Annotated in this window: 35 protein-coding genes and 5 tRNA genes; 16 read left to right on the forward strand and 24 right to left on the reverse strand. The window is 48.2% G+C overall.

The genetic code is table 11. The features are described 5' to 3' along the window. Positions 1 to 336 precede the first annotated feature (336 nt). Positions 337 to 2,259: a tetratricopeptide repeat-containing diguanylate cyclase gene (locus tag BIZ37_RS11115; RefSeq protein WP_187461567.1), complete on the forward strand. Its 1,923-nt coding sequence runs from the start codon at positions 337 to 339 to the stop codon at positions 2,257 to 2,259. Here BIZ37_RS11115 and BIZ37_RS11120 read toward each other — a convergent pair. The 3 genes from BIZ37_RS11120 to BIZ37_RS11130 form a co-directional block, all read right to left on the reverse strand. After that, a complete protein-coding gene (locus BIZ37_RS11120) occupies positions 2,229 to 2,975 on the reverse strand; it encodes a DNA-binding transcriptional regulator YciT (protein ID WP_187461568.1) in 747 nt (248 codons plus the stop codon). The genes BIZ37_RS11115 and BIZ37_RS11120 overlap by 31 nt on opposite strands. A gap of 199 nt (positions 2,976 to 3,174) precedes the next feature. Then, positions 3,175 to 5,601: a formate C-acetyltransferase/glycerol dehydratase family glycyl radical enzyme gene (locus tag BIZ37_RS11125; RefSeq protein ID WP_187461569.1), complete on the reverse strand. Its 2,427-nt coding sequence runs from the start codon at positions 5,599 to 5,601 to the stop codon at positions 3,175 to 3,177. A gap of 2 nt (positions 5,602 to 5,603) precedes the next feature. Next, positions 5,604 to 6,536 carry a glycyl-radical enzyme activating protein gene (locus tag BIZ37_RS11130; protein ID WP_187461570.1) on the reverse strand — a complete coding sequence of 311 codons (933 nt, stop codon included), beginning with the start codon at positions 6,534 to 6,536 and terminating at the stop codon, positions 5,604 to 5,606. 209 nt (positions 6,537 to 6,745) lie between these two features. Between BIZ37_RS11130 and BIZ37_RS11135 the strand changes: the two genes are divergently transcribed. After that, positions 6,746 to 7,420, forward strand: a complete 675-nt coding sequence (locus BIZ37_RS11135; RefSeq protein WP_187461571.1) for a fructose-6-phosphate aldolase — start codon at positions 6,746 to 6,748, stop codon at positions 7,418 to 7,420. A 139-nt stretch (positions 7,421 to 7,559) separates the two neighbouring features. Further along, a complete protein-coding gene (locus BIZ37_RS11140) occupies positions 7,560 to 8,234 on the forward strand; it encodes a GNAT family N-acetyltransferase (RefSeq protein WP_187461572.1) in 675 nt (224 codons plus the stop codon). Between the two features lie 67 nt (positions 8,235 to 8,301). On the opposite strand, the gene BIZ37_RS11145 is transcribed toward BIZ37_RS11140, so the two are convergent. Further along, positions 8,302 to 9,549 carry an NADH:ubiquinone reductase (Na(+)-transporting) subunit B gene (locus BIZ37_RS11145; RefSeq protein WP_187461573.1) on the reverse strand — a complete coding sequence of 416 codons (1,248 nt, stop codon included), beginning with the start codon at positions 9,547 to 9,549 and terminating at the stop codon, positions 8,302 to 8,304. Between the two features lie 279 nt (positions 9,550 to 9,828). On the opposite strand from BIZ37_RS11145, the gene BIZ37_RS11150 reads away from it, so the two are divergent. Beyond that, complete coding sequence (locus BIZ37_RS11150) at positions 9,829 to 11,232, forward strand: cytochrome ubiquinol oxidase subunit I (protein WP_187461574.1); 1,404 nt, start codon at positions 9,829 to 9,831, stop codon at positions 11,230 to 11,232. Between the two features lie 9 nt (positions 11,233 to 11,241). Then, the gene (gene cydB, locus BIZ37_RS11155; protein WP_187461575.1) at positions 11,242 to 12,240 is read left to right on the forward strand and encodes a cytochrome d ubiquinol oxidase subunit II; all 999 of its coding nucleotides are present in this window, start codon (positions 11,242 to 11,244) and stop codon (positions 12,238 to 12,240) included. 166 nt (positions 12,241 to 12,406) lie between these two features. Here cydB and BIZ37_RS11160 read toward each other — a convergent pair whose 3' ends face one another. Together BIZ37_RS11160 and BIZ37_RS11165 are read right to left on the reverse strand one after the other, a co-directional pair. Further along, entirely contained in the window at positions 12,407 to 15,676 is a 3,270-nt protein-coding gene (locus BIZ37_RS11160; RefSeq protein ID WP_187461576.1) for an efflux RND transporter permease subunit, read from the reverse strand. Continuing rightward, positions 15,676 to 16,794 (reverse strand): efflux RND transporter periplasmic adaptor subunit, encoded by a 1,119-nt coding sequence (locus BIZ37_RS11165; protein WP_187461577.1) that lies wholly within the window; start codon positions 16,792 to 16,794, stop codon positions 15,676 to 15,678. Before BIZ37_RS11165 ends, BIZ37_RS11160 begins: the two co-directional genes overlap by 1 nt. Before the next feature lie 198 nt (positions 16,795 to 16,992). Here BIZ37_RS11165 and BIZ37_RS11170 point away from each other — a divergent pair, with 198 nt between their 5' ends. The 3 genes from BIZ37_RS11170 to BIZ37_RS11180 all read left to right on the forward strand — a co-directional run bounded on the left by BIZ37_RS11170 (position 16,993) and on the right by BIZ37_RS11180 (position 19,352). Further along, positions 16,993 to 17,946: a M23 family metallopeptidase gene (locus tag BIZ37_RS11170; protein WP_187461578.1), complete on the forward strand. Its 954-nt coding sequence runs from the start codon at positions 16,993 to 16,995 to the stop codon at positions 17,944 to 17,946. Between the two features lie 8 nt (positions 17,947 to 17,954). After that, positions 17,955 to 18,308 carry a polymer-forming cytoskeletal protein gene (locus BIZ37_RS11175; protein WP_255526737.1) on the forward strand — a complete coding sequence of 118 codons (354 nt, stop codon included), beginning with the start codon at positions 17,955 to 17,957 and terminating at the stop codon, positions 18,306 to 18,308. A 147-nt stretch (positions 18,309 to 18,455) separates the two neighbouring features. Next, complete coding sequence (locus BIZ37_RS11180) at positions 18,456 to 19,352, forward strand: hydrogen peroxide-inducible genes activator (RefSeq protein WP_187461580.1); 897 nt, start codon at positions 18,456 to 18,458, stop codon at positions 19,350 to 19,352. Between the two features lie 85 nt (positions 19,353 to 19,437). Here the strand turns inward: BIZ37_RS11180 and BIZ37_RS11185 are convergent, their stop codons facing one another. From BIZ37_RS11185 to BIZ37_RS11235, 11 genes are all read right to left on the reverse strand, one after another. Then, entirely contained in the window at positions 19,438 to 20,202 is a 765-nt protein-coding gene (locus BIZ37_RS11185) for a glutathione S-transferase N-terminal domain-containing protein (protein WP_187461581.1), read from the reverse strand. Between the two features lie 208 nt (positions 20,203 to 20,410). Beyond that, positions 20,411 to 20,486 (reverse strand) — tRNA-Val (locus BIZ37_RS11190). 47 nt (positions 20,487 to 20,533) lie between these two features. After that, positions 20,534 to 20,610, reverse strand: a tRNA-Val gene (locus BIZ37_RS11195). Between the two features lie 35 nt (positions 20,611 to 20,645). Then, positions 20,646 to 20,722, reverse strand: a tRNA-Val gene (locus BIZ37_RS11200). Positions 20,723 to 20,749: 27 nt separating this feature from the next. Further along, positions 20,750 to 20,826 (reverse strand) — tRNA-Val (locus tag BIZ37_RS11205). A 28-nt stretch (positions 20,827 to 20,854) separates the two neighbouring features. Then, positions 20,855 to 20,931: transfer RNA gene (locus tag BIZ37_RS11210), tRNA-Val, on the reverse strand. Positions 20,932 to 21,214: 283 nt separating this feature from the next. Then, positions 21,215 to 22,003, reverse strand: a complete 789-nt coding sequence (locus BIZ37_RS11215) for a ParA family protein (protein ID WP_187461582.1) — start codon at positions 22,001 to 22,003, stop codon at positions 21,215 to 21,217. 80 nt (positions 22,004 to 22,083) lie between these two features. After that, positions 22,084 to 22,344 carry a DUF5062 family protein gene (locus BIZ37_RS11220; RefSeq protein ID WP_107297765.1) on the reverse strand — a complete coding sequence of 87 codons (261 nt, stop codon included), beginning with the start codon at positions 22,342 to 22,344 and terminating at the stop codon, positions 22,084 to 22,086. A gap of 127 nt (positions 22,345 to 22,471) precedes the next feature. Then, positions 22,472 to 23,515, reverse strand: a complete 1,044-nt coding sequence (locus BIZ37_RS11225; RefSeq protein ID WP_187461583.1) for a DUF3080 domain-containing protein — start codon at positions 23,513 to 23,515, stop codon at positions 22,472 to 22,474. A gap of 100 nt (positions 23,516 to 23,615) precedes the next feature. Beyond that, positions 23,616 to 24,986, reverse strand: a complete 1,371-nt coding sequence (locus tag BIZ37_RS11230; protein ID WP_187461584.1) for an MATE family efflux transporter — start codon at positions 24,984 to 24,986, stop codon at positions 23,616 to 23,618. A gap of 96 nt (positions 24,987 to 25,082) precedes the next feature. Next, positions 25,083 to 26,846, reverse strand: coding sequence for a diguanylate cyclase domain-containing protein (locus tag BIZ37_RS11235; protein WP_187461585.1), 1,764 nt, complete (start codon positions 26,844 to 26,846; stop codon positions 25,083 to 25,085). 202 nt (positions 26,847 to 27,048) lie between these two features. On the opposite strand from BIZ37_RS11235, the gene BIZ37_RS11240 reads away from it, so the two are divergent. Further along, positions 27,049 to 27,663, forward strand: a complete 615-nt coding sequence (locus BIZ37_RS11240) for a riboflavin synthase subunit alpha (protein WP_187461586.1) — start codon at positions 27,049 to 27,051, stop codon at positions 27,661 to 27,663. A gap of 107 nt (positions 27,664 to 27,770) precedes the next feature. On the opposite strand, the gene BIZ37_RS11245 is transcribed toward BIZ37_RS11240, so the two are convergent. The 3 genes from BIZ37_RS11245 to BIZ37_RS11255 form a co-directional block, all read right to left on the reverse strand. Beyond that, positions 27,771 to 27,974, reverse strand: coding sequence for a CPXCG motif-containing cysteine-rich protein (locus BIZ37_RS11245; RefSeq protein ID WP_107297770.1), 204 nt, complete (start codon positions 27,972 to 27,974; stop codon positions 27,771 to 27,773). Between the two features lie 523 nt (positions 27,975 to 28,497). Further along, positions 28,498 to 29,361: a fructosamine kinase family protein gene (locus tag BIZ37_RS11250; RefSeq protein ID WP_187461587.1), complete on the reverse strand. Its 864-nt coding sequence runs from the start codon at positions 29,359 to 29,361 to the stop codon at positions 28,498 to 28,500. A gap of 230 nt (positions 29,362 to 29,591) precedes the next feature. Further along, positions 29,592 to 30,488 (reverse strand): LysR family transcriptional regulator, encoded by an 897-nt coding sequence (locus tag BIZ37_RS11255; protein ID WP_187461588.1) that lies wholly within the window; start codon positions 30,486 to 30,488, stop codon positions 29,592 to 29,594. Between the two features lie 154 nt (positions 30,489 to 30,642). Between BIZ37_RS11255 and BIZ37_RS11260 the strand changes: the two genes are divergently transcribed. From BIZ37_RS11260 to BIZ37_RS11285, 6 genes are all read left to right on the forward strand, one after another. After that, on the forward strand, positions 30,643 to 31,035 hold the full coding sequence (locus BIZ37_RS11260) for a RidA family protein (protein ID WP_187461589.1): 393 nt from the start codon (positions 30,643 to 30,645) through the stop codon (positions 31,033 to 31,035). Between the two features lie 4 nt (positions 31,036 to 31,039). Continuing rightward, on the forward strand, positions 31,040 to 32,494 hold the full coding sequence (locus tag BIZ37_RS11265; RefSeq protein ID WP_187461590.1) for an aldehyde dehydrogenase family protein: 1,455 nt from the start codon (positions 31,040 to 31,042) through the stop codon (positions 32,492 to 32,494). 10 nt (positions 32,495 to 32,504) lie between these two features. Then, positions 32,505 to 33,497, forward strand: a complete 993-nt coding sequence (locus BIZ37_RS11270) for a membrane dipeptidase (RefSeq protein WP_187461591.1) — start codon at positions 32,505 to 32,507, stop codon at positions 33,495 to 33,497. 95 nt (positions 33,498 to 33,592) lie between these two features. Then, positions 33,593 to 35,185 (forward strand): BCCT family transporter, encoded by a 1,593-nt coding sequence (locus tag BIZ37_RS11275; RefSeq protein WP_187461592.1) that lies wholly within the window; start codon positions 33,593 to 33,595, stop codon positions 35,183 to 35,185. Between the two features lie 106 nt (positions 35,186 to 35,291). After that, complete coding sequence (locus BIZ37_RS11280; protein ID WP_255526738.1) at positions 35,292 to 37,007, forward strand: hypothetical protein; 1,716 nt, start codon at positions 35,292 to 35,294, stop codon at positions 37,005 to 37,007. Next, positions 37,004 to 37,753 carry a DUF3726 domain-containing protein gene (locus BIZ37_RS11285; protein ID WP_187461594.1) on the forward strand — a complete coding sequence of 250 codons (750 nt, stop codon included), beginning with the start codon at positions 37,004 to 37,006 and terminating at the stop codon, positions 37,751 to 37,753. Before BIZ37_RS11280 ends, BIZ37_RS11285 begins: the two co-directional genes overlap by 4 nt. A gap of 101 nt (positions 37,754 to 37,854) precedes the next feature. Here BIZ37_RS11285 and hutH read toward each other — a convergent pair whose 3' ends face one another. The 4 genes from hutH to hutI are packed head-to-tail and all read right to left on the reverse strand — an operon-like array spanning position 37,855 to position 43,428. Continuing rightward, on the reverse strand, positions 37,855 to 39,387 hold the full coding sequence (gene hutH / locus BIZ37_RS11290; RefSeq protein WP_187461595.1) for a histidine ammonia-lyase: 1,533 nt from the start codon (positions 39,385 to 39,387) through the stop codon (positions 37,855 to 37,857). Positions 39,388 to 39,409: 22 nt separating this feature from the next. Beyond that, on the reverse strand, positions 39,410 to 41,101 hold the full coding sequence (gene hutU / locus BIZ37_RS11295; RefSeq protein ID WP_187461596.1) for a urocanate hydratase: 1,692 nt from the start codon (positions 41,099 to 41,101) through the stop codon (positions 39,410 to 39,412). Positions 41,102 to 41,156: 55 nt separating this feature from the next. Continuing rightward, positions 41,157 to 42,182 carry a formimidoylglutamase gene (gene hutG, locus BIZ37_RS11300; RefSeq protein ID WP_187461597.1) on the reverse strand — a complete coding sequence of 342 codons (1,026 nt, stop codon included), beginning with the start codon at positions 42,180 to 42,182 and terminating at the stop codon, positions 41,157 to 41,159. A 13-nt stretch (positions 42,183 to 42,195) separates the two neighbouring features. Continuing rightward, positions 42,196 to 43,428 (reverse strand): imidazolonepropionase, encoded by a 1,233-nt coding sequence (hutI, locus tag BIZ37_RS11305; protein WP_187461598.1) that lies wholly within the window; start codon positions 43,426 to 43,428, stop codon positions 42,196 to 42,198. A 495-nt stretch (positions 43,429 to 43,923) separates the two neighbouring features. On the opposite strand from hutI, the gene BIZ37_RS11310 reads away from it, so the two are divergent. Further along, positions 43,924 to 44,301 (forward strand): four helix bundle protein, encoded by a 378-nt coding sequence (locus BIZ37_RS11310; protein ID WP_187461599.1) that lies wholly within the window; start codon positions 43,924 to 43,926, stop codon positions 44,299 to 44,301. Positions 44,302 to 44,471 lie beyond the last annotated feature (170 nt).

Raw genomic sequence — 44,471 nt, forward strand, 5'->3', positions numbered from 1 at the left:
GTGATATAGCTTAGCAAAAAAAGCGAATAGTTATTTTCGACAACAGAAAGTGAAAAATGTTAATAAGATCACATGAAAGCGTGCGTTATGCCTTGTCATCACCCTGCAGGAAGGTGCAGATGCCACCGATGCATAACCCACTTTACAATCGGATTTTGATAGTTGCATAAGTTTGCTGTATTTCTAACTTAAATTTTGTTAAAAATACTGTTCGATGGAACATGATTATGGAAGACGTTGATTTTCACTGCTTGTCATTCTATGCATATACCTTTTCCTCTTAGAGCGATAACTTTAGGGTTATTCTTCATTTTTTTGTGCGGTTTTATTTCGCCTATGGCTCTGGCTGCGGGTAAAAAATCTGCACTCCAGTGCTATCTAACCAGCAAAGTAGACAGTGCCGACAACCCCTTTCTCAAGTACTACAACTTATCGTGGGATAACCCTTCGCTGGCTAACAAGCAAAACGTGTATTTGAAACAGCGAATAGAGGATGGGGCTAGCTACAATGAACAAGCGTTGTATTGGCTAGGGCGTTACAACATTGAGCAGGCTGAAGATCTAGCTGATATTGATATCGTTTTTTTCATCGACCAATTGGAAAAAGTCGCCCAGCAATCAGGTGAAGCCTGGATGGAAGCTGAGGTCACGTTCCTCGATGCTTTGACGTTGATGGATCAGCGTGAATATGCCTTGGCACAAGTAAAGTTAGAATCGGTAAAACTGAACGCTGAACACCTCGGCTACCAGCTGTTGTTGGCGAGGAGTTTGAAATGGCTAGCCAACATTGATGTCGAGCGTTCCAATTACAATGATGCCTTGGATAGATACCAAGAGGCTTACGAGATCTTCTCTTCCCGGTCCGATAACCAGCAGTTGGCAAGGCTGCTCTCCAATATCGCCTCGGTGTATATCAATATGGAAGAGTGGGAGACTGCCTCACACTACAGCCAGCGTGCTTTTGAATGGTATGGCCGCAGTGGGATCAATAATGCCTATATCGAATCCATCCTGCATATCAATGCGGGGGTCATAGACAAATACCTTGGTAACGAACGGCAAAGAAAGTTTCATGTTGATAAGGCGTTGAAGCTATCGGCCAAAACCCGTTCGGTGCGTATAAAAACGATTGCATTGATTAACTTGTCAGCATACTACTTGGATCATGGCGATGAGCCTGCTGCAATGACGGCGGCTGAACAATGCTTGGCTATGGCAAGAAGGCATGGCGGTAAAAACGGCATTTCGGTAGCAAATTGTCATGAGAGTTTGTCAGAAGCGTTTTACTCTTCAGAAAGAACTGAGCAGGCCCTCTACTATGCCAAACTGGCTTTGTCGGTCTACGAGTCGAACCGAATCCAACACCGAATGATCTATGTCTATGAGTTGTTGGCAAAGATTTATGAAAGTGGGGATGACTATCAGCAAGCCTTGCATTACTACAAGAAGTATTCTGAGTTAGGGCGAAGCTACCTGTTTGATATCCGCAGGAAAGAGTTGTTTGACATGCAAGAACGCTATGACACGCATGTTAAAGAGAAAGAAATCCAGTTGCTCAAGGCAGAAAATGCACTGACCTCATCAAGGTTAGCCGAGAGAAAAGCCAGCGAAAACATGCTAAAACTCGGTACAGCACTGATTATCATCTTGTTGTACTGGTTATATCGCCGTTATTCCATGCTCAATAAAGATAAGCAGGTGCTTGAGCAATCCAATGCACAGCTTGAGACGCAATCAAACAAGGATCCGCTGACGACGCTACATAACCGTCGTTTTCTTGAGCGTTGGCTGAAAAATATGCCTGCTATTGACTACCGCCATGGTGGTTTGGTTGTGGTGATTGATATTGACCACTTCAAGAAATTCAATGATGACTATGGCCATAACGTCGGTGATGAGGTGCTGGTGGAAATGGCCAAGCGCCTCAAAGCGGTAGTGCGCCAACGGGACGTCGTGGTTCGATGGGGTGGTGAAGAGTTCATCATGATCGTATCGTGCCGAGAAAGCGAGAGCGAGCGCGTCCTTCAGCGAATCAAACAGCAAATTTCTGCCGCAGACTTTTCGCTAAGTTGCGGAGATTACTCGGTAACCGTTTCGATGGGCGCGATCTTTACCAAAAGCGCTACGCAACTCTGCCAAGAGTGGGTATCTTTGTTGCTAAAAGCGGATAGGGCCCTTTACCAAGTGAAGGCATCAGGGCGCAATAACTATAAGTTAGAAACTAGTTATCAGTTATCAACCAGTTCAACAGCAACATGATGTTTGTGCAGCAGGGCTAAGTCACTTTCATCAATGCCTTTATTGGTAACAAGTACCGAGAATTGGTCGAGCCTACCTATGCTGGTAGAGAAAATCTGGCCAAACTTACTAGCATCGGTCAGCACGATATTACGTTGGTTTTTGTTGAGGATGGCATTGGCGACATCAGCCCGCATCATATCCCGGCTGGTAAAGCCGGTATCTGGGTGGAAACCGTCAATACCAAGGAAAGCTGTGCTGAAGTGGGTGTGCTCAATACACAATCGGGTAAGCGGCCCAACTAGGCTTTCACCCTGTGGTTGATAAATACCACCAAGCAAAATCACATCGCATTTGCTCTCGCGGATCATACCGGCAATATAGGCGCTGGGTGTGATAATCGTGACATCACCACGGTTGGCTAACTCACGGGCCAGCAGGGCGTTGGCGCTGCCACCTTCAATCATGACTGTTTCGCCCGGTTGAACTAGCTCAGCGGCGCGCTGGGCAAGCTGCTGCTTGATATCAAACCGCACATTCAGCCTGTCATTCATATCATCGCTTTGCAGTGCAGTGGCTCCGCCATGTACGCGTTTCAAATAGCCCTGTTTTTCTAACTGGGTCAGATCTTGACGTATCGTTACTTCCGATACGCCAGTATGGCTTGATAACTCGGCGACTAAGACTCTTCTGTTTTGGTTAACGAGTTGCAGGATTTCACTGTGGCGTGGGTTCATGAGGCTTTCAATGTCCTTGTTAGCAATCCCGAAAATGTTGAGGAATAATTTTTCGCTTATTGGAATATAAAGCTTTCGGATTGCTATTTCGATTCAGTTTCTAATGAAAGTTTACCGTTTTTTGCTGGTATTGTCATGGTCAGGGGGACAAGTTGGACCAAAGCCCGCACAGGGGCGGGCTATGGTTGTTGCGGATGATTTACAGGTTATGTTCTGTCCTTGCGATAATGTCATCCTGTGCTTCAGGAGACAGCGCAGTAAAGAACGCTGAATAGCCAGCGACCCTAACCACCAAATCTCGGTATTGGTCTGGGTTCTCTTTCGCGGCTAGCAAAGTATCACGGGAGACAATGTTATATTGCACATGCCAGCCCTTGTGATGGTTGAAGAAAGTACGCAGCAGCATACTCAGTTTGATCTTGTCACTCTCAGAATCCACTGAAGCAGGGCTTAATTTCTGGTTAAGCAACACACCGCCAAGGATTTTGTCAGTCTTCAGTTTACCGAGTGAGTTGTAGACTGCGGTAGGGCCTTTGACATCAGTACCTGACGATGGGCTCGAGCCTTCTGCGAGCGGGGTTTTGGCACGACGGCCATCCGGTGTTGCCATGGTCGCAGCACCAAAGGGGACGTTGGCAGAGATGCTTGACGTTCCGGCATAGTAACCACCACCGATAGGCCCTCGACCATGGCGGGTGTTTTTGAAACCTGACAAGGCATCAATATATGCTTGGTAGGCTTCGACCAGCATGTTGTCGACCATATCGTCATCGTTACCAAACTTCGGCGCGAAGTTTTGAAGGCGCAAGCGAAGTTGTTCGCCCTCGCTGCCGGTAAAGTCAGAGGCCAGAGCTTCAGCAAGTTCAGGCTGGCTGATTTGCGGGCTATCAAACACCATATGCTTGATAGCCGCCAAGCTGTTACCCAGGTTGGCAATGCCCACTTGTAGGCCAGATACCCAGTCATACTTGGCACCACCTTCTTTAACGGTTTTACCGCGCTCAAGGCAGCTATCAACCAGTGATGAGCAGAAAATATCTTGCGCTTGTTGTTCAAGCACGGAGTCGACAATACAGTCAATCTCGATAGATTTGCGGGTGTAATAGGTGACCTGATCCCGCCACGCCTGCATGATATCGTCGAAACTGCTGAAATTGCCTTTGGCTAAGCTTTTCTCGTGTGGCAGGAAGGTTTGACCGGTTGTCGCATCACGGCCGCCATCAAGTGCTGCCAGCATGATACGGGCGAAATTCATAAAGCTCATGCCGGTACAGCGGTAACCCCATTTGCCCGGTACGGCTGTTTCAATACAACCGATAGCGGAATAGTTATACGCGTCTTCGCGTTCAACACCGAGCTTGATGAACTCTGGAATAACGATTTCATCATTATTGAAAGCTGGCATACCGAAACCGCATTTGATGACTTCGATACAATCCATCAGGAAGGATTGATCGAGCCCTTCATGATAGCGCACGCTGAGGTTCGGCTGGGTAGAGCGCAGTTGGCCACAGGTTTCTAGGATTGCCAAAGATAGGGAGTTAACGGCATCTTCCGGTTCGCCTTGGTCATTAAGCTTCTGCCCGCCAATAGTTACGTTCTGGTACAACGGGCTGCCTGCAGACGCCTTTGAGTGGCTGCCTGAGCGGATCTTGTTAACTTCTAGCAGTTTCAACCAGCAACTTTGCAGAAGCTCCATAGCAAAATCACGGCTGATTTGACCTTCCTGCTCAACATCCTTGGCATAGAAAGGATGCAGGTATTGGTCCATGCGACCAAATGATACCGAGTGACCGTTTGATTCGATTTGAAGCATCAATTGGACGAAATAACAAAGTTGCAGTGCTTGCCAGAAGCTACGTGGCGGATTGCTGGCGATATGGCGGCAGTTGTTGGCAATCGTCAATAGCTCATCACGGCGTTGCTGGCGAGGATCTTCCTTCGACATGGTTTCGGCCAAGTCAGCGTATTTGTGAATATGCTCTTGGATAGCAGCCAGTACGATTTCGACGGACTTTAGGAATTGATCTTTTTTCAGATCTTCCCAACGAGAGAGATCGAGTTGGCTGCGGTGATGGCGGGTCTCCTCCAATAGGCCGCCTAAACCAATATTCAGCAGTTTCTCGTTATCTACGGCTAGGTGGGCATCACCCGAAGTCATGTTGCCTTCAGCCTTGATCATGGTTGAGGCGAGGATGGCTTCTTGTTCTTCCGTGAACAGGCCATAGCAGCGATCCTGAACGGTTTTGCCGCGCCAATATGGCGTTAAACCGTGGATAGCTTGTTTGTCTTTTTCGGTTACGGCGAAACCGGCACCTGGGCGATCGGCAAGATCATCGATTTCTGCTTCAAGCCAGCGAACAGTATATTCAGGAAAGATAGGCGCCGCACGCACCTTGCTGGCTTGGTTACCAATGATCAGTTCATCGTGTTTGATCCAGATACTACGTGTTCTCAAATGTTCAGCCAGTGCTAATGCGCGTTGGACAACAACCGGTTTGTCTTCGTTGTCTTGGTAAGCGCGGGTATAGGCCTCGGCACGCTCGGTACAGATAGGCGGCGTTACAATGTTGATTAGCGCATGTTTATGGGCTTGGATGCGTTCAGGTAAGGTATTGAGTCTCATGGTTAACCTCTAATCGTAATCGTCATTGGTTTGAGCGGGTGGGATTCGCCGTAGGCTTTGGCCCGTTCAAGCAGTTTAGGGTTGTTCAATGGCTGGTTTGCACACAGGTAAGGCATATCCAGCAGGTTATATTTGTTAATACCCAGTGTGTGGTAAGGCAGCAGGTGCACAGCCTCACAGCTATCTAACTGGGCAGCAAAATCGATAATGTTGCGAAGTTGGTCATCGCTATCATTGAATCCAGGTACTACTGGTACTCGAATGATCATGCGCTTGGCACGTTCTCCGAGTTGAATAAGGTTTTTGTGGATTCGGCTCAGTGATCCATGGGCCCATGTTTTGAAAATCTCGCTATCGGTATGTTTGAGATCGGCCAGCCAGCAATCAATAAATGGCAGGGCTTGTTCAACATGTTTCCAAGGGACATGAAGGCAGGTTTCGATCGCGGTGTTGACCCCTTCCTGCTGCAGCCTTTTGGCAATGTCACTAACCAGTCCAGCTTGCATCAATGGCTCCCCGCCAGAGAATGTGACGCCACCTTTGCTTTGTTCATAGAAGGGTTTATCCCTGAGCAGTTGCTGGCATAGTTGCTCTATATCGGATTCTTCACCAACCACGCTAAGGGCTTGGCTTGGGCAAACACCACGAAGAGCCTCGATCGTCTGTTGGCTCAGCTGATCACGCTGGATCTGAATCCTATTGTCTGAATCTCGGAAAATAATATTGCTGTCGCCTTTCGGGTTAGCTGATGCTTGCTGGATACATTGATCGCAATCAGCAAGGCACAGGCGTTCATCAAATAGCAGGGAGAGCTTTTCGCTGCGGCTTTCCGGGTTCTGGCACCATGGGCACGCCAGACTGCATCCCTTCAGGAAAAGGATCGTTCTGATCCCGTCGCCATCATGGGTTGAAAAATGCTGAATATTAAAGTGCATGGATACCTCATTCGTACTCACTCGATACGCAATTCAAACTGCAGAAATAGCCTGCTCATTGGTGTTGGCATTTTCGAATTTTAGGATTTGCGTCTTTCGTTATTCGAAACAATATAACTTTCGAATAAAATTTAATTTGATTGCGATCAAATTTTATTCGGCTTAGCAGCGTTATAGTGTGCCCAACGAAACACATTGAGGATGACACCATGATTGAGTATTACTTGGACACTGCGGATCTTGCTGAAATTAAACGCTTTAGCCATTGCCTACCGTTACGGGGCATCACGACAAACCCGTCGATTCTCGCTAAAGAAGGGAAAGGGCTGAATGAAGTGTTGGCTGGTGCGGCAGAAATCCTTGGTCCTAATGCAAGGTTTCATGCCCAAGTGGTAAGTACGACGGTTGAAGAAATGGTGGCCGAAGCGAAGGCATTAGATGCAATGCCATATGATGTTGTGGTGAAAGTACCTGCAACCGAAGTGGGTTTAGCGGCTATCCGTAAGATGAAAGCAGAGGGCATCCAAGTGCTAGCCACTGCAATTTATAGTGCTTATCAGGGCTTCCTTGCTGCTATGGCAGGCGCTGACTACCTTGCCCCTTACGTGAACCGTATTGATGGAATGGGTACGGATGGCATTGCTATCGTGGCTGACTTGCAGCAACTACTTGATGCTAACCAGTGCCAGAGCAAAATTTTAGCAGCGAGCTTTAAAAATACCCGTCAGGTAACTGAAGTCATGAAACTGGGTATTGGGGCAATTACGGTCCCGACAGATGTCATGGGGCAAATGTTGGCAAACCCAGCCGTACAGCCTGCGGTCAATCAATTCTCGCTTGATTGGCAAGGGCAGTTTGGGACCAAGCTTTCATACGAAAGTTAATTTGATAACAGGGCCTTTGGCCCTGTTTTTGATTTCTACGCCTACAAAGTGAAACCCCGCTCACAGAAGTTTGATTGCATCACCGTGATTTTAATAGGTTTTGATACACTCCGTTTTTGCAAAATCAAAGGGAGTGATCATGGAATCGTCTCATCACACATCTTCATCTATCCATTCCGACTCCTTGAATTTGGCACTATTGTCGAGTGCTGAACTGGCTATGCGTGGGCTTGTCCAGGCACTGCCAAAGCCTGATTGGCAAGTTATCATTAAGCCGTTGTCTGAACTGACAACTGAGGTTGATTGTCTTGATGATGACTATCATCAGGTACAGGCGGTGATTGCTGATAATCAGTTGGCGACGTCCCATAACCGGCAGTCTGATCAGGCGAGTGATATTGCGCTGGAAGTGTATGCCGACGGTAAGGTTGCCGCCGTGGCGACATTTAGCCGTTATCTTGAAGACCCTCGCAACCCACGTAAATCCTCAGAGCTGTTTTATGAAGTTACGCTACATACTATTTACGTTAAAGAGGCGTTTCGCCAGCAAGGGCTTGCTGCCAGTTTGTGTGGGTTGATTATCAATATTGCCCGAACTGACTGTGATGGTTTGTTCCGTACATTGGCGCAGCATTCTATCCAGTTAAAGCTTTGGTTCTCTGCATTGGCAATCACCCAAGGTGGGGAGGCGATTTGTGATCTGCTCAGTGAAGCCTTTGTTGAAATGGCCGATGATGTTATTGATGACTTGATTGAAGAAGGGGTACCAGTCCGCTATCAAGAACCGATGATATTTGTCGATTGCCTAGCTTGAATAAGTCCTGAAAAAACAGCAGGAAGAAGCTCCCCTAAGCAAAAAACAAGTTAGGGGAGAATTGGGTCTAGCTAGTGGTATGACGGCTTAGTCGACGCTTGGCGTTGGCACGCGAGACTAAGTTGTCAAACAATGGGGCAAACAGGTTGGCAAACAAGATTGCCAGCATGATGCCTTCCGGATAAGCAGGATTAACGACCCTGATAAATACCGCCATTACCCCAATAAGGATGCCGTAGGCCCATTTACCCTTGTTAGTAAATGCGGCGGACACGGGGTCTGTCGCCATAAACAACATACCGAAAGCAAACCCGCCCAAGACTAAATGCCACCAGAACGGCATTGAGAACATCGGATTAGTGTCAGAACCTATTAGGTTAAGCAGCGTTGAGGTGATTATCATCCCTGCCAGGACACCGGTGACGATCCGCCATGAGGCGATACCCATGAGCATAATCATTAAGCCGCCGATGAGCAGGAACAGGGTTGATACTTCACCAATTGAGCCCGGAATATTTCCGACGAAGGCGTCCATCCATGTGATAGCTTCACCGGTAGCATTGTGCACCATAGCAGTTGAGCCATTTTCAGCCCACTGGCTAAGTGCGGTTGCCCCGGTATATCCGTCGGCGGCGGTCCAGACCATACCACCGGAGATTTCTGCCGGATAGGCAAAGTACAGGAACGCACGGCCAGCAAGGGCCGGGTTGAGGAAGTTCCGTCCGGTGCCACCGAAAACCTCTTTGGCAACGACGATACCAAAAGTGATACCCAACGCAGCCTGCCACAGGGGGATGGTAGGCGGCAGTATCAATGCGAACAAAATGGATGATACGAAGAAGCCTTCATTTATCTCGTGCTTGCGGATAATCGCAAAAAGTACTTCCCAGAAACCACCGACAATGAAAACGGTAATGTAAATGGGGAGGAAATAAAAGGCGCCGAGTAGCATTTTGCTTGCCCAACTGGCTGATTCTGCCAAGCTCCCCCCAAGTGCCAGAGTCGCTGAGTATTGCCAGTTTTCACTGACCAACTGCTGGATTTCTTCGGGAGAATATAGGCTGTTTAGCGCGATAATTGTCTGGTGACCGACATTGTATAACCCCCAGAACATCGCAGGGAAAACTGCTAACCACACCATAATCATGATGCGTTTCAGATCAATACTATCCCTGACGTGGGTGATCTTGTTGGTTACCTGCCCGGGGGTATAGAGCAATGTCGCAAATGCTTCGTAGAGTGGAAACCACTTTTGGTATTTGCCTCCTGGCTCAAAGGCGTGTTCAAACTTTTCCAGTGTCGACTTTAGACTCATTGTTTAGCCCTCACGAAAAACTGGCAAGGGATTGCCAGCTGATTTGTTGCTATTGCTACGGGCTGAGTGGGAAATTCGATTAGCAATGCTTTAACTATAACTCACCTTAGGTACTCAGCAAGCTAGTCGAAAAATCTAGTTTCGTGTCTCTTCGCCATATCTTTACAAGATGAACCATACTGTTAAGCAACGCGTACAAAGCACTGTAGAGGAAGTGTTGTTTTTATCTCAATACTAATCCAAAAAAAAGCGCGTCAGATTAGGTATTAAGGAGAAACCATGAATGAACTCGCGGTCGATCTTGCTAGATTCCAGTTTGCCTTCACTGTTTCCTTTCACATTATTTTCCCGGCTTTCACTATAGGGCTTGCAAGTTATTTAGCTGTCCTTGAAGGCTTGTATCTCAAGACGGGTAAGCATAAATACATCGAGCTTTATCAATACTGGATAAAAATATTTGCCATCAGTTTCGGTATGGGGGTGGTGAGCGGTATCGTGATGAGTTACCAGTTCGGGACCAACTGGAGTGTCTTTTCTGACAAAACGGGCCCGGTATTGGGGCCGTTGATGGGCTATGAGGTTTTCACGGCATTTTTTCTTGAAGCGGGCTTTTTGGGCGTGATGCTCTTTGGGATGAACAGGGTCGGGAAGAAACTTCACTTCATGTCCACCGTCATCGTTGCCATCGGTACTCTGATGTCAGCCTTCTGGATTCTCTCGGTAAATAGCTGGATGCAGACTCCTGCGGGATATTCTATGAATGAGCTAGGACAGTTCATTCCTGAAGACTGGTGGGCAGTCGTTTTCAATCCTTCCTTCCCTTACAGGTTGGTGCATATGGTACTCGCCGCTTTCTTGACGACGGCCTTTGTCGTTGGGGCTGTAGGGGCGTTTCACTTGCTCAAGTCACAGAACAACCATCTTGCCAGAACTATGTTCTCAATGGCCCTTTGGATGGCGGCAATTGTTACCCCAATACAGATCGTGGTTGGGGACATGCATGGTCTCAACACGCTTGAACACCAGCCGGCAAAAGTGGCGGCAATGGAAGGGCACTATGAAACCCAGCAAGGTGCGCCGTTGATATTGTTTGGTTTGCCCAACGAGGAAACCAAAGAAGTCGATTACAAAATCGCGATCCCTCATCTTGGCAGTCTGATTTTGACTCATGAATGGAACGGGGAAGTAAAAGGGCTGGATGCATTTCCCGAAGAAGATCATCCGCCGGTTGCTATTGTGTTCTGGAGCTTTAGGATCATGGTTGGTATCGGTTTCTTGATGCTGGCTATCGGTCTCTACAGCCTGTGGTTGCGTAAAAAAGGCCAGCTCTACCACAACGAAATGTTTCACCGCTGTTGTGTGGCAATGGGGCCGGCAGGCTTCATCGCAATCTTGTGTGGCTGGATCACCACAGAAGTAGGCCGACAACCGTTCACTGTCTATGGCTTGCTCCGCACTTCAGAGTCAATATCTCCAATTGACGCTGCTGCCGTGAGCGTTTCCCTTGCTGCATTTGTGCTGGTGTATTTCACCGTGTTTGGTGCTGGTTTCTTCTACTTGCTTCGCCTCATGCGCAAGCCACCGACAAAATACGTGTTACCACCAAGCCCAGGTGTACCTAAAGTGGGTGATGAAGACGAAGAAAAACAATCGCTGGCAACATCGAACAAATTGAGTATGTGAGGAACAGATATGGACTATGCATTGATATGGTACATCTTGATAGCCATTGCCGTTTTCGCCTATGTCATTCTCGATGGGTTTGACCTCGGGATTGGTATTCTGTTTATCTCTGCCGACTCCACCAAAGAGCGTGACTTGATGATGAACAGTATTGCACCGGTATGGGATGGTAACGAAACCTGGCTGGTACTTGGTGGCGGTGGCCTGTTTGCCGTCTTCCCCTTGGCATATGCCGTTGTCATGCCTGCGCTGTATGCCCCCATCATTGTCATGCTGTTGGGGTTGATATTCCGTGGTGTGGCATTTGAATATCGCTTCAGAACCAAACGCGGCCAGTTTCTTTGGGATAGCTCGTTTTTCATTGGTTCATTAATGGCGACGTTTACCCAAGGGATGATTTTAGGCACCCTTTTGCAAGGCGTTACCGTGACCGACAGGGCATACAGCGGTGGATGGTTCGATTGGTTCACGCCATTTAGCATTTACTGTGGTTTTGTTACTGTTGCGGCGTATATGACGCTTGGCGCTTGTTGGCTGTTGATCAAAATGCCGCATGGGATGCATGAGCGATTCTATGTGATAGCCAAACGCTGTGCACTGATCATGGTTGTTATGGTAGGTATCCTCAGCCTCTGGCTACCGCTTGGCAATGAGGTTATTGCAGACCGTTGGTTCTCATTCCCGCAAGCATTGCTCTTCTTGTTGATACCCGGCTGTTCGGCATACCTGGTTTACTTGCTGTTTAAAGACTTGATGGAGCATAAGCCAGTGCAAGCCTATTTGGTCGTGCTGGGTTTGTTCTTCCTCGCATTCTTGGGGTTCGGGGTTAGTACTTATCCTTACATCGTGCCGCATGCTATTACTTATGCTGATGCCGCCGCGCCGGACACAAGCCTGAAGTTCTTGCTCAGTGGGGCGGTGTTCTTATTGCCGTTAATTATTGCCTATACGGCATACTCCTACTGGGTATTCAGAGGGAAACTCAAGGAAGATGAGGGCTATCACTAATGGTTAATCCTTGTTTTAAAAGATGGCTATGGTTTATTGCTCTCTACCTAGGTGGGATCTTGGCAGTCAGCCTGTTGGCTGTAGTGATAAAGTGGGCGTTAGGCTAATTTAATTAACAACAAGAAAGCCGCCAAGTTAGGCGGCTTTATGGTGATTAGTCCGGACGTTACTTATCTCGCTCTACTTCACTAGATGCTATGTCTGCTGGCGTGTTTGCCTGCGGTACAAACACCTTTCCTAACTGCTTTTCTACAACATCTTCCGGATCAACCAATTGAGTTTTTTCGCCTTTATTGGGCGGGGTGTTTAGGCTTTCATCGTATTGTTGAGGCTTAGGTTGGTGCTCATCAATCCGGTGTTTATGCTCCCGTCCCAGCATTAACAGGCATGGGGTCAATATCAGGGTCAGCAAGGTAGCAAACGCCAATCCGCCAGCAACAGCTGTTGCGAGTTGTGACCACCATTGGGTACTTGGCGCCCCGAACTCAACCAACCGGTTGATGAGGTCGATATTCATCTCAAGTACCATCGGCAGCAGGCCCAAGATTGTGGTGATTGTGGTTAGCAGTACAGGGCGCAAACGTTGTGCGCCGGTATGCATGATAGCCGTCACCTTGTCCATTCCGCTATGGCGAAGCTGGTTATACGTATCGATCAATACGATGTTGTTGTTCACCACGATACCGGCCAGTGAAATAACCCCGATCCCGGACATGATGATACCAAACGGCCGCTGGAATATGAGTAGCCCCAAGAACACACCGACAGTCGAGAAAAGTACTGCACTCAAGATCAGCAGCGCTTGGTAGAAGCTGTTGAATTGGGTGATTAAAATCAGTCCCATCACCGCAAGGGCTACCAAGAAGGCATTTTGCAAGAAGGCAGAAGACTTTTCCTGATCTTCATTCTGCCCGCGTACGTTAACTTGTGTCCCTCTGGCAAGAGGCATTTCAGCAATCGCGGCATTAATGACAGGAAGTTGCAGGCTCAGGTTAAAACCTGACGACATATCGGCCATGACCTCAATGACCCGCTTGCCATCGAGACGGTTAATCGTGCCTTGCTTCGGTGATGGGGTAATGCTGGCAAAATTAGTGATAGGAACCATGCCGTACAGGGTTTTTACCCTGAGCTCATCAAAGCGGCCAATATCCCTTTTGTCTTCGGGGTAGCGAACCAGAATGTCGACCTCTTCGTCGGTATCATCCGGCAGGAACTCACCAATCTTCAGGCCGTTAGTTACGAATTGGACAGTATTGCCGACCAAGGTGGCATCGCCTCCGAAGCGGGCAGCATCATCGCGATGGATATTGATTTCCCAATCGATCCCTTCTTTATCTGCAGTATCCGAGATATTGGTGAAGGCCTGTTGCGATTCAAGCCAGTACCTGACTTGGCGCACTGCATCGTTCATGTCTTCGGTATTGTTACCTGAAACTTCAATGATGAGATCATGCTCGCTCGGGGGACCGGCTTGAGGGAATTTGAATTCGAGCTCGATTCCAGCAATGTCAGCCGTTTTCTCCCGCATCTCGGCGATGATGTCTTTGATTGGTCGTCTTTCTTGCCAATCCATAGGGTTGAGCTGGATCTGGCCGATTTCATCGCTGCCCCCTGTGCGGGTATAGACACTTTTTATTCCATCGGTGCCCATGATGCGTTGCTCAATTTGCTGCATCAACTGGTCTTTCTCGAAGATGGATAAGTCACCATGTGAGCGTGCTTTGATCGTAAAGTGGGGTGGGTCGACTTCAGGGAAGAACACCACTCCGAGACCCGCTTTGCTGTAAGCAAAGCCAACCGCAATTGCGAAGACGAAAGCGGCGATCAAAATCTTAATTGGGTGCTTGATTGCCACTGCCAAGGTTGAAAGATAAAGCTTGGTGATCCCTTTGGCTTGGCTGAAATCCCCTTTTTCCATCGCAATTTTACGTTCTTGCTCCCGCTTGGTGGTGTACTGCGGTTTACCCAACACACTGCCGAGTACGGGAACAAACAACAGCGCCATTAATAAGGAGGCGGATAAGGTTGCGATAAGGGTTAAGGGCAGGTAACGCATGAACTCGCCGGTGGTATCTGGCCAAAACAACAAAGGAGCAAACGCTGCGAGGGTAGTCGCTGTTGAAGCGGTGATTGGCCATGCCATACGCTTGGCGGCTTCGCGGTATGCTTGTTTGCGGCCAGTCCCTTCCTGCATTTTCCGGTCGGCATATTCTGTGACAACTATAGCGCCATCTACCAGCATGCCGACGGCCATAATCAGCGCAAAAAGCACGATCATATTGACCGTTATACCGCTAACGGCCAGCATTAGTAGGCCTGTCAGGAAAGCCCCAGGAATGGAGACGCCGACCAAGAAAGCGGTTCGGGTACCCAGTATGGCTAAGATGACTATCACAACTAAGATAATGGCCGACAGAATGTTGTTCTGAAGGTCATTGAGCATGGTCTCGACATCATCGGATTGATCGAGCGTATATTCGACTAATAGATTGTCGGGCCACTCCTCCAGTTTTTGGGCTTCTTCAACAACGGCTTTGACGATATTGACGGTCTCTATAATGTTTTCGCCAGCCCGTTTTTTGACATCCAGCACCACGGCAGTATCGCCGTTTAGGCGGGCAAAGCTATCGGGATCGCGGTAAGCTCGGCGGATGGTGGCGACATCGCTAAAGGTCACGACTTTATTACCATCGACCTTGATGGGGAGCTCGAGGATATCTTTTAATGAGTCGAAAACAGAAGGAACCTTGACGGAGAAACGGCCATAGCCGGTATCGACGAAACCAGCTGCCACAACGCGGTTATTGCGCGCGACGAGATTGAATACATCCTCTTGGTCAAGGCCGTAGCTTTCCATCAATAGTGGCTCAACGAGTACCTCGACGACATCTTCCCGGTCACCGGCAATATCCACTTCCAAAACTTGCTTGAAGCTCTCTAGTTTGTCTTGCAACTCTCGGGCAATCTGGATGGTGGTACGCTCGGGTACGGTACCATAGAGAACGAGTGATAATACCGGTTCATAACTGGCGAGGGTCACCTCATGCACGGTTGGCTCATCGGCATCTTCGGGGAGCTTGGGTTTGGCAAGGTCAACGGCCTCACGTACATCGGTTAGGGCGGTATTGATATCAGAGCCGACAATGAACTCAAGCGTGACCGAGGCATGGCCTTCAGACGCAACAGCGCTCATTTCCTTGACGCCTTCGATGGAGCGCAGTTCTTTCTCTAACGGCCTGACTAATAACCGCTCGGCATCAATCGGGCTGATACCCTGATGGTTTACCGAAACATAAATCACTGGGATAGTGATATCCGGGTTAGATTCTTTGGGGATCACCCGATACGTAATGATGCCTGCCAGCAAAATTAGAACCAGCAAGGTGAGCATGGTGCGGGAGCGGTTTATTGCTGCATCTATAATGGCAAACATTACTCACTCCCATTTTCTTGAACGGAATTAGGACGCACAGGAATCACGGTGTCACCATCTCTAACAAACCCTTGGCCCGTGGTGATGATATCGACTGTTTTTTCGGTGCCGCCCAGCCAAACCCCATCAGGCTCGACCTTGACGATAGAGATAGGCACGAAATGGACTTTATCGTCTTTAGCCAAGGTCTTGATACCCAAGTTACCCGCTTCATCCAATGCCAGCATCGAAGGGGTAATTTTTATTGCAGGCTCAGTGGCTAAGATTAAGTCGAGGTTGGCGCTGGTGCCTGCTGTGAGCCTCATCTCTGGATTACTGATTTCTACTTCAATAGGGTAGGTGTTGGTCGATTCGTTGGCGACGGCACCACGGAAGCTAAGCTGACCTGTGGTAGAAAACCCTGTAACCAAGCTGACTTCGGCAGGTTGGCTTTTATAAATTTTGTCGATATGCCTCTCGCTGATGTCGGCGCTGATGACCAGCGGGTCTAAATCAACAATGGAAATGATCGGGTCGCCAACACCTAGGTAGTCACCTATTTCAATATAGAGCAGCTCGATAATACCGTCGAAAGGGGCATAGATTTCGGTATTACCTAGGGCAAGCTCCAAACCTCTTACCTGTGCTTTGGCTTCAATCAGGTTTGCTTCGGCTTGGCTGAATGCCACCTCACCTTGAAGCCCCCTATTTTTTAATGATTTAGAGGCGTTGAATTCTTGGTTTCTGACTTTAAGCAACGCTTTGGCTCGAGCAAGTTGCAGTTCGCGATCAGCCTTGTCGAGTTGGATCAGGGGCTGGCCAGCTTTTACATGTTGTCCTTTGCGCACCAATAACTTTTCAACCTTACCGGCGACTTCTGCGCCGAGGGTGGCTTTGCGGTTAGGTGCGGTACGCCCATACAAGGAAAGTGTGCGGGTAACAGGTTGGACAGTGAACTGTTCGATAACCACTTTAGCCAGAGGGGGGGCAGTGGCATTATCAGTACTTTGTGTCGTAGAAACAGGTGTGTCAGATGTCGTTGATTGGTGGCCACTAAATAACCAAAGACCGATCCCAAGCAAAATAAATGCGGAGAGTATCCAAGGTTTACGTTGAAATAGTTCCTTGATTGAAATCATCTGTTACTGTCCCTAGTAAGCAAAATATCAGTATGCATTGTTAATAACGGGTTATCAAAAATGCTTTAACAACAGTTAATTGCATACTAACAATAATCAGCTTGAATGTTAATTTTTAGAGCTTGACGTGTCTCGCTTAATACAAATGGAATATTGGTCGCTTATAAATTAAGTGATTTATCAATAGCTAGTGTCAGTATGAAGGAACAAATCACGATATCGGTTTCCTCGATACATGGATCAAAACACTTCCAGTTGAGCAATAAGGCTCAGCGAAATTTACGTTGGTTGGCAATATCCGCAGTAACGGTGACGCTAACCGCAGTAGGTTGGATGGTGTACCTGAAGTCTGAAGCCGATGACGCGAAATATAAACAAATGGAATTGGAAGCGCAGTCATCTACGTTGACTGACGAACTCAAAGAACTGAAGTCGCTGAAATTCGATTTAGAAGCCGATCTGGATGCGCGTGAAAATCGACTAAGTGGTGTATCGGACCGACTTCATGAACTTGAAGCACTATTGGGTGTTGATGTTACAGGGGAAGTTGACGCCATCGAGCAACGTTTGGATGTCGCGGCGATTAACTCTGCCGTCCGTACCGCGATTCTAGAGAGTTTGCCAAATGGGGCTCCGGTAGAGAATGCCAGGCAGTCCTCCCAATTTGGTTATCGGGTACACCCCGTTACAGGTAAACGGCGTTTGCACCGGGGGCTGGATTTTGCCGTTAATACCGGAACGCCGGTCTACGCACCAGCTGATGGTGTGGTGGAAACTATTCGCCCGAGTAAGGAAGGTTCGGGGAACTTTTTGCGCCTGCAGCATACCTTTGGTTTTTCTTCTTCCTATTCCCATCTACATAAATTTGCGGTGAAAGCCGGGGACTTTGTCAACAAAGGTGATCTCATTGCCTATTCCGGTAACTCGGGTTTGTCTTCTGGGCCTCATCTGCATTATGAAGTGCGCTTTGTTGGGCGGGCGTTGAATCCTCGACCTTTCGTTGATTGGAGCTTGGACAATTTTGAACATATTTTTGAAGAAGAGAGAAATATTCAATGGGCATCTTTAATAAACAAAGTGGAGCAGCAAGTCAGCAAACAACTACAACTGTCATCGCAGCGGGGTGTGACATCCATGGAGAACTCAAGCTAAGTTGTGACATGCAAGTTGATGGCAATATTGATGGAACGCTGAAGTTAGATAAAGGGCTGATTATCAGCCGGAGCGGTTCAATCAAAGGGGAAATCTGGGCGGATAAAATCATCGTTAATGGCGAGATTGAAGGGGTGTGCCGTGCCAATGCCATCGAGATCTTAGACAAAGGCGTGGTCTCAGGCAGTATCTATTGCGATAACCTGAGTATCGACCGTGGCGGCAAATTCTTTGGTACGACCTTCCCAGCCGAAACCCAGCATGTTGTTGAATTTACTCCCAAAGGCAAGGCGGAAGAGAAAATGGTGAAGGACACGAATGAGAGCAAAGCCGAGCAACAAAAGCTGAAAAAGGCGCAATAACAGCACCAGTAAAGCGGCTACCCTCTGTCTATACTTATAAAAGTTTCTATTAAGCCGCGTATTTTCATACTGTTATATCATTCTCTAGTAGAGTGATGATTGAATTGCGCCGCTTGGTTTGGTCAAACATTCAGACTTTGGGGCGCAATGATTTCTATTAAGCAACTGAGCTATGCACTTGCCGTAGAAAGGACCTTACACTTCAAGAAAGCCGCTGATCTCTGCTGCGTGAGTCAGTCGGCGCTAAGTGCTGCGTTGAGTGAGTTGGAAAAACAGCTCGGACTGCAGATTTTTGAGCGTAACAATAAACAGGTTTTGGTGACACCTATCGGTCACGAAGTCCTCAAGCGGGCAAAAGACATCTTATTGCGGATTGAGGATTTGGAGCATTTGGCTGGCAGCAGAAGTGAGCCGCTGAGTTTCCCGATGAGCGTTGGAGTGATCCCTACAATAGCGCCATATCTGCTGCCAAGGATTTTTCCTAGTCTTAATGAGCGCTTTCCAGCAGCAGAAATCAATGTAGTGGAAGAGCAGTCCCAGCACTTGGTCGATATGGTCAGGAGCGGTGAAATTGATACTGCTATATTGGCATTACCCTTTCCCAGTGAAGGCTTGCTTAGCTTAGAGTTCTGGCAAGAAGATTTTTACTGGGTCACCCTGAAAGGTAAGACGCACTCTCGGCAAACAGAAATCACCAGCGATGAAGTAACCCAAAACCGTTTGATGTTGTTAAAAGAAGGCCACTGCCTCAAGGATCATGCGCTCGATGTGTGTAAATTGACAGAACAGCGGGCTAACCATGGTTTTGGGGCGACTAGTTTGAATACGTTGATCCAGATGGTACAGGGGGATTTGGGAACGACCTTGATCCCCGCGATGGCTAAAGAACAGTTAACGGCAGCCAATGATCAATTGTCAGTGATTCACCTCAATGAGCCTAGCCCCCACCGGCGAATTGCGTTCGTTTTTCGTCCCAACTATACCTGCCTTTCGAGTATTGAAGCCTTGGCGGACATCTGCAAAGCATCATTACAAAACACTTAACAGATAACTGTAGTGACCTTTTTGACGTACAAGATATAGATATGTTTGGATAAATTGTGCCGTGAAGCAGCCTTCACGGCTCTTTTCATTGCTGATAAGTCTGTTCAAGGTAATTAACAATATCAGTCGATTCAAACATTGAACGATGGGTATTGGGATCCATCAGGAAGGGCACTTGCACATTGCCATGTTGTTTGAAGAAGGCTTCACGCTTGGTGTTAGGCAATGGTTGATAAGGCTTCAGGCTCCAACGCATCGTCGCCGGGCCCATATCCGATACCTGTTGTTTGCCTAGGTTGATCAAAATATACGGCAGTTCCAATTCACACAGTTTTTCGCGCACCGGCCTTGCATATGGGCTGGACTCAAAACTGTACAGGATCAAAGGAAGTTCAGGTTGATTTGACGGTAGGGCATGACTACCAACGTTCAACCTAACCGTTGTTGCTAGGGTTGAGCTTATCTCGTTAGTGGCTTTGCTCAGCAAAGAGGTTGCTGAGTTGACCTGTCCATAATGTTGGTTGAGGTGTTTCAGGATAGCTTTCGCGCCCTGCATGGCTTTGGACTGGTTATTATCCACAAAGACAGGCGGCTGGATATTATCGCCTTTGCCTGACTTGGTTTTCAGTGCCTCGAGGTTTTTTCCGCCTTTGGGGCAGGGCACAATCAGGATATCTAAGTTCAACTTGGTCAGCGCTTCGCGAACCTGTCTACATTCAGCATCATTCTCTTGGTCAAACAGCATAAGTGTTTGTTCTGGTTGCTCGGTTGTTTTGTCCGCCACGGTGCCTTGCCAGCAGCGATAAGTAGAAGCAAGCAGTGAGGTGGTAACGTTTAGAAACTGATTCATTGTTAACCTAATTCCTTTTGGTAAGAACAACGCATTAAATGAGTAATTTGCTGGTGGGCATATCTATTCTAGTCGATGAAAGACAGAACATTCAGTGATTTAGCTTGCATATCGAGTGTGGTGCATGGCAGATGATGCCAACACGAACCCTGCCAGGGCAGGCAACAGAAAGCAAAAAAGCCTGTTCCGAAGAACAGGCTTTTGTATGTGGTGGGCGATACCGGGCTCGAACCAGTGACCCCCTCCTTGTAAGGGAGGTGCTCTCCCAACTGAGCTAATCGCCCGAATAAACGCTTGGGAGCCTCAAAGAGGTAGTGCGTTTATTGGAATTTGGTGGGTCCGGGCGAACTCGAATCGCCGACCCCTACCATGTCAAGGTAGTACTCTAACCAACTGAGCTACGGACCCAAATTTATGTACTTCTTAGTGGTTAAGTAAGAAGTTGGTACGACCGAGTGGACTCGAACCACCGACCCCCACCATGTCAAGGTGGTGCTCTAACCAGCTGAGCTACGGTCGTACTGTCATTATCATGTTTAAGTGATAATGGTGCGTCTGAGTGGACTCGAACCACCGACCCCTACCATGTCAAGGTAGTACTCTAACCAGCTGAGCTACAGACGCATTTTGTGTTCTAGATTAAGCTAGAAATTGGTACGACCGAGTGGACTCGAACCACCGACCCCCACCATGTCAAGGTGGTGCTCTAACCAGCTGAGCTACGGTCGTACTGCGTTCCCGTGGGAACGAGGAGCATATTAGCGAGTGATGATCCCTCGTGCAAGTGTTTGAGTTGGCTTTTTTAAGTTATGGCGACTGTTTGCTTATGCTTTGAGCGCGGCGGATTATTTCTCACCGCCAAGGGGGATAAAATTGTGATTTCAATCACTTTTATCAAGTGTTGCGTTTATCCATTCAGGTCATTGAACTTGCGATAAAACAACACCAGCAGCCATTTTTCGGTGACTGCTGGTGTTCGCTAATGGTGAAAAAGCTATCTTGCTACTGTGTTTTAACTGACTTCAGCGCTTTCAGTTTGTTCAAGCGTTGCAAATAAATCGTTGAATGATTGGGTAAGCTTATGCGAAGGCAGTAAGTGGATCAGCGGTTGCTGGTGGTAGTGTGATTCTTTCATCTTGATAGATAGCGGCAAGTAAGGCTCGAGGATAGGTAAGCCAATATCTTTCAGATCTGCAATAATCTGCGCTGGGAATTTAGCTTGGGCGTTGAACATATTGACGATAACCCCTTCCACTTCAAGCTTAGGGTTATGATCATCACGCAGTTCGGCCACATTGTTGAGCAAGGTCATCAATGCCTGTTGCGAGAAGCTGTCGCAATCGAACGGAATTAACAGCTTATTTGCACCGATAAGCGCAGCCTTGCTGAAGAAATTCAAGTTGGGTGGGGTATCGATATAAATCCGGTCGTATTCCTTGTCTAGCTCATCAAGGGCATCACGCAGTTTGTAGATTTTGTAGCGGCGCTCTAGCTCCGATTCGATTTTTTCAAGTTTCGGGCTGGAGGGAATAATGTCCAGGTTTTCAAATGGGGTAGCCTGTGGGTATGACTTGATTGGCGTCGACACCGAGAACCACCCGACAGTTTGGTTTAGCAGCTCAGCAATATTCTTGTTGTTGTCATTATTGATATCAAAGCCAAGGTAATGGCTGCTGTTACCTTGGACATCCAAGTCGATAAGAAGGGTTTTATAGCCTTTAGCGGCACTGATTGCGGCCAGGTTGGCGGTTATACTGGATTTACCAACACCGCCTTTTTGATTGAAGACAACACGACGCATAATGCTTGAACCTACCTTGGTAACTATGTGTAAATGTTTAAAACGAATAGGCTATCTTAGCCTAATATGAGCTGCAATGCTTATTGTAATAACTCGTGGTCGGGTGGCAGAAGCCGTGAAATCCACAAAATGAGTTTGTGTTTCATGTTCGGGCCGTCTTCTTTGTCTTCAGGGAGTGGAGTGATTTGCTTGAACTGCACCAATAAGCGGTAAATGCATTCCACTTTGTCTTTCGATGAAACGGACTTGTCCAAATCATCAAACCCTTGTTTTTGGGCAAAAGCCATGCCCAGTTCAAGTGCTTTTTTCAGCAGCTTTGCATCGTTCTTGTTTTTCTTCATCTCTGGCTCCGCCTAATGTTATTAGTTTTATCTTAGAGCCTGTTGCCACGCATTTATAGCAACATGGCGCATTTCTTTGCGCTGAGTCTTTGAAATTGTTAGCAGAACAGGAGTAACCGCTAGCGAGTTAGTGGATACCCACTTTGATATTGCAGCGTTTGAACGTCCTTTTCCAGAAGCTAACGTGCTTGAGTGTCGCTTGCCTGAAGTTGCGGTGTAATTCTCCGCTAAGATATCGGTCGAAGTAGGGACCTATCGCTGGGTTTTGGTTTAGTTCCGGATCGAGCAGCTCGCTGAGGGCGGGGGAAATCTGTTGGTATTGCGAATCCAGCTCGGCAAGATAAGGCTGTAGTTCATTAACAAAGAATTTGTAGAAGACATTGCTCAGGTATTCGGCTTGTTGCTGGTTACGGTTTGGACCGCAAATCAGTGCCGATTCGTTATCTTCAAGCATGTTGGTAATGCTATCTAGCCACAAGGTTGAGAGGTGGATAGAAAAGATAAGCTGGCCGAAATAGTGGTGTGCGTGAAGTTGTTCTTGGTGTTTGATAAGCCTATCGGCCTGTTTTTCTCCAACACTGCTTCCTGTCTGGATATGTTGCTGGATAAAGGCGAGATAGTTAAACGCATTTAGGCTTTCATCGAAGCCATAAAATAGGCCCAGTTCGAAGGGTTGATGGTGTATGGTCAATTGCTGCCGCCACTCTTTTTCTGTCGTGAACATATTCCACAGGTGCTGGGCAAGTTGGGCCTGCTTTTGCTGTTTGAATCCTTCAAGCATAGGCAGCACTTCGGAATCTTCCGGCAATACATCCTGGCAGTGATTGAGCCCATTTAACAGGATAAGCTCGTACCTAAGCTGCCGTGTTTTGTCCTGTACTTTACCGAGTATGGAGTTGCGCTCGGCGATGAGGTTAAACAGGCCGCACTTTCTCAATTCATAAGCATCAAGCAAATCTATACGAATATCTTCAATCGGCAGTAAGAGTTCTCTCGGCTCAGGGAAAGCTTCTATCTCGTCGACATTGACGGTTGTAGGTGAGGTATCAAGGACATTCGCCAGCCTGTCGTTATAAGTGTTGAAGCTTCGTTTGGCGGTATTGGGCTCACACCCCGTAAGAGCCAAGAGGAGAATAAGGATACTGAGCAAATGATGGGGCTTTGTATACATTATTTAGAACTAGTGACTGGCAGTATGATAAGTATACGCAGCAAAACAAAAAGGCGACCATTGGCCGCCTTTAATTCTTGAACTTGCAAGGAAATTTGGCTTAGCGCAAAGACATCTGCAGTTGCGCGTCATCATCTTGCTTCTGTACCCAGAACAGTCTAGAGGCCAACATAAGTGCTGCAGCGGTTAGGCCGATAATGTTTCCGATCCAGAAGCCATGTGGACCCATTGGGTCTACTATCCAATCTGTCATGCCGAGTATATAGCCAATCGGCAGGCCGAGGATCCAGTAGGCAATGAAGGTACGGATAAAGATGGCTCGCATGTCCTTGTAGCCCCTTAGTGCACCTGCAGCAACCACCTGGATCGCATCAGTACACTGGTAGATGGCTGCCAAGAACAATAATTGTCCAGCAATCATGATTACTTCACGGTTATTGGTATACATCTCGGCAATAGGTTCGCGGAGTACAACCGTCATTACCGCTGTCATTGCTGCCGTGACAAAAGCCACAATCAAACCACAACGACTAGCAATTTTGGCTTCATTGAAGTCTTGTCGGCCAAGAAGGTGGCCAACTCGAATACTTAGCGCAGCACCTAAGCTCATCGGGATCATAAAGATCAGCGACGAGAAGTTACTGGCGACCTGGTGGGCAGCCACTATGGTCGAGCCTAAGGGTGAGATCAGCAATGCAATAGCGGCAAACAGTGAGACTTCAAAGAAGATTGAAGCGGCAACTGGAAAGCCAAGGCGGAACAGGCGGATGACGGCTTTAATCTGCGGCTTCTGCCAGTGGTCGAAAATACCAACGCTACGCAGTTTTTTATTGTAGCGGATGTATATCAACATCGAGAAGAACATCAGCCAGTAGACAATCGCGGTTGCGACACCACAGCCGACGCCGCCCAGAGCGGGTGCACCAAACTTGCCGTAAACAAAGATCCAGTTAAGTGGGATATTGCAAGCTAGGCCAATAAAACCGATAACCATAGCAGGCACTGTCATTGAAACCCCTTCGGTGAAGCTTTTCAGGGTTTGGAAGAACAGGAAACCCGGAACGGCAAACAAGACCGCATACAAGTAGCCCGTAGTCTTCTCTGCCAAAGCCTCTTCGACATCCATCATATCAATCAGGGTGCCAGCGTTATACAACACCAAGATGATAGGAACAGAGATTAATGCGGCAAGCAGAAAGCCGTGCTGGACTTCAAACGGGATTTGATCTCGTTTGCCAGACCCATTCAGGGTAGCAACAATAGGCACAAGGGCGATAAGCAGGCCAACGCCAAACAGGATCGCAGGCAGCCAGATACTGGCAGCAACTGATACGGCAGCCATATCTGTTGCACTGACGCCCCCTGCCATAACAGTATCGACAAACCCCATAGATGTTTGTGCAACAGAAGCAATCAGAACAGGGATAGCCAATTTTAGAAGGTGGCGTGTTTCACGCCGGTAGTTGTGCACGAAAGCGCTCCTGATTGAAGTAAAAATAACGCGGGAATTATAACGATTAGATAAAGCGACACAATTCACATTGAGTAAAAAGAGGGGGTAGGGCGATCAATCGTCTAACTCAATCACTGCTCTGTTCTTACCACCTAGCTTCGCCTCATAGAGTAACTTGTCAGCTACCGCATAGGATTTTTGTGGGTTGGCAGTGCAGCGGCTTGCGCCAATGCTGGTTGAGATAACCACCGATATCCCATCATTCCTGTACGGGGTTTGAGTAAGTGCCGTCAACAACGTCTGGGTGATGGCTTCAACCTCTTTGCGAGATAAGTCTGCTAACCATAGCGCAAATTCTTCACCGCCAATGCGACCGAATAGACACTTTTCAGGTAAAACCGCCATACAGGTTGCCGTGAAATGCTTGAGGATATTGTCTCCCTCAAGATGCCCATAAGCATCATTGATGTGCTTAAAGTTATCGATATCTAAAATGAGTAGCCAGCCCCTGTGATAAATACACTTCTCATCAAGCTGTTGCCAGAAGTAACGCCTGTTTGCGATACCCGTTAACGCATCGAAATAGGCCATTTGCTGAAGCTTGGCATTGGCGGTACTGAGGGCTTGGGTACGCTCTTTGACTCGAGCTTCCAACTCTTGATTTTGTTGCGCCAATAGGGCGTTAAGGCGTTTGGTTTCTTGCTGCTGGCTATCAAGCTTGTGAATGGTGAGCTCAAGGTTGTGCTGCATTTTATTGAATGATTTGGCAAGAGTACCCAGATCGTCATCACGGGTAATGGCGATTTGACTCCCCCAGCGTCCTTGACTGATTTGCTCTGCTGCCTGAGTCAGCGATTGAATCGGTGTGCGAATATGTCCTGCTGCTTTGCGGCCAAGTAAGATAGCAATGATCACCAAAATAATCGTGAGTAGAATAGCAACACGCTGCGCGGTCACCAGTTCCGGCGCAAAGTCTGTCATCGGCGAATAAAAAGCAATTTTGACCAAATCACTTTTTGCTAGCGTGTAATCCGTGATAAAACCCGCCCATTCTTGCCCTTTGTGTTCGACCAGTAACAGGCTATTTCCCTTGTTATGATCTTCATTTATCAATTTATTGAGAATAGGGGCGGTACTGTGGCTTATTTTTGTTAGGGCTCCGCCTTTAGGCTGATGGGACTCAGAAGTGCTGGCCAGGATGACTTGATTCTTGTAAAACAAAACAACATCGCCATGCTCACTGAGCTTACTTTTGCTCAACTCTTGAATAACGGTATTGAGGGTCAAGTCCAGGCCCCATACGCCCAATAACTTGCCGTTATCATCACGCTGGGCTTTGGAGAGCGTAATGCCAAGCAGCGAAGGGTCAAAGGCACCGGCGTAAATATTACTCCAGACAGGATAGGTCACCTTGGTTGCATTCTGGAACCATTGTTTGGTTCTGACATCGAAGTTAGCGGTTGAATTGATGAGTTCTCCCTTACTGCCGAAATGGTCTGACTCAAAGTGGTTCAATTGTCCCGCTTTCCCATTTTCAGTTTCTATCAGGAAATAGCGCTTATTGCCTTGATGCCCTGCTGAAAGCAGTCCGCCTTCCATATTACCAAAGTAGAAATAATCTATTTCATCATGGTGGTTGAGTACATTTGTAATATGATCAAGCAGGGCTGTTCGGTCCTTAACAACCTCACGCAATTCCGACTGGATGCGCTCTTGATGCTCATAGACTTTATTGGCATCGGTGAAGAATTCATCTAGGTGATTGATAACGGCTTGGCTTGCATGCTGGTAAATATTTTCGATGGTGTGGTGGACAATCCTGACGGCACTTTGGTGCCACAGGAAGCCAATCGGCATCGCGGTTAGGACAACTAACAATGCTAATAACACCTGTATGTGCCTGTTAAGATTATTTCTTAGGTGTGCAAGCATGTTGAGTCCAATACAGTACGGGCTTCAAGAAATGGGTAAATATGTGCTGAGGATATAGGGTTAAACCTAAGAGTGCAATTTGGCTTGCTTTTTACCGAGCCAATTTATTGCTAACATGCTGAAAGTTAGCTTATCCGCAGGAGTTGTTATGTTTACCGGAATTGTACAGGGCACCGCAGAAGTTATTGCGATTGAGAAGAAAGAAGCGTTTCAAACCCACGTTGTCCGTCTATTTGGCAAGATGCGGGAAGATTTAGAAATTGGTGCCTCTGTGGCGCATAACGGCTGCTGTTTAACGGTGACCCAACTTGAGGGTGATAATGTTTCATTCGACCTGATGCAAGAGACCTTAGCTGTCACAAATTTAGGTGAGCTAAATGTTGGCGATGAGGTGAACATTGAGCGAGCTGCAAAGTTTGGTGATGAGATTGGTGGCCATTCTATGTCCGGTCATATCAATGCTGTCACGCAGATTGTTGAAATCGAAGTCTCGCCAAATAATACGACGATTTGGTTCAACATCCCTGAATCATATAATAAATATATTTTGCGTAAGGGCTATATAGGTTTGGATGGTTGTTCACTGACCATTGGGACTGTGGAAAAAGAGCGTTTTTGTGTCCACCTAATTCCTGAAACTTTGCAAAGAACCTTATTTGGCGTGAAGCAAGTCGGCGCCCAAGTTAATATTGAAATCGACCCACAAACACAAGCCATTGTTGATACTGTTGAAAGGGTATTGGCAGAAAAAGGCCTAGAATAAACCAACAGGTTTAGAGTGCAGTGATTCAAATAATGAAAACCCCTACATAAAAGTAGGGGGTTTTGTTTTCTTGAGGTTGGTGATAACTGATCACCAATATTCAGGTATTAAAATATCTGCTCATCATCAGCATCGACATACAAATTGATGGTTTTATGTAATTCATCAACTTGCATATTTAGATGAATGGCATGGCAACAGGCAGGGCAGTCATCATAAAACTCTTGGCTACCCGCACTGGCGTCAAGGGTGATAGGGATGTTGTGGCCGCAATGTGGGCATACCACTATCTGCTCTGAAAAATTCTTCATAATGTACTCCTTGCAAACTTATGACAAGAATTAGCATCCAAGTTGCAATAATTCTCAAGAACACGACCGGTTCAGTTCAATGATTTAACTTTAGCGTTAAGCGTTCGTTTTCGCCTCAAATTAACTATAAAGTTTGAAGTGATAGAAAAAACTGAAAAAGAACTCACAGTCAGCGATTAGAACCAGAAAAAAGGGTAGACGTATAAATTTTTGTTTATATTAATAAATTAAAACGTAGGTCAAAGTTGGAACATTTTTGCTGTGAATGTGTGAGGTAAAAAGGTGCAAAAAATATGATAGTTTTATTGGCGCCTTTTTAAAAATATAATCTTACTCAGTGGATGCGAGAAGTTGCTTATTTACTTCGAGTAACGTGTTAAGTTTGCGGTAGGCAATGGCCCCGCGAAGATGAATGATCGACAAGTTGCCCTATGGTTTGGGGGTAAAAACACAAACCGGAGCAAGGTTGCTCCGGTATTGAAGGGTTCAATTTTCACATAAATGATGAGCGGCGGAAATACGCTTATTTCAGTCCGAGTTTTTCCATCATTTGCTCAGCTTGGGTGATGTAACTTCCACCAAATAAATTGCAATGATTAAGCACGTGGTAGAGGTTGTAGAGATCTTTGCGTTCCTCGTAACCATCGTCCAGCGGCCAGACGGACTGGTAACCTTCATAGAAGCTTGGTGGGAAACCACCAAACAGCTCAGTCATGGCGATATCACACTCGCGATCGCCCCAGTAACTGGCAGGATCAAAAATGATCGGCCCAGTCACGGTGAGGGCGGTATTGCCGTGCCAAAGATCACCATGGAGCAATGAAGGTTTAGGCTGATGGTGAACAAGAAGATCGATCACCTTGCCAGTGATCGTGTCAATGTTGCCAAAGTCGATCCCTTTTTCTGAACAGAGCTGCAATTGCCATGCAATACGCTGCTCGGCAAAGAAACGGCACCATTTGCGCCGCCACTGGTTGGGTTGCGGGGTTCGGCCCACATAGTTGTCGAGATCAAACCCGTACTCACCTTGATCGCCCCAAGCGTGCATCCTAGCCAACTGTTCGCCAAGGGTATAAGCCGATTGGTTATCAATCACTTTGGTTGGCAAGTAGTTGAGTACGATAAAAGCACGGTCTTTGGTCGCGCCGAGGTGGATGAATTGAGGCACCTGAATGCAGTCAGTTTCGTTGAGCATTCTCAGGCTTTCGGCTTCTGTTTCGAACATCACAAGCCGCTCGCGGTCATTGAGCTTGACGAAGTAGCGCTCGCTTTCGTCGCCGATGCAGTAGCATTCATTAATGTCACCGCCTTCAAGCACTTCCTTTTCACTGATTTTGAATGGTCTATCCAATACCTCAGAAAGTTGGTGAGAAATTGCTTGCCACATAGCATCCTCCACGAAACATCAATATCCAGTTAGGCTCGTTGCCTCTCAACATAGTAGTCTATTTATTGAGCTAATAACTGGGTATTTATCAAGGTTTTAAAGTTTGATGGCTAAATCGAGACATATGAATCTTTGATTAATTTTCTTTTTCCCAACTTAAACGACTTGTTTATTGACGTTGGTGGCAGCAAATGAGATGCCCTTGATGGGACTTACTCTTGTATCGCCTCTTATTCATTGAGGGATTGGCCTGTGTACATAAGGTACTCAACGCAAAGGGAATAGAAGGCATCAGCTTGGGGCGAAATGGTACGATCAGCTAGGCGGAATATACCTATGTCGCGCTTGAGTGGGGGATCGATCAGTGGCCGCCATACCAACTTGGTTTCGTTGGTTGGAAAAGCTAATTTAGGCAGTGTGGTGATACCTATTCCTAGCTCGAGTACCGAAAATAGCGAGGTGATGTTTTCAACCGAATAGAGGGCTTTCTCACTGAGCACCCTTGCTGGCGTTGGTTCTAGCAGGCTACAAGTCCCGTTGCGGATGAAGGGCTGCTTGAGCAATGTTTCCCAACTGATACCCTGTTCGCGCTCTGCCAAAGGATTATCTTGAAGGCAGACCACACCAAGGGGATCAGACAGTAGAGGAGTGAAAGAAATAGCATCGTCTTCAAGCTGTGAGCAATTGCCTAAGGCTAAATCCACTTCACCTGCTAGTAACCGGGCCTCAACGCCTGCGGCATTATCATCTATCAGGCTGACCTCTACCTTAGGATAGCGCTCGCAAAAGGCGGCTAATACGCTTGGAATGAGCTTCGCGGCTACCGAAGGGACACAGGCAATCCTCACTTTTCCTTGTTGTCCGGATGCAATGGCTCTCAGGTCATTATCCAGATCGTGATAAATACTGATAAATTGGGTGACTTTCGGGTAGCAGACCTTCCCAAATGGGGTGAGCTGCGCTTTATGCCCGGTTTCAAATAGCGCTTGCCCTAAAGTGCGTTCCAACTCTTTCACTGACGTTGACAGTGCAGCCTGTGATCGGTTCGCGCGTTTTGCCGCTGCTCTGAATCCACCTTCTTCGACCACCATCACAAAATGAATCATTTGCTGAAGCTTAATTGCCATTGCTACCTCCTTGTGAGCCCTTTATCCATCATGCCTGAACTCAAGTGTTAAATAAAATTTATCAATTGTAAAAAATTAACCGTTAGATATATCAGTACAGCTAGTGCATGATTTAACCAACTTGAAACATTTTGATTACAGAGTGGAGTTGAGCGTGAGCCTTCAAGAAAATAAGCAAGCTGTTAAAACCTCTCTATTTGCATCGAAAGCCCCGCTGGAGTGGGCGATCACCCATAACGGAACGCTTTACACCGCGCAGATCCCTATCGACCAAAACGGGGTGGTGGTGGAAGGCGGTATCGAAGCACAGACCCGCAAAACGTTGGACAACCTAGTTCATACCTTGGAATGCGCAGGTGAATCGCTGGATTCCGTCTTGCAGGTACTGATTTATGTCACCGATAGAGAGTACCTTGCTACTGTCAACAAGGTTTACGCTGAGTACTTCAATGCCCCATACCCAAATCGTGCTGCCATGGTAGTAGCGGGCTTAGCACGGGAAGAAATGTTAGTTGAGCTAGTGGTTTACGCCGCGGTGAAGGAATAAGGAAATGACAATGACAATTCAAGCAGAGCAGTCCCTTTATATCGCAGGTGAGTGGCAGTCAGGCCAACACACTGTTGCAAACATCAACCCCTCAGACATCAGCGAGAACTTGGGTGACTTTGCCCAAGCAAGCCAAGCTCAGGTTCAACAAGCGATTGATGCCGCCAATGCGGCGCAGCCAGAGTGGGAGAAGACTCCGCTTGAGCGCAAGCTGGCAGTTCTACAGGCCATTGGGGATGAGCTTATCGCACGCTGTGACGAACTGGGCCGATTGCTATCGAGCGAGGAAGGCAAGCCGTTCGCAGAAGGTCGCGGTGAGATCTACCGCGCTGGTCAGTTCTTCCAGTATTACGCCGCTGAAGTGCTACGTCAGGTTGGGGACAATGCGGCTTCGGTTCGCCCCGGTGTTTCTGTGGAAGTGACACGTGAGGCAGTAGGTACCGTTGCCATCATATCGCCTTGGAATTTCCCGACTGCGACAGCAGCTTGGAAGATAGCCCCCGCATTGGCCTTCGGTAACAGCGTAATCTGGAAGCCTGCCAACCTAACCCCAGCCAGTGCAGTGGCACTGACTGAAATTATTGCCCGCCAAGGCTTGCCTGCAGGTGCGTTTAACCTGGTACTGGGCAGCGGTGCAGAAGTCGGGGATACGCTGATTAACTCACAGCAGATCCAAGCAGTGAGCTTCACTGGTTCGGTGGAAACTGGCCGTAAAGTGGCGGCGGCTACGGCGCCTAATTTTGTCCGCTGTCAGCTTGAAATGGGCAGCAAGAACGCTTTGATTATCGCTGATGATGCCGACATCCAAATCGCTGTTGAAGCAACTATTGCGGGTTCTTTCTCCGGGGCAGGGCAGAAGTGTACGGCTTCATCCCGTTTAGTCGTGATGGACGGTATACACGACGCCTATGTTGAAGCCTTAATCAAGCGTATGAGCGAGTTGAAAGTAGGCCATGCATTGGAAGATGACATCTTCATGGGGCCGGTGGTTGATAGTAAGCAGCTTGAAGCTAACTTTGGATGGGTAGAAAAAGCCCGCCAAAACGGTGCTGAGCTAGCTTTTGGTGGCGAGCGCTTGAACCTGCAGCATGAGGGCTATTACATGTCACCAACCCTGTTCTTAAACACCCAAAATAGCTGGGAAGTGAACCAAGAAGAAGTCTTCGCGCCTATGGCCTGTGTTATCAAAGTCTCTGATTTGGATGAAGCTATTGCCACTGCCAACGACACACGCTTTGGCCTTACTGGCGGCATTATCACCCAGAGCTTACGCACCAGCGCATTGTTTAAAGAGCAGATTCAAACCGGCTGCGCCATGGTCAACCTTCCCACGGCGGGGACGGATTACCACGTACCGTTTGGCGGCCGTAAAGAGTCGAGCTTTGGCCCTCGCGAGCAAGGTCAGTATGCCAAAGAGTTTTACACCGTAGTGAAAACTGCCTACCAGCGTCCTTACTAAGGAGTGGCCTATGTACCAGCAGGAAATTGTAATTGATGGTTTGCAGTACTGCCATTGGGACCGGGAATACTTCCAGACCTTAAAGGCCAGCGGTATCCATGCCGTCCACGCTACCTTGGTGTACCACGAGAATGCCCGTGAAACCTTGACCCGTTTTGCCGAATGGAACCTGTTGTTCGAACGCAATGCTGATTTGATCATGCCGGTGACTTCGATGGCAGATGTTGAAAGCGCCAAGGCACAAGGCAAGGTCGGGATATTGTTCGGGGCGCAGAACTGCTCACCAATTGATGACGAAATTGGGTTGGTTGAAGTCATGCGCCGTCAGGGCCTGCTGATTATGCAGTTGACCTACAACAACCAAAGCCTGCTGGCGACAGGTTGCTACGAACAAAACGACAACGGTGTGACCCGCTTTGGTAAGCAGGTGATTGATGAGATGAACCGTGTCGGCATGATTATCGATATGTCGCACAGTGCTGAACGATCAACCCTTGAAGCGATTGACCTGTCGTCGCGCCCGATTTGTATCAGCCATGCTAATCCGACTTTCGCTCATGATGCGCTGAGGAATAAATCGGATACGGTCATCAAGGCGCTGACTGCTAGAGGTGGTTTATTGGGCTTTAGCCTCTATCCATTCCATTTACCCAATAACAGCCAGTGTACCTTGGAAGACTTTTGCCAGATGGTTGCCCGTACCACAGAAATGGTCGGGGTTGAGCATCTTGGTATCGGTAGTGATTTGTGCCTGAATCAACCGCAATCGGTGCTGGAGTGGATGCGGAACGGCCGTTGGTCGAAAGCGATGGATTACGGCGAAGGTTCGGCAAACAATTCGGGCTGGCCTGATGCCCTGCCTTGGTTTAGCGGTAGCCGTGGGATGGAAAACATCTACAACGGTCTGATCAAGACAGGCTTTAGTACAGCTGAAGCCGGCCAAATCATTGGCGGCAACTGGTTCAACTTCTTGCAAAGCGGTATTCAGCCCGCCGAACAGTAAACAAAACTATAAACGGCCTGCCAATTCCAATAATTCTTAGCAGGCCTCCCAGATATCTTTGCCCAGACAATTCCACCAACCGCTGGAGACAATTTATGTCTGATATTATGAACACGGCAAAGGCTGAAACCATGAATACTCAGCCTTCGCATAAAACCGCACCCCCTACAACAGAAACCTTAACCGATAAGCTTGGTGTAAATAACCCGGTACTGTGGCTAAGTGGCGGCTTTATCGCACTGTTTGTCACCTTAGCTTTATATGACAATGAATTACTGTCTTCTTTTGTAAACACCGGGTTTGCCTGGTCGGTTAAATACTTTGGCCCTTACTGGCAAATTCTGCTGTTACTTACCTTTTTGATTGGCCTCGCTTTGGCAGCAGGAAGGACAGGGCATGTGAAGCTTGGCAATATTGATAAGCCTGAAACCGATGCCTTCCGTTGGATTGCCGTCATGCTGTGTACCCTTCTCGCTGGGGGCGGCGTGTTCTGGGCTGCGGCTGAACCGATTGCCCACTATGTAAGCGCACCACCTCTTTACGGTGAAGCTGCAACCCCATGGCAGCAGGCAATCAACAGCCTTTCGCAGTCATTTATGCACTGGGGCTTTCTGGCCTGGGCAATCACAGGTTGTTTAACTTCTATCGTGCTGATGCACCTGCACTATGATAAAGGTCTACCGCTAAAACCACGCACTTTGCTTTATCCTTTGCTCGGTGATCGCGCCCTCAAGGGAGCCATTGGCGCAACCATTGATGCTTGCTGCATTATTGCGGTGGCGGCAGGGACAATCGGCCCTATTGGCTTCCTTGGCCTGCAAATCAGCTATGCCCTGAATGCATTGTTCGCAATTCCTGATGGCTTTACCACGCAGTTGATCATTATTTTGTTTGCCATCGCGATCTACACAATCTCGGCCTTAAGCGGCCTAAATCGCGGGATCCAGATCCTCAGCCGCTGGAACATCATCTTAGCCGTTGGTCTCATGCTCTACATCCTGCTGGTTGGCCCGACAAACTTTGTGATTAATGGTTACCTGCAGGGTGTTGGCACCATGCTGGATAATTTCATACCAATGTCTACTTACCGTGGTGATGAAGGCTGGCTAAGCTGGTGGACGGTGTTCTTCTGGGGCTGGTTCCTAGGCTATGGCCCTATGATGGCAATCTTTATTTCGCGTATTTCCCGTGGCCGTACAATTCGCCAGTTAGTCATGACCCATAGTGTGATGGCGCCGCTCGTGACTTGCTTTTGGTTCACCATCGTAGGTGGTACTGGCGTGGCTTTTGAAGTGGCCGACCCTGGCTCAGTCAGTAAAGCGTTTGAAGGTTTCAATCTTCCGGGGGCATTACTGGCTATTACCCAGCAGTTACCGTTCCCGCTGATTGTGTCGATTTTGTTCTTGATCCTGACCACGATCTTCATCGTGACCACAGGTGACTCGATGACCTACACCATCAGTGTGGTGATCAGTGGTGAAACCGAGCCGAATGCTTTCATCCGTACCTTCTGGGGCGTGATGATGGGATTGACGGCACTTATCTTGATTTCCCTTGGTTCCGGCGGAGTATCTGCATTGCAATCATTCATTGTGATAACTGCAGTACCGGTATCGCTCATACTGCTGCCGTCGCTATGGGATGCCCCTAAAATTGCGATGAAGATGGCTAAAGAGCAAGGGGTCTAACCCTACAGGCTCAAATGGATTGACACGTACTCTATCAACAACATTCCCGGGCGGTAGTTGGACGCCTTAAACCAGAAACATAATTATAAAATTGGTGGTGAGCAATATGGATGCACATCGTTCCCTGAAATCTAATAACACCTTACGCCTGCCAGAAGTGGTTATGGCTCCGGAAAGACTAGGTGCTATGCACCAAAACCGGATTAGTTTTGTCCGTTACTTTATTCGCCAGATGGCGCAGAAAAAGTGGCAGGTAAGCCAACACGATTGGCAACTGTCACCTGAAGGTTACGGTCATGCGATTTATCGGCTTGAAACCCAGCAACACCAGTACCACCTCGTGGTGTTCTGCGATGAAATCAGCGATGAAGAGCGTAATGACCGCGTCATTGCCGAAAAGTGGGATGTCACATTTGCCCTTATTCAGGGTGAGGTTGATAAGTCGCTGCTAGAAAGGTTACGAGCCAATGTGCCGTTGCAGGAAGCAGGCCGTAACCCTAACAGTGCCTTGGTCCTTGCACGTGCCAATAAAAGCGTGCGGGTATTCGAACACCTAGTGTCAAACCTTGCTGAGGGTAATCAGCCAGACCCACAACAGTTGGCGAATGTCGGATATATCCTGCGCACTACTGCGGTTTATGGTAACGGAAAGTTCGGGATTGCAGATTTCAAACTGCTGGAAGACAACCCAGATTTCCATCAGTCTTTCAGCGCCCAGATGTGTGCCGTATATTTACTTCGTGAGTTCAGCCTTGATTGGATTCATTATCTTGCCAAGCAGCGAGGGGGTGAAAAAGCGACAACCTTGCACCGTTCACTACAGCGCTATCTGGGGGTGGGCAATGCCACCGGATTGGGGATGGCTCCCTACCTGATCAACCACCCTTGTATTGTTGATCAGTGGATGACTACACGGGAGCAAGCCCTCGCTGAGATTTTAGGCCAGGCTTTTGACCGGGCTAAGTTACCTCAGTTGGACCATTTACTGGGGCAGGCGGTTATTCACCTAAACCAAGTCGTGACGATTGATGATCACCAACGCTTATTGAACAAGCAAGCCAAACAAGAGCTAACCACTTTCAGAAATGTTATTGCCAACTTTGCACCAGAGAGCACAACGGATTGGCATGCGCTTTTTGAGCATTCGCAAGGTAGTGGGCTGGAAGCCCAAGAAATCATTCTTTCTTGTTTAATGGAGCTTTACCCCGATATTGCAGACAGTTTTCAAGAGAAAATGAACTGTGATGAAACGCTAGCGCTGACCAGCGGTAAGAAAGTAAAAGATCTGATGTTGGTATTAGAAAGTCGCTACCGCTGGGCTATAGATACTGATTTCCAATTGCCTGAGAACAGCTATTGGTTCTGGTACCGTTCGCAAGATAAAGAAGAGCCGCGCCTTGGCGTTCGTGGTGAAGAGGCCGGTGAAGAGCGGGAATTGCCGCTCGATATTGGTCGTCAGGTATACCGGTTGTATAGCGCTTTACTGCAAAGTGAGCCGCAACAAACCTTGGCCGAGTTTTTGGTACAGAACCCGCAGTACCGGGGGATTGCCAAGCGAGCATGGACTTTGGGTAACAAAGTCATGGGTGATATTCAGATGAATGTGTTGCACAAAGGCTCGCTACCTATGCACTTGTTGCGTTGTAAGCTGGCGGTATTTGGTGCGACCAAGTTTGACCCGCGCTCCGACCGTTGGGTGCAAGTGACGTTTTTCCAAGGCGCTCCATTGCTGGATGAAATTCACGATGGGGAGTGGCTCTTCCCAGTCCTACCATCAAGCCAAGAGTTATCATTGTCCGGTTTAGCAGGAGAAGCAAAATGATTGTATCTCATAATGAGCTAGTGACTGCCGTAAACAAAGCATTCCTAGGGTTACGTCGCTGTTGTGGTGAAGCGGATGTGATAGCAAATATGGTCGCTGACTTGCAACTGGTTGGTCTCAATGGCGTTGCTCATTTCAATAAAGCCGTGCCTTATTTGGCCAACGAAAAGGATAGCCCAGTTACCTTGGTAAAGCCTACACAGGACAAAATTGAAGTCGACATGGGTGGGGCAAGTTTGGCTTGCCATCTACCAAGTGTGATTGATTATGCGGTCGAACAGATGGTGAAGGTGAAAATACTGACGATCCATGTCAGCAATTGCCACAACCGCTGGCTTGCCTATAGTGAGCTGGTAAAACTGTCAGCGAAAGGGTTGGCCTGTAAGGCACAGTGGTCAAATGGCTCCGATAGGAGAAAGACGCTCTATGTGTTGAATAAAGGCTGTGTATTCCCTGAGTTATACCAGTCCGATGAGCGCTCTGAAGACCATGTTTCAGAAGCCTATGTAAATGTTCATGATATGACCATTGAGTTATCGGTTTCTAACTTCGCTCTTCCCTCTCCGAGTATTCAAGGATATCAGCAAATCGATTCAGCCAGTTTACGAAATACCTACTTAAACGCTTGGCGTGAGGGGATACAGGTTGACGATGCAGAGTGGAAGAAACTCAAACAAGCTGCCACGGTATTCTTAGTTGAAAACAGTGAAGTTTCTGCCAAAGGGGCGGGGGAGCTCGTTGTTTAACAGCAAATAATCAAATAGCAATTAACAAGAAATAAGCGCCCCATATCAATCAATATGGGGCGCTTTTTTATATCCCTACATTATGGGTTGATCATCGCGACTTAAAAGCTAGGCAACAGTTGTGATGGCATTAGCGTGTTGTAATGGGCTTCCAGCAACAGTTCATTGGCTTTTTCGATATCCGGCGCGAAGTAGCGGTCCTTATCGTAGAAGCTCACACGTGCCCGCAGCATTTCCTTCGCTTGCTCCAAACGTTCCGAACTGCGGTTTGGCGAGCGGAAATCCAAGCCTTGTGCTGCTGCAAGCAGTTCAACCGCCAAGATCCCGCGGGTATTTTCCGACATGTCCTTGAGCCTGCGACCGGCAAAAGTGGCCATAGAGACATGGTCTTCTTGGTTTGCTGAAGTCGGCAGGCTATCGACAGAAGCGGGATGGGCGAGGGTCTTGTTCTCGCTGGCCAGTGCCGCAGAAGTTACCTGCGCAATCATAAAGCCGGAGTTCACGCCGCCGTTATCGACCAAGAAAGGCGGAAGTTTGCTCAGCCCACTATCAATCAACAGGGCCATGCGGCGCTCTGACAAGCTACCAATCTCAGCGATGGCAAGCGCGAGGTTATCGGCAGCCATGGCAACCGGTTCGGCATGGAAGTTACCCCCCGAAATGATGTCGCCATCTTCGGCAAACACCAATGGGTTGTCAGAAACCGCATTGGCTTCAATCTCGAGAATATCTGCAGAGTGGCGGATCTGCTGCAGGCAAGCCCCCATAACCTGAGGCTGACAGCGGAGTGAGTAAGGGTCTTGGACTTTTTCGCACTGCTGGTGCGAGAGGCCAATCTCACTTTCCTTGTCTAGCAGGTGGCGGTAGGCCATTGCGGCATCAATCTGGCTACGGTGACCGCGCACGCGATGGATTCGCGGGTCAAACGGACGGCGGCTACCGAGCGCAGCATCAACTGACATAGCACCACAGACGGTGCCCGAAGCATATAGGTCTTCGGCGGCAAACAAGCCTTCAAGCGCAAAAGCGGTAGAAGCTTGTGTACCATTGAGCAGCGCTAGGCCTTCTTTTGGTGCTAAGGTAATAGGTTCTAGGCCTGCTATTTTCAGTGCTGCTGCACCGCTGATAACTTCGCCATTGTGCCTAGCCTGTCCTTCACCTAAAAGCACCGTGCTCATATGAGCCAATGGCGCAAGATCGCCTGATGCTCCAACCGATCCTTTCTGTGGGATGCAAGGGTAGACTTCAGCGTTTACCAGCGTGATTAGCGCATCAACTACTTTTGGTCGGATCCCCGAATAACCACGGGCAAGGCTGTTGATCTTCAGGGCCATCATCAGCCTGACGGTATGATCTTCCATGAACTCGCCAATGCCAGCGGCATGGGACAATACAATACTGCGTTGCAGGGTTTCTAGATCTTCGACGGCAATACGGGTGTTGGCAAGCAAGCCAAAACCTGTGTTGATGCCGTAAACGACCCTGTCTTCTGCGATCACCTGCTCAACGGCCTGGGTACTTGCTAACATGTCATCATAAGCTGTGTTATTAAGTGACAGTGTCACTTTGTGGCGACTGATATGTCGCAGCTGCTTGAGAGACAATTTCCCCGGATTGATTTCAATTTGGTACATACAACGTCCTTTGGTGATCTTATTATTTTTGGGTTGAAGGGATCATCGGTAAGTCTAGGCCTTGTTGTTCGGCACAGTTAACCGCGATGTCGTATCCGGCATCGGCGTGGCGCATTACACCGGTTGCTGGGTCATTGCGAAGTACGCGGCCAACACGTTCGGCGGCCTCATCCGTTCCGTCACAGACAATGACCATGCCTGAATGCTGCGAGAAGCCCATACCTACACCACCACCATGGTGTAGTGATACCCAGGTTGCACCTGAAGCTGTGTTTAGCAATGCATTAAGTAGTGGCCAATCTGACACAGCGTCAGAACCATCCATCATGCCTTCGGTTTCACGGTTAGGGCTGGCGACCGAGCCGGAATCGAGGTGGTCACGACCAATGACAATCGGTGCTTTCAGCTCACCGTTCTTGACCATTTCATTGAACGCTTTGCCTAGGCGAGCACGATCTTTAAGGCCCACCCAACAGATCCGTGCTGGCAAACCTTGGAACTGGATACGATCACGGGCCATGTCTAGCCAATTGTGTAGGTGGGGATTATCAGGGATCAGCTCTTTCACTTTCTGGTCGGTCTTATAGATATCTTCTGGATCGCCAGAGAGGGCTGCCCAGCGGAAAGGCCCGACACCTTCGCAGAATAGCGGACGGATATAAGCCGGAACGAACCCCGGGAAGTCGAAGGCATTCTCTACACCGACCTCAAAAGCCATCTGGCGGATGTTATTGCCGTAATCTACGGTTGCAGAACCTGCTTTCTGAAGGGCGAGCATCGCTTCTACCTGCACGGCCATAGATGCCTTAGCGGCTTTGACAACCTCGGCTTCGTCGCGCTGACGCATCTCGGCGGCGTGCGCCATAGTCCAGCCTTGAGGGAGGTAACCATTCAATGGGTCATGGGCTGAGGTTTGGTCGGTAGTACAATCAGGCACAATGCCACGTTCTACAATTTCAGAGAAAACATCGGCCGCATTGCCAAGCAGGCCCACAGAAACAGGCTTGCCGGTTTGTTTTGCTTCTTCGATAATAGCCAAAGCTTCATCAAGGGAAGTTGCCTTGCAATCAACGTAGCCAGTACGTAGTCGGTAGTCGATACGGCTCTCATCACATTCAACGGCAAGCATTGAGAATCCAGCCATAGTGGCTGCAAGAGGCTGAGCACCACCCATACCACCAAGGCCACCGGTTAGGATCCAGCGACCAGAACTGTCACCATTGAAGTGCTGTTTTGCCATGGCAACAAAGGTTTCATAGGTGCCTTGTACGATGCCCTGGGAGCCGATATAGATCCAACTACCTGCTGTCATCTGGCCGTACATCATCAAGCCTTCTTTATCTAGCTCGTTGAAATGCTCCCAGTTAGCCCAGTGAGGGACCAAGTTCGAGTTAGCGATCAACACTCGAGGCGCATTGCTGTGGGTTTTAAATACACCGACTGGCTTACCGGATTGAACCAGTAAGGTTTCATCTTCTTCAAGGCGCTTTAGCACCTCAACGATTTTGTCATAGCACTGCCAGTTCCTTGCAGCACGGCCAATGCCGCCATATACCACCAAAGCATGTGGGTGTTCGGCCACGTCAGGATGGAGGTTGTTCATCAACATCCGAAGTGGGGCTTCGGTTAACCATGACTTGGCATTAAGCGTTGTGCCTGTTGGGGCAATAATGGTGCGGCTTTCATCCAAGCGAGGCTGGGTATCGTGTGTCATGTGGCTCTCCTTGCAATGCTGTCACTGTAATGGGTTATAAAGACAGCGGCGTTGATTAACGTAGGGCACGGGCGATGGTCCAGGCCAGTCGCGCTGCGAGTCGTGCTGTTTGGTTGTCGATATCAAATCTCGGGTTTAATTCCGCCATATCAGCAACCAGCACTTTCTTTTCTCCAGAAGGTGTTTCGGCTGCTAATACGGTATTTATTAATGGTTCAATGATGTCTTGCGGTACACCTCGTGCTGCGGGAGCGCTGACCCCCGGTGCGGTGCTGGCTGGAAACACATCAATGTCGATGGTCAGGTAGAGGTAATCGCATTGGGCAATAAAGTGCTCCAATGACTCTATGATCAAAGGCAAGCGCTGGTGGGTGAGCTCGCAGTCGTCGAAATAAAGCACGCCCAACTTGTCGGCTTTTTCATAAAGCGCCTGAGTATTGCCTGCGCGGCTCAAGCCAAGGCAGGCATAGTTGAATGGCCAGCCCTGCAGCTCGCAAAACCGTGCAATTTGCTGGAAAGGTGTCCCCGAACTGCCTTGTTCGGCAGAGCCACCAGAAGGCGGGTTACGCAAATCAAAATGGGCATCGAAATTGATAATGCCAATTTTGGGAACCGAGAGGGTGGTGGCCAAATCCTCGGGCTCTATCACACCGTCTTGAGCGTGCTGTTTTTGCAGCAGGTAACTGCCTATACCTTGGAAAGTTCCCCAAGCCACTTCGTGGCCACCGCCGAATACGATCACTTTGTGCTTTTGGCGAAGTGCACGGCAGACATCGGCTCCCAAGCGTTGCTGGGCCTGTTCAAGGTTACCATCATTGCAGCAAATATCGCCGCCATCATAAACGGGCTCGGTATGGTGCCAGGCTAGGTTTGCCAGCGCTTTTCTAATCGTGATAGGGGCATCATAAGCCCCGGTACGGCCTTTGTTACGGGAAACACCTTCATCGCAGGCAAAGCCGAGCAGCATGATGCCAGCATCGTTGACTTCATCCGCAGGCTTGATCACCTCATGCCAGCGTAATCCTAAGTTACCGTCTTCTGGGTCGCTGCGGCCTTTCCACACTGTCATATCAACTGACATGGGGGACTCCTCCTTATTGCCCTGAACGAGGTAAACTAGCTTGGTTGAACAGTTCACCATTGACTATTCGCGCCTTGAGATCAGGCACACCAAGGCGGTATGACAGCTCGGCTGGGTGCGATAACTTCCAAATGGCTAAATCAGCTTTCATACCCTGACAGATTTGACCTCGCTGCTCATCAAGCCCAAGTGCTTTGGCTGCATTGATTGTCACACCGCGTAGGCACTCTTCCGGTGTTAACCGGAACAAGGTACATGCCATGTTCATCATGGTACGAATAGAAGCTATGGGTGAGGTGCCGGGGTTGAAGTCAGTGGAAATTGCCATTGGCACATTCAGCTGACGTAGCTGATCGAGCGGTGGCATCTGGCTTTCGCGAAGGAAATAAAATGCGCCGGGAAGCAAGGTCGCGACAGTGCCACAAGCGGCAAGGGCTGCTACACCTTCGTTATCAAGGTACTCAATATGATCAACAGATAAGGCGCCCATTCGAGCGGCCATGGCGCTGCCACCTAAGTTGGAGAGCTGTTCAGTATGCCCCTTAATAGCAAGGCCATGTTTTTGCGCGGCTTGGAAGACTTGCTGGCATTGGTTGGTACTAAAACCAATGCCTTCACAGAATACATCGACGGCATCAGCTAAATGCTCATGAGCAGCTGCGGGAATGATCTCATCACAAATATATTGGATATAGCTGTCGGGATCTCCGGCGTATTCAGGTGGCAGGGCATGGGCAGCGAGCAAGGTCGTCGAGACATTGATATCCGGCATTTCGCCGATCCGACGTGCCACCCGAAGCATTTTCAGTTCATCCTCAAGGGTAAGGCCGTAGCCCGATTTTATTTCGACTGTCGTTACACCTTCATTTTTCAGGCCCTGCAACCGTTCGCACGCCAACAGGAAAAGGGTTTCTTCTGATGCTTCACGGGTAGCTCGAACGGTAGATAAGATCCCACCGCCCGCTTTGGCGATTTGCTCGTAAGGCACACCATTGAGGCGCTGTTCGAATTCTTCGGCACGGTTGCCGGCAAAGACTAGGTGAGTGTGACAATCTATCAAGCCCGGTGTAACCAGTGCGCCTTGGCAATCAATGACTTCAGGATGTCCGTGGCAGTCAAAATGCTCTCTGTGGCCAGCATACATAATCATGCCATCCTGAATCCCGATCATCGCATCGCTGATGACTTGGTAGCCATCTTCGCCTGCTAGGGTGACCATTTTGATGTTTGTCAGCACTCTATCCATTTCGTGGCCCTGAAGTTATGTCCTGTTGTGAACCCATATTGCTCATTTCATGTTTCTAGCAAGGGGTTCAATATTCATAATGTATATACAAATGAATAGGCAATTTCAGAGCGAAATTCAAGGTGGGATGTAAATGAAATGTGATCGTAATTGTAATTAATTGCTGACAATCGTCGGGTTATGAGAGGGATCGCACGTTTGAGTGCTGAGGGGTAGAGGAAAATCGGGGGAGGCCAGAGGCCCTAGGTCCTGGGAAAAGAGGGTCCTAGGAAAGGGGGGCCTTGGTGCTGGGACAAGCTCATTTTGAGAGCCAATTGGGACAAACATAAGATACTGAGGGGATGACTAAGCGAAGTTTAAGCTTGCTAGTTTTTGTGTAAGTTATAAAGAGTTGATTTTCATTAAACTGAGTGGTGGCTTTAACTTGCAGATAAAGATTTTGCATTCAGTAATTTATGTAATCATCTTTGGAATGCTGACTATTCTGGAGTTGATATGGAGTATTTCAAATTACAGGTATGGCAAGAAAGCTACAAAATAGCTGCGTGTGTTTATCGTTTAATGAGAGGCTGCAAAGATTATGGTTTTAAAGACCAAATAAGTCGTGCCGCTGTCTCTATACCTTCCAATATTGCAGAAGGAGAAGAAAGGGAGACTCGTCGAGAATCAGTCCGTTTTCTTTACTATGCAAAAGGTTCCTGTGGCGAACTGCTAACACAGCTAATGCTTGCTAGAGAGTTTGGATATATAGAGCCTAATAAAGCCAATGAAGTTATTGAAAACACCCAATTGTTAGGCAAAAAGCTAGCTAAACTCATACAGTACAGAAGCGGCCAAGTCAGAGAAGAGGGAGGAAACTACTCTGATTATTAATTGCTTTTACAATCTCATAATTATTTTTTCTGTTGTGCTCATGTAAGCGAGATTTCAAAATAGAACCCAGAACCTGAAGTGACCCCCTAAAAGTAGACACCTCTTTATTAGGAATAAGAGGTGTTTATATGAAAGTTGTTACTAGACGAAGCTTTACCGACGAATTCAAG

It is taken from the genome of Photobacterium sp. BZF1 (assembly GCF_014349205.1).
GTDB lineage: Bacteria > Pseudomonadota > Gammaproteobacteria > Enterobacterales > Vibrionaceae > Photobacterium.

Excerpts from the sequence above, each read along its gene's own strand:
- BIZ37_RS11115 (WP_187461567.1), top strand. The coding sequence starts at position 337 with ATGGCTCTGGCTGCGGGTAAAAAATCTGCACTCCAGTGCTATCTAACC.
- BIZ37_RS11120 (WP_187461568.1), bottom strand. The coding sequence starts at position 2,975 with ATGAACCCACGCCACAGTGAAATCCTGCAACTCGTTAACCAAAACAGA.
- BIZ37_RS11125 (WP_187461569.1), bottom strand. The coding sequence starts at position 5,601 with ATGAGACTCAATACCTTACCTGAACGCATCCAAGCCCATAAACATGCG.
- BIZ37_RS11130 (WP_187461570.1), bottom strand. The coding sequence starts at position 6,536 with ATGCACTTTAATATTCAGCATTTTTCAACCCATGATGGCGACGGGATC.
- BIZ37_RS11135 (WP_187461571.1), top strand. The coding sequence starts at position 6,746 with ATGATTGAGTATTACTTGGACACTGCGGATCTTGCTGAAATTAAACGC.
- BIZ37_RS11140 (WP_187461572.1), top strand. The coding sequence starts at position 7,560 with ATGGAATCGTCTCATCACACATCTTCATCTATCCATTCCGACTCCTTG.
- BIZ37_RS11145 (WP_187461573.1), bottom strand. The coding sequence starts at position 9,549 with ATGAGTCTAAAGTCGACACTGGAAAAGTTTGAACACGCCTTTGAGCCA.
- BIZ37_RS11150 (WP_187461574.1), top strand. The coding sequence starts at position 9,829 with ATGAATGAACTCGCGGTCGATCTTGCTAGATTCCAGTTTGCCTTCACT.
- cydB (WP_187461575.1), top strand. The coding sequence starts at position 11,242 with ATGGACTATGCATTGATATGGTACATCTTGATAGCCATTGCCGTTTTC.
- BIZ37_RS11160 (WP_187461576.1), bottom strand. The coding sequence starts at position 15,676 with ATGTTTGCCATTATAGATGCAGCAATAAACCGCTCCCGCACCATGCTC.
- BIZ37_RS11165 (WP_187461577.1), bottom strand. The coding sequence starts at position 16,794 with ATGATTTCAATCAAGGAACTATTTCAACGTAAACCTTGGATACTCTCC.
- BIZ37_RS11170 (WP_187461578.1), top strand. The coding sequence starts at position 16,993 with ATGAAGGAACAAATCACGATATCGGTTTCCTCGATACATGGATCAAAA.
- BIZ37_RS11175 (WP_255526737.1), top strand. The coding sequence starts at position 17,955 with ATGCAAGTTGATGGCAATATTGATGGAACGCTGAAGTTAGATAAAGGG.
- BIZ37_RS11180 (WP_187461580.1), top strand. The coding sequence starts at position 18,456 with ATGATTTCTATTAAGCAACTGAGCTATGCACTTGCCGTAGAAAGGACC.
- BIZ37_RS11185 (WP_187461581.1), bottom strand. The coding sequence starts at position 20,202 with ATGAATCAGTTTCTAAACGTTACCACCTCACTGCTTGCTTCTACTTAT.
- BIZ37_RS11215 (WP_187461582.1), bottom strand. The coding sequence starts at position 22,003 with ATGCGTCGTGTTGTCTTCAATCAAAAAGGCGGTGTTGGTAAATCCAGT.
- BIZ37_RS11220 (WP_107297765.1), bottom strand. The coding sequence starts at position 22,344 with ATGAAGAAAAACAAGAACGATGCAAAGCTGCTGAAAAAAGCACTTGAA.
- BIZ37_RS11225 (WP_187461583.1), bottom strand. The coding sequence starts at position 23,515 with ATGTATACAAAGCCCCATCATTTGCTCAGTATCCTTATTCTCCTCTTG.
- BIZ37_RS11240 (WP_187461586.1), top strand. The coding sequence starts at position 27,049 with ATGTTTACCGGAATTGTACAGGGCACCGCAGAAGTTATTGCGATTGAG.
- BIZ37_RS11245 (WP_107297770.1), bottom strand. The coding sequence starts at position 27,974 with ATGAAGAATTTTTCAGAGCAGATAGTGGTATGCCCACATTGCGGCCAC.
- BIZ37_RS11250 (WP_187461587.1), bottom strand. The coding sequence starts at position 29,361 with ATGTGGCAAGCAATTTCTCACCAACTTTCTGAGGTATTGGATAGACCA.
- BIZ37_RS11255 (WP_187461588.1), bottom strand. The coding sequence starts at position 30,488 with ATGGCAATTAAGCTTCAGCAAATGATTCATTTTGTGATGGTGGTCGAA.
- BIZ37_RS11265 (WP_187461590.1), top strand. The coding sequence starts at position 31,040 with ATGACAATGACAATTCAAGCAGAGCAGTCCCTTTATATCGCAGGTGAG.
- BIZ37_RS11270 (WP_187461591.1), top strand. The coding sequence starts at position 32,505 with ATGTACCAGCAGGAAATTGTAATTGATGGTTTGCAGTACTGCCATTGG.
- BIZ37_RS11275 (WP_187461592.1), top strand. The coding sequence starts at position 33,593 with ATGTCTGATATTATGAACACGGCAAAGGCTGAAACCATGAATACTCAG.
- BIZ37_RS11280 (WP_255526738.1), top strand. The coding sequence starts at position 35,292 with ATGGATGCACATCGTTCCCTGAAATCTAATAACACCTTACGCCTGCCA.
- BIZ37_RS11285 (WP_187461594.1), top strand. The coding sequence starts at position 37,004 with ATGATTGTATCTCATAATGAGCTAGTGACTGCCGTAAACAAAGCATTC.
- hutH (WP_187461595.1), bottom strand. The coding sequence starts at position 39,387 with ATGTACCAAATTGAAATCAATCCGGGGAAATTGTCTCTCAAGCAGCTG.
- hutU (WP_187461596.1), bottom strand. The coding sequence starts at position 41,101 with ATGACACACGATACCCAGCCTCGCTTGGATGAAAGCCGCACCATTATT.
- hutG (WP_187461597.1), bottom strand. The coding sequence starts at position 42,182 with ATGTCAGTTGATATGACAGTGTGGAAAGGCCGCAGCGACCCAGAAGAC.
- hutI (WP_187461598.1), bottom strand. The coding sequence starts at position 43,428 with ATGGATAGAGTGCTGACAAACATCAAAATGGTCACCCTAGCAGGCGAA.
- BIZ37_RS11310 (WP_187461599.1), top strand. The coding sequence starts at position 43,924 with ATGGAGTATTTCAAATTACAGGTATGGCAAGAAAGCTACAAAATAGCT.